60 protein-coding genes and 2 pseudogenes are annotated in these 57,671 nt (G+C 42.2%); 6 read left to right on the forward strand and 56 right to left on the reverse strand.

Annotated elements, in window-relative coordinates; translation table 11 throughout:
- Window positions 1-137 precede the first annotated feature (137 nt).
- The 11 genes and pseudogenes from ACYQY7_RS02140 to mce form a co-directional block, all read right to left on the reverse strand.
- Window positions 138-527, reverse strand: a complete 390-nt coding sequence (locus ACYQY7_RS02140) for a hypothetical protein (protein ID WP_461200504.1) — start codon at window positions 525-527, stop codon at window positions 138-140.
- Window positions 528-811: 284 nt separating this feature from the next.
- Window positions 812-931, reverse strand: a pseudogene (locus ACYQY7_RS02145) (hypothetical protein); the annotation flags it as partial.
- Window positions 932-953: 22 nt separating this feature from the next.
- On the reverse strand, window positions 954-1,580 hold the full coding sequence (locus tag ACYQY7_RS02150; protein ID WP_461200505.1) for a hypothetical protein: 627 nt from the start codon (window positions 1,578-1,580) through the stop codon (window positions 954-956).
- The gene (locus tag ACYQY7_RS02155; RefSeq protein WP_461200506.1) at window positions 1,573-2,439 is read right to left on the reverse strand and encodes an ABC transporter ATP-binding protein; all 867 of its coding nucleotides are present in this window, start codon (window positions 2,437-2,439) and stop codon (window positions 1,573-1,575) included. Before ACYQY7_RS02155 ends, ACYQY7_RS02150 begins: the two co-directional genes overlap by 8 nt.
- The gene (locus tag ACYQY7_RS02160) at window positions 2,423-4,447 is read right to left on the reverse strand and encodes an ABC transporter permease (protein ID WP_461200507.1); all 2,025 of its coding nucleotides are present in this window, start codon (window positions 4,445-4,447) and stop codon (window positions 2,423-2,425) included. Before ACYQY7_RS02160 ends, ACYQY7_RS02155 begins: the two co-directional genes overlap by 17 nt.
- Before the next feature lie 85 nt (window positions 4,448-4,532).
- The gene (locus tag ACYQY7_RS02165; protein ID WP_461200508.1) at window positions 4,533-5,246 is read right to left on the reverse strand and encodes a hypothetical protein; all 714 of its coding nucleotides are present in this window, start codon (window positions 5,244-5,246) and stop codon (window positions 4,533-4,535) included.
- 195 nt (window positions 5,247-5,441) lie between these two features.
- A complete protein-coding gene (gene gndA / locus ACYQY7_RS02170) occupies window positions 5,442-6,851 on the reverse strand; it encodes an NADP-dependent phosphogluconate dehydrogenase (RefSeq protein ID WP_461200509.1) in 1,410 nt (469 codons plus the stop codon).
- Between the two features lie 65 nt (window positions 6,852-6,916).
- Window positions 6,917-7,384, reverse strand: coding sequence for a chemotaxis protein CheW (locus ACYQY7_RS02175; RefSeq protein WP_461200510.1), 468 nt, complete (start codon window positions 7,382-7,384; stop codon window positions 6,917-6,919).
- A gap of 4 nt (window positions 7,385-7,388) precedes the next feature.
- Window positions 7,389-8,513 (reverse strand): tripeptidase T, encoded by a 1,125-nt coding sequence (locus ACYQY7_RS02180; RefSeq protein WP_461200511.1) that lies wholly within the window; start codon window positions 8,511-8,513, stop codon window positions 7,389-7,391.
- A gap of 116 nt (window positions 8,514-8,629) precedes the next feature.
- Window positions 8,630-10,180, reverse strand: coding sequence for an acyl-CoA carboxylase subunit beta (locus tag ACYQY7_RS02185; protein ID WP_461200591.1), 1,551 nt, complete (start codon window positions 10,178-10,180; stop codon window positions 8,630-8,632).
- Window positions 10,177-10,590, reverse strand: a complete 414-nt coding sequence (gene mce / locus ACYQY7_RS02190) for a methylmalonyl-CoA epimerase (protein ID WP_461200512.1) — start codon at window positions 10,588-10,590, stop codon at window positions 10,177-10,179. The genes ACYQY7_RS02185 and mce overlap by 4 nt, the downstream gene beginning before the upstream one ends.
- A gap of 180 nt (window positions 10,591-10,770) precedes the next feature.
- Between mce and ACYQY7_RS02195 the strand changes: the two genes are divergently transcribed.
- Window positions 10,771-10,827: a hypothetical protein gene (locus tag ACYQY7_RS02195; RefSeq protein WP_461200592.1), complete on the forward strand. Its 57-nt coding sequence runs from the start codon at window positions 10,771-10,773 to the stop codon at window positions 10,825-10,827.
- Between the two features lie 36 nt (window positions 10,828-10,863).
- Here ACYQY7_RS02195 and ACYQY7_RS02200 read toward each other — a convergent pair whose 3' ends face one another.
- From ACYQY7_RS02200 to ACYQY7_RS02260, 13 genes are all read right to left on the reverse strand, one after another.
- Window positions 10,864-11,367, reverse strand: a complete 504-nt coding sequence (locus ACYQY7_RS02200; RefSeq protein ID WP_461200514.1) for a L,D-transpeptidase — start codon at window positions 11,365-11,367, stop codon at window positions 10,864-10,866.
- Between the two features lie 50 nt (window positions 11,368-11,417).
- A complete protein-coding gene (locus ACYQY7_RS02205; RefSeq protein ID WP_461200515.1) occupies window positions 11,418-12,356 on the reverse strand; it encodes an aromatic acid exporter family protein in 939 nt (312 codons plus the stop codon).
- Window positions 12,357-12,420: 64 nt separating this feature from the next.
- Complete coding sequence (meaB, locus tag ACYQY7_RS02210; RefSeq protein WP_461200516.1) at window positions 12,421-13,521, reverse strand: methylmalonyl Co-A mutase-associated GTPase MeaB; 1,101 nt, start codon at window positions 13,519-13,521, stop codon at window positions 12,421-12,423.
- Window positions 13,518-15,713, reverse strand: a complete 2,196-nt coding sequence (gene scpA, locus ACYQY7_RS02215) for a methylmalonyl-CoA mutase (protein WP_461200517.1) — start codon at window positions 15,711-15,713, stop codon at window positions 13,518-13,520. Before scpA ends, meaB begins: the two co-directional genes overlap by 4 nt.
- Entirely contained in the window at window positions 15,697-17,718 is a 2,022-nt protein-coding gene (locus ACYQY7_RS02220) for a methylmalonyl-CoA mutase family protein (protein ID WP_461200518.1), read from the reverse strand. The genes scpA and ACYQY7_RS02220 overlap by 17 nt, the downstream gene beginning before the upstream one ends.
- A 159-nt stretch (window positions 17,719-17,877) precedes the next feature.
- Window positions 17,878-19,176 carry a dihydrolipoamide acetyltransferase family protein gene (locus ACYQY7_RS02225; RefSeq protein ID WP_461200519.1) on the reverse strand — a complete coding sequence of 433 codons (1,299 nt, stop codon included), beginning with the start codon at window positions 19,174-19,176 and terminating at the stop codon, window positions 17,878-17,880.
- 12 nt (window positions 19,177-19,188) lie between these two features.
- Window positions 19,189-20,172, reverse strand: a complete 984-nt coding sequence (locus ACYQY7_RS02230; RefSeq protein WP_003394199.1) for an alpha-ketoacid dehydrogenase subunit beta — start codon at window positions 20,170-20,172, stop codon at window positions 19,189-19,191.
- Window positions 20,173-20,174: 2 nt separating this feature from the next.
- On the reverse strand, window positions 20,175-21,167 hold the full coding sequence (locus ACYQY7_RS02235) for a thiamine pyrophosphate-dependent dehydrogenase E1 component subunit alpha (protein WP_461200520.1): 993 nt from the start codon (window positions 21,165-21,167) through the stop codon (window positions 20,175-20,177).
- Window positions 21,168-21,178: 11 nt separating this feature from the next.
- Window positions 21,179-22,600, reverse strand: a complete 1,422-nt coding sequence (gene lpdA, locus ACYQY7_RS02240; protein WP_461200521.1) for a dihydrolipoyl dehydrogenase — start codon at window positions 22,598-22,600, stop codon at window positions 21,179-21,181.
- A 12-nt stretch (window positions 22,601-22,612) separates the two neighbouring features.
- Complete coding sequence (buk, locus tag ACYQY7_RS02245) at window positions 22,613-23,713, reverse strand: butyrate kinase (protein WP_461200522.1); 1,101 nt, start codon at window positions 23,711-23,713, stop codon at window positions 22,613-22,615.
- Between the two features lie 60 nt (window positions 23,714-23,773).
- The gene (gene bcd / locus ACYQY7_RS02250; protein WP_012574611.1) at window positions 23,774-24,877 is read right to left on the reverse strand and encodes a branched-chain amino acid dehydrogenase; all 1,104 of its coding nucleotides are present in this window, start codon (window positions 24,875-24,877) and stop codon (window positions 23,774-23,776) included.
- A gap of 16 nt (window positions 24,878-24,893) precedes the next feature.
- Window positions 24,894-25,796 carry a phosphate butyryltransferase gene (gene yqiS / locus ACYQY7_RS02255; protein ID WP_461200523.1) on the reverse strand — a complete coding sequence of 301 codons (903 nt, stop codon included), beginning with the start codon at window positions 25,794-25,796 and terminating at the stop codon, window positions 24,894-24,896.
- Between the two features lie 126 nt (window positions 25,797-25,922).
- A complete protein-coding gene (locus tag ACYQY7_RS02260; RefSeq protein WP_461200524.1) occupies window positions 25,923-27,989 on the reverse strand; it encodes a sigma 54-interacting transcriptional regulator in 2,067 nt (688 codons plus the stop codon).
- Between the two features lie 124 nt (window positions 27,990-28,113).
- On the opposite strand from ACYQY7_RS02260, the gene ACYQY7_RS02265 reads away from it, so the two are divergent.
- Window positions 28,114-28,365 (forward strand): DUF2627 domain-containing protein, encoded by a 252-nt coding sequence (locus ACYQY7_RS02265; RefSeq protein ID WP_461200525.1) that lies wholly within the window; start codon window positions 28,114-28,116, stop codon window positions 28,363-28,365.
- Here the strand turns inward: ACYQY7_RS02265 and ACYQY7_RS02270 are convergent.
- Complete coding sequence (locus tag ACYQY7_RS02270; RefSeq protein ID WP_461200526.1) at window positions 28,357-29,091, reverse strand: glycerophosphodiester phosphodiesterase; 735 nt, start codon at window positions 29,089-29,091, stop codon at window positions 28,357-28,359. The two genes, ACYQY7_RS02265 and ACYQY7_RS02270, sit on opposite strands and share 9 nt — an antisense overlap.
- Before the next feature lie 55 nt (window positions 29,092-29,146).
- On the opposite strand from ACYQY7_RS02270, the gene ACYQY7_RS02275 reads away from it, so the two are divergent.
- A complete protein-coding gene (locus ACYQY7_RS02275; RefSeq protein ID WP_461200527.1) occupies window positions 29,147-29,293 on the forward strand; it encodes a YycC family protein in 147 nt (48 codons plus the stop codon).
- A gap of 17 nt (window positions 29,294-29,310) precedes the next feature.
- Here the strand turns inward: ACYQY7_RS02275 and spo0A are convergent, their stop codons facing one another.
- The 23 genes from spo0A to ACYQY7_RS02390 form a co-directional block, all read right to left on the reverse strand.
- Entirely contained in the window at window positions 29,311-30,090 is a 780-nt protein-coding gene (spo0A, locus tag ACYQY7_RS02280) for a sporulation transcription factor Spo0A (RefSeq protein WP_461200528.1), read from the reverse strand.
- A 216-nt stretch (window positions 30,091-30,306) separates the two neighbouring features.
- On the reverse strand, window positions 30,307-31,587 hold the full coding sequence (gene spoIVB / locus ACYQY7_RS02285) for a SpoIVB peptidase (protein ID WP_461200529.1): 1,281 nt from the start codon (window positions 31,585-31,587) through the stop codon (window positions 30,307-30,309).
- Between the two features lie 113 nt (window positions 31,588-31,700).
- The gene (gene recN / locus ACYQY7_RS02290; protein WP_461200531.1) at window positions 31,701-33,431 is read right to left on the reverse strand and encodes a DNA repair protein RecN; all 1,731 of its coding nucleotides are present in this window, start codon (window positions 33,429-33,431) and stop codon (window positions 31,701-31,703) included.
- Window positions 33,432-33,449: 18 nt separating this feature from the next.
- Window positions 33,450-33,899: a transcriptional regulator AhrC/ArgR gene (ahrC, locus tag ACYQY7_RS02295; RefSeq protein ID WP_032100003.1), complete on the reverse strand. Its 450-nt coding sequence runs from the start codon at window positions 33,897-33,899 to the stop codon at window positions 33,450-33,452.
- A 93-nt stretch (window positions 33,900-33,992) separates the two neighbouring features.
- Entirely contained in the window at window positions 33,993-34,835 is an 843-nt protein-coding gene (locus tag ACYQY7_RS02300) for a TlyA family RNA methyltransferase (protein ID WP_461200532.1), read from the reverse strand.
- Window positions 34,836-34,838: 3 nt separating this feature from the next.
- Window positions 34,839-36,731, reverse strand: coding sequence for a 1-deoxy-D-xylulose-5-phosphate synthase (gene dxs / locus ACYQY7_RS02305; protein ID WP_461200533.1), 1,893 nt, complete (start codon window positions 36,729-36,731; stop codon window positions 34,839-34,841).
- 172 nt (window positions 36,732-36,903) lie between these two features.
- On the reverse strand, window positions 36,904-37,782 hold the full coding sequence (locus ACYQY7_RS02310; RefSeq protein ID WP_461200534.1) for a polyprenyl synthetase family protein: 879 nt from the start codon (window positions 37,780-37,782) through the stop codon (window positions 36,904-36,906).
- 3 nt (window positions 37,783-37,785) lie between these two features.
- Complete coding sequence (locus ACYQY7_RS02315; RefSeq protein WP_032100006.1) at window positions 37,786-37,998, reverse strand: exodeoxyribonuclease VII small subunit; 213 nt, start codon at window positions 37,996-37,998, stop codon at window positions 37,786-37,788.
- Window positions 37,995-39,344: an exodeoxyribonuclease VII large subunit gene (xseA, locus tag ACYQY7_RS02320; RefSeq protein WP_461200535.1), complete on the reverse strand. Its 1,350-nt coding sequence runs from the start codon at window positions 39,342-39,344 to the stop codon at window positions 37,995-37,997. Before xseA ends, ACYQY7_RS02315 begins: the two co-directional genes overlap by 4 nt.
- Before the next feature lie 14 nt (window positions 39,345-39,358).
- Window positions 39,359-40,210, reverse strand: coding sequence for a bifunctional methylenetetrahydrofolate dehydrogenase/methenyltetrahydrofolate cyclohydrolase FolD (gene folD, locus ACYQY7_RS02325; protein ID WP_461200536.1), 852 nt, complete (start codon window positions 40,208-40,210; stop codon window positions 39,359-39,361).
- Between the two features lie 23 nt (window positions 40,211-40,233).
- The gene (gene nusB, locus ACYQY7_RS02330; protein ID WP_461200537.1) at window positions 40,234-40,620 is read right to left on the reverse strand and encodes a transcription antitermination factor NusB; all 387 of its coding nucleotides are present in this window, start codon (window positions 40,618-40,620) and stop codon (window positions 40,234-40,236) included.
- Between the two features lie 120 nt (window positions 40,621-40,740).
- A complete protein-coding gene (locus ACYQY7_RS02335) occupies window positions 40,741-41,136 on the reverse strand; it encodes an Asp23/Gls24 family envelope stress response protein (RefSeq protein ID WP_461200538.1) in 396 nt (131 codons plus the stop codon).
- A 30-nt stretch (window positions 41,137-41,166) separates the two neighbouring features.
- The gene (gene accC, locus ACYQY7_RS02340) at window positions 41,167-42,519 is read right to left on the reverse strand and encodes an acetyl-CoA carboxylase biotin carboxylase subunit (protein ID WP_461200539.1); all 1,353 of its coding nucleotides are present in this window, start codon (window positions 42,517-42,519) and stop codon (window positions 41,167-41,169) included.
- A gap of 13 nt (window positions 42,520-42,532) precedes the next feature.
- Entirely contained in the window at window positions 42,533-43,030 is a 498-nt protein-coding gene (gene accB / locus ACYQY7_RS02345; protein ID WP_461200540.1) for an acetyl-CoA carboxylase biotin carboxyl carrier protein, read from the reverse strand.
- Window positions 43,031-43,219: 189 nt separating this feature from the next.
- Complete coding sequence (locus tag ACYQY7_RS02350; RefSeq protein WP_461200541.1) at window positions 43,220-43,783, reverse strand: SpoIIIAH-like family protein; 564 nt, start codon at window positions 43,781-43,783, stop codon at window positions 43,220-43,222.
- Between the two features lie 12 nt (window positions 43,784-43,795).
- Window positions 43,796-44,362, reverse strand: a complete 567-nt coding sequence (gene spoIIIAG / locus ACYQY7_RS02355; RefSeq protein WP_461200542.1) for a stage III sporulation protein AG — start codon at window positions 44,360-44,362, stop codon at window positions 43,796-43,798.
- Window positions 44,363-44,368: 6 nt separating this feature from the next.
- Window positions 44,369-44,938, reverse strand: coding sequence for a stage III sporulation protein AF (gene spoIIIAF / locus ACYQY7_RS02360; RefSeq protein ID WP_461200543.1), 570 nt, complete (start codon window positions 44,936-44,938; stop codon window positions 44,369-44,371).
- Window positions 44,939-44,954: 16 nt separating this feature from the next.
- Window positions 44,955-46,115 (reverse strand): stage III sporulation protein AE, encoded by a 1,161-nt coding sequence (spoIIIAE, locus tag ACYQY7_RS02365; protein ID WP_461200544.1) that lies wholly within the window; start codon window positions 46,113-46,115, stop codon window positions 44,955-44,957.
- A gap of 4 nt (window positions 46,116-46,119) precedes the next feature.
- A complete protein-coding gene (gene spoIIIAD, locus ACYQY7_RS02370; RefSeq protein WP_183246324.1) occupies window positions 46,120-46,521 on the reverse strand; it encodes a stage III sporulation protein AD in 402 nt (133 codons plus the stop codon).
- Between the two features lie 6 nt (window positions 46,522-46,527).
- Window positions 46,528-46,734: a stage III sporulation protein AC gene (gene spoIIIAC, locus ACYQY7_RS02375; protein ID WP_032100016.1), complete on the reverse strand. Its 207-nt coding sequence runs from the start codon at window positions 46,732-46,734 to the stop codon at window positions 46,528-46,530.
- A 15-nt stretch (window positions 46,735-46,749) separates the two neighbouring features.
- Window positions 46,750-47,262 (reverse strand): stage III sporulation protein SpoIIIAB, encoded by a 513-nt coding sequence (gene spoIIIAB, locus ACYQY7_RS02380; RefSeq protein WP_461200545.1) that lies wholly within the window; start codon window positions 47,260-47,262, stop codon window positions 46,750-46,752.
- A complete protein-coding gene (gene spoIIIAA, locus ACYQY7_RS02385) occupies window positions 47,263-48,186 on the reverse strand; it encodes a stage III sporulation protein AA (RefSeq protein WP_461200546.1) in 924 nt (307 codons plus the stop codon). It lies immediately after the preceding gene.
- Window positions 48,187-48,199: 13 nt separating this feature from the next.
- Window positions 48,200-48,472 carry a YqhV family protein gene (locus ACYQY7_RS02390; protein ID WP_461200547.1) on the reverse strand — a complete coding sequence of 91 codons (273 nt, stop codon included), beginning with the start codon at window positions 48,470-48,472 and terminating at the stop codon, window positions 48,200-48,202.
- A 172-nt stretch (window positions 48,473-48,644) separates the two neighbouring features.
- Here ACYQY7_RS02390 and ACYQY7_RS02395 point away from each other — a divergent pair, with 172 nt between their 5' ends.
- Window positions 48,645-49,127, forward strand: a complete 483-nt coding sequence (locus ACYQY7_RS02395; protein ID WP_461200548.1) for a GNAT family N-acetyltransferase — start codon at window positions 48,645-48,647, stop codon at window positions 49,125-49,127.
- A 72-nt stretch (window positions 49,128-49,199) separates the two neighbouring features.
- Here the strand turns inward: ACYQY7_RS02395 and efp are convergent, their stop codons facing one another.
- From efp to ACYQY7_RS02415, 4 genes are read right to left on the reverse strand one after another with little or no spacing between them, the layout of a single operon-like run.
- Window positions 49,200-49,757, reverse strand: coding sequence for an elongation factor P (efp, locus tag ACYQY7_RS02400; protein ID WP_461200549.1), 558 nt, complete (start codon window positions 49,755-49,757; stop codon window positions 49,200-49,202).
- 18 nt (window positions 49,758-49,775) lie between these two features.
- Entirely contained in the window at window positions 49,776-50,837 is a 1,062-nt protein-coding gene (locus ACYQY7_RS02405) for a M24 family metallopeptidase (RefSeq protein ID WP_461200550.1), read from the reverse strand.
- Between the two features lie 2 nt (window positions 50,838-50,839).
- Entirely contained in the window at window positions 50,840-51,286 is a 447-nt protein-coding gene (aroQ, locus tag ACYQY7_RS02410) for a type II 3-dehydroquinate dehydratase (RefSeq protein ID WP_461200551.1), read from the reverse strand.
- Window positions 51,287-51,324: 38 nt separating this feature from the next.
- Window positions 51,325-51,888 (reverse strand): YqhR family membrane protein, encoded by a 564-nt coding sequence (locus ACYQY7_RS02415; protein ID WP_461200552.1) that lies wholly within the window; start codon window positions 51,886-51,888, stop codon window positions 51,325-51,327.
- A 115-nt stretch (window positions 51,889-52,003) separates the two neighbouring features.
- Between ACYQY7_RS02415 and ACYQY7_RS02420 the strand changes: the two genes are divergently transcribed.
- Both ACYQY7_RS02420 and ACYQY7_RS02425 read left to right on the forward strand, forming a co-directional pair.
- Window positions 52,004-52,933: a DUF1385 domain-containing protein gene (locus ACYQY7_RS02420; RefSeq protein ID WP_461200553.1), complete on the forward strand. Its 930-nt coding sequence runs from the start codon at window positions 52,004-52,006 to the stop codon at window positions 52,931-52,933.
- 20 nt (window positions 52,934-52,953) lie between these two features.
- Window positions 52,954-53,295 (forward strand): SA1362 family protein, encoded by a 342-nt coding sequence (locus tag ACYQY7_RS02425; protein ID WP_461200554.1) that lies wholly within the window; start codon window positions 52,954-52,956, stop codon window positions 53,293-53,295.
- A gap of 15 nt (window positions 53,296-53,310) precedes the next feature.
- On the opposite strand, the gene ACYQY7_RS02430 is transcribed toward ACYQY7_RS02425, so the two are convergent.
- From ACYQY7_RS02430 to ACYQY7_RS02445, 4 genes and pseudogenes are all read right to left on the reverse strand, one after another.
- Window positions 53,311-54,189, reverse strand: coding sequence for a patatin-like phospholipase family protein (locus ACYQY7_RS02430; protein ID WP_461200555.1), 879 nt, complete (start codon window positions 54,187-54,189; stop codon window positions 53,311-53,313).
- A gap of 75 nt (window positions 54,190-54,264) precedes the next feature.
- The gene (gene mntR, locus ACYQY7_RS02435) at window positions 54,265-54,693 is read right to left on the reverse strand and encodes a transcriptional regulator MntR (protein ID WP_461200556.1); all 429 of its coding nucleotides are present in this window, start codon (window positions 54,691-54,693) and stop codon (window positions 54,265-54,267) included.
- Between the two features lie 69 nt (window positions 54,694-54,762).
- A complete protein-coding gene (gene splB / locus ACYQY7_RS02440) occupies window positions 54,763-55,788 on the reverse strand; it encodes a spore photoproduct lyase (RefSeq protein ID WP_461200557.1) in 1,026 nt (341 codons plus the stop codon).
- Window positions 55,789-55,894: 106 nt separating this feature from the next.
- Window positions 55,895-57,670 (reverse strand): annotated as a pseudogene (locus ACYQY7_RS02445) (vitamin B12-dependent ribonucleotide reductase); the annotation flags it as partial.
- Window position 57,671: the final 1 nt, after the last annotated feature.

Here is a 57,671-nt window from a genome sequence, read left to right on the forward strand (position 1 = left end):
AAACGATCGATCGTTTGTGTGTTCAGTTGTAAATCTTTAATTCAACTTATATAGTTTTAAAAATTCCACATACATACCGCCACTGCTCCTTTAGGCATCCCTATCTTAGAAACTTACAAGATAGGGATGCTCACATGTTATTCAGTATCTGCATAAAACTTACCTGAAATATCAACGGTCACATAAGTCCAAGTTGCATTTTCTCCCATTAGAGATACTTTTTTACCGACAGCACTTTGATCCACAGTAAAATAGCGTGTATCATTGTCGGTGACATTCGTTGCTATCGCTGATACTTTAGTGGAACCATTTTGAATCCACATATTTGCTTTATAATCTTGTCCAACTACTGAATTTTCCACTTTGCTTTTGCTGTTATTCGTTTTGTTAGCGCTAGCCAAAGACTTATCACCAGATAGCACAGGAAGAGTAGTAGCATAAGTGACGTAAGACGCTGCACTAGCACTTCCTACAGCTAGTAAACTTAAAATAACCAAAGTGGTTACAACGTTTCTTTTCACTCGCATACACTCACCTCCTTCCATAATAAACAATTCACTACAATTTTAGAATTTTTTTAAAAAAAGTCAACTAATTTTTAGGAATTTCTCGCTTATCACTACAACATGTACTTGACAAATGGTGCACTTTTCTGAACAGGTATATGCAAAAATATTAGTTTGCTTGTTTCCCCTTGGAAACATGAGTGAGGAGTATGATGAAAAAAATCAAGTACAACTTTTAGTGAAGAGACAATGTTTTAACAAAATTACTATAACCCCCCTAGAGCCACTTGCCCCAGAGGGTTCGTTTATTTCAACCATTCGGTATGGAAAATACCTTCTTTGTCGATGCGCTCGTACGTGTGGGCGCCGAAGTAGTCGCGTTGTGCTTGAGGCAATGTTTCCATCCGATAGCTGTCGTAGTAGGCTCATGCACTTATACACGATAACTTATTTGAACGTCCTCCATATTTGTACAATGGATAAAAAAACACCAATAATTAGCCAAAACAAAGGAAGAAACATTGAAAGCGAATCAACAGGTTCTCGAAAAATAAATATATGCGGCCATGGCATAAACGTTCCTTGTGTCGCCACTTCCATAAACGTATACATCGCTATGATCGCAAGCGCAACATCTAAACTTTGAACAGCACTTAAAACAGCAAGTCCAACGATTTGATAAAAGATAAATAACATCATTAGATGAATAATTAAGGGAACCGTGAAAAATTGCGTACCATTAAGCCATACTGTTAAGCCAACAAGAAGGAAAACGAACGTTCCATGCAACGCTGCATAACGTATCATATCGATAAAAAACACTTTACGATAGTAAGGCAATAACGTTTCTGTTGCTCCATCTTCGTAAAGGCTGTTGTATAAAAACACAATATGCCAACCGCCAATCGGTACAGCAATACCTTGGACAACGATATATGGCATAAATGGATCATCGGAGCGGGCAGCAAAAGACAACATGAGCAACATACACAGCACGTATATGACAAAAGGAAAACTATATAAATACCCTAATAGCTTGACATCAAATTTAAATAGGTGAATAAACTTATTCATTCGGACTCGCCTCTTTTAAAAGAGCTAAATAACCATCCATTAACCGAGGGCTCACCCGCTGACCGACGGGCTGATCGGATAATACACGCACAACAACGTGTGATGGCTCTTCGCTCATTTGGACTACTTCCTTTGTCGCCATGACTTCATCAAGCTCTTCAAACGACACATGAATTTCATATGTGCAGTGTTCTGCTTTTTTCTTTAATTCCTCTGGAGCCCCTTCAAATAAAACTCTTCCTTTGTCAATAATGCCAATTTTCGTGCAAAGAAACTCAATATCCTCTACAATGTGCGAAGAAATAATAACCGTATGACGTTTTCCAAGCTGTTTCAATAAATTCCGAAACCGCACGCGCTCCCGAATATCTAGCCCCGCTGTCGGCTCATCAAAAATGAGCACAGACGGCTTGCGCAATAACAGTTGGGCAATGCCGACGCGCCGGCGCATACCGCCGGACAGTTCCCTCATCTTTTTTTTGATATGTTCCGATAAATTCACTTGTTCGACAACGTCCTTAATTTTACTTTGGCACGACGCTGGATGCTCCCCTTGAAGAATTGCAATATGCTCGAGCACCTCATACACCTTTAACTCTGGATAAATCATGAAATCTTGCGGCAAATACCCGATATGATCCGTTCGCTTCACACGATTGCGTGTACTAATCACCTCTTCTCCAAGATACACGCCCCCAGCGTCAAACTCTAGCAGCCCCGCTAATATTTTCATGAGCGTTGTCTTCCCAGCACCGTTCGGTCCTAATAATCCGTAAATTCCCGAAATCGAAAGTGTCACATCCGATAAGATATGTTTCTTTTTGATGACTTTCGTCAGTTCTTCAATGTAAATCTCCAATGGTTCCCGACTCCTTTGCTAATTGTAATACTTGTTCCCATGTCCATGTCTCATCCATTTTTTCATACCATGTTCGTAGGAATTGTTGTTTTTGTTCTAAGCTGAGTGGTTGAAAACTTTTGTAAATGGATTCAATCTGTTGCTGCACAGACAGCGGCTGTGCCACGAATAGATAGCTTTTCGATACCCATTCGATCGCGGACAACTCATTTTTTTGCATCAGCCATCGAGTGGCCAACGAAATCCACTCGTGGTACATGATCAACGAACCTTTCGGCGGCACGGAAAGAAAAAGTATTTCTTCATAAAAATTTCGATCTAAGATGTATTGATCGATAGCATATAAATCATTAGTATTATAAATAAGATGATCATCTGTCATAAACGAAGATAGTCCAAAACTAGAAAATACAATTCTTTTTGGAAGTATTGAAACATCAGTCTGTGCAAGTTGCCGCACGTCTTGAAACGCCTTTTCCAACTGCGATACCACCGTTGAAACCCTCTCTCCCATATCTGGCCAGTCAGCTGGATATGTAATCTGATAGCCTTTATAAACAAGTTGGTTGCCTTGCCCTTTGATCAGCGTGACCGCCTGCGCCTTGCCGTAGTAAATCTCTCCACGCTTCGGTAGATTACAAAATAGCACATCACCATCCACTCTCAACGCAAAAGCATGTTTTTCTTTTGGAAAAAATCGATCCGTGAATGTATCCACAGTCAATCGATAATTAGTTCCCATAATTTCAAATTCATATACTGTTAGCATTTGTGACTCCCTTTTTTTCGGATACCACGCTTTATCGGCAAGAAGAAGCGTCCGTCCATTCGTATAAGGAATAAAGCTCGTATCCACGATGTCATAGCGGAAAATGAGGGAAGACGTGCGTTCAGGCAAGTAAACTGTCACAATATCACCATTTCTTGTAAATTCGACTTGTTGATGATTAGATTGAATCCATTTTATTGGATAAGCATGGTACAATTGAAACGTCGGCTTAGTTGTCTCCATGCGAGAGAACTTTATATGCACGGTAGCCTGTTTTTCGTTCAATGAAATGGAGTACGACTCGATATCATACCGCAAGTCTGTTTTTACATCCGCATTCATCTTTCGATAATCATCGATCTCGGTCGTTTGATCGGCTCGAGTAAACGCTTTTGTATTTGATTGCACAGCTCCATAAGCTGACGCTACAACAAAAAGCGGCAACACTAGAAGTACTTTTACGACGGCATTCCGCTCCCTCTTTGTGGGCACCCAACGAAGCGACAACATGGAAATGATGCCGAAAAAAACAAGAAACCATGTGAAAAGTTTTAATTCATTACCACGATCAACTTGAAAACCAATATAAGAGTCATATACATGTTGAATAGCATGCTTACCTATAAAAAGAAGAGATTTCCAGTCGTTCGCGTGAACCTTTATAAAGAAATGAATAAATAGCTCCGTCGTCATCGGTCCAGTTATAATCCATAAGATCAGTACTGCAAAAAAACTAATCTTTTTCGTCCCAAATAACATCGCCACAATCAAGCCATACATACTGCTAAGCACAAGCGGACCGAACATATAAACGACAAGAAATCGAAACAACGACAGATAAATATTGGAAGGCTCAATGCCTACAAAAAAATAAACAATGGCAAAAACGAGATAAGAACACATTACCATAACTCCTTGATACAACATATGAGCGGTAAACATTGCACTTATTTTTTCCCACATAATCCGATATCCGTCTGTAAAAAATGACTGAACGCCATAAAGAAGCTCCTTTGAATGAAGAAGATAGAAAAAAATAATGTAAAAGATCGATATCATTTGTACAAGCATAAAAACTTCATGTGGTAGTTGTCCATACGCTTCCATATCATACGGATCTGAAAAGAACAAAATAAGTCTAGCAATCAACAAAACAAAGAATAAGATGCTAGCACTAGCGTATAATTTACTTTTGAACATGCGCTTCAAATAAAATACAAAAAGAAATTTCCATCTCATGACTGCTCACCTCTTTCCTTGAAGAGTGTATACTAATTTTGGATATGGAACAAGTAAAATCAGGGAAGTGCCGTCATGCACATCCCTAAATCATTATCGAACAAACAACATATACCAACTGAATCCATACATTTTCTTTTAGAAAAGTCAGACTAAATAAAGGATCAATATAAGAAAAGCGATTTTCAATAAACACTTGAAACGGACTATATTCAAGGGAAAATAATGTCATAATCCATAGAAGAAATACACCGAGGAGCAACATTGCTTTTTTATGAGAATAGTATGCATCAATCGTGCTGATAAGTAGTCCGATGAGCCAAACCGATATGAATGGAAGAATAAAACAAAGCCAGTACAACCGAAAAAGAAACTTAAAAAGATCCCAACCTGCCGAATAGTTCACAACAATCGTACTTGCCACAACCCCTGCGATCAGTATTTGTAATATCAAAAAACATGCGAATAGAATAGTTATTTGATTAACGATGATCTTTTTCGGCTTTTGTATGATATGATTCATCAAAATCCAATCAACTGGAGTTGAGGTCATAATCAAAAGATGTAAGCGAAAACTTGCCAACAGCCAGACAACAACTCCGATAGGAAGCAAATACTTCTTGTACAAGATAAACTCAGCTGGATTTATTGTATATGGGTTTATGCAATAAAAAACGAGAATACCCAAATAAATAGAAATCAAGGCAACGTCTAATTTCATATTTGCTATCATTCGGAATAGTATAGAAAACCATTTCATCCATACATAATCCTTTCCCATATTGTACTCATCATTCAAAACAAGCCGCTCCTATGTTACAAACTACAAAGACTAACTTTGTTAAATATTTAGAACTGTAATAGGGAATTGATATACATCCACGTACATTGTAAAAAAAAAGATATGTCAATAATTTACTTAGAATTTTTATAATATTTTAACAAAATTACCAATAGTATAACTCCCTAGAGCCACTTGCCCTAGGGAGTTCGTTTATTTCAACCATTCGGTATGGAACACGCCTTCTTTGTCGATGCGCTCGTACGTGTGGGCGCCGAAGTAGTCGCGTTGCGCTTGAATCAAGTTCGCTGGCAATGTTTCCATTCGGTAGCTGTCATAGTAAGCTAATGCGCTTGCGAACGCTGGTGTTGGAATGCCGCGCATCGCTGCCGTTGCGACGATTTCGCGAAGCGCTTGTTGATAGTTTTCGACGATTTCTTTAAAGTATGGGTCAAGCAATAAGTTTGGAAGCGCTTGGTCGCGGTCGTACGCTTCTTTAATTTTTTGCAAAAATTGCGCGCGAATAATGCAGCCTCCGCGGAAAATCATCGCGATATTGCCGTATTGTAAATTCCAATTGTATTCTTCTGATGCGGCTTTCATTTGAGCAAAGCCTTGGGCGTACGAGCAAATTTTGCTCATGTAAAGCGCACGGCGAACAGCTTCGATGAAATGCGCGCGGTCGCCTTCATACGGCTTCACTGCTGGTCCAGCTAATCGCTTGCTTGCTTTCACGCGTTCTTCTTTCATCGCGGAAATAAAGCGAGCAAATACCGATTCAGTAATGATCGGAAGCGGAACGCCTAAATCGAGCGCGTTTTGGCTCGTCCATTTTCCTGTTCCTTTTTGCCCTGCTTTGTCTAAAATGACATCAACAAGCGGCTTGCCCGTTTCTTCATCGATTTTTGTAAAAATGTCTGCCGTAATTTCGATTAAATAGCTGTCTAATTCTCCTTTATTCCACTCGGCAAATACTTCATGAAGCTCTTGGGCGTTTAAGCCGAGCACATGCTTCAATAAAAAGTATGCTTCGGCAATTAATTGCATATCGCCATATTCAATGCCGTTATGCACCATTTTTACGTAATGGCCTGCACCGTCTGGACCGATATATGTCGTGCACGGTTCGCCATCGACTTTTGCCGCAATCGCTTCAAAAATCGGACGGACGAGTTCGTGCGCTTCTTTTTGTCCGCCTGGCATAATCGAAGGTCCTTTTAGCGCCCCTTCTTCTCCGCCTGAAACACCTGTGCCGATGAAATGAATACCTAGTTCCGCAAGTTCTTTATTGCGGCGCTGCGTATCTTTAAAATACGTATTGCCGCCGTCGATGACGATATCGCCTTTTTCTAAATACGGCTTCAATTGTTCAATCGTTGCATCTGTTGCGGCACCTGCTTTTACCATTAATAAAATTTTGCGCGGCTTCTCAAGCGCGTTGACAAACTGTTCGATGCTATATGTACCGACGATGTTTTTCCCTTCCGCCTCTTTTAAAAACTCGTCTGTTTTTTCACGTGAACGGTTATATACGGCAACGGAATAACCGCGGCTTTCAATGTTGAGCGCCAAGTTTTTTCCCATGACCGCTAAACCGATCACACCAATTTGTTGTTTCGCCATAGCAAACGTTCCTTTCTATATTTTGATTGTTCAAAAAAGAACATACCATAATCATCTTTTCTCGTTCAAGTGTTCTGTTTCTCATTTTTTATATGTTCTTTAATCTTACTTGATCCTTCTAAATGATCGAACAATATTGTCGGATCAATTACCGTAATCAGCCGATCAGGCAAATTCGCAATGCCGATGAAATATGGCGTCTGCTGATAAGCAAGCATATTCACTTGCTTCATCATATGTGGTGGAATATCAATGATTTCTTTTGCATCATCTACGATAAATGCTACGTGTAAATCGCTCGTATGCACAACGACAAGCCGCGTTTTTTCTGTTTCTGTATATGGACGGCGATATAAAATTTGCAATGTATCTAACACGGGAACGAGTTCACCGCGAATGCGCACAACGCCAAGCATATACGAAGGCATTCCCGGGATGATCGTCGGATGGCTCATTTTTTCGATGGAAACGACATGTTCAACTGGAATAGCATATTGTTCGTTAGACAATTGGAAAACGACGACTTTATTCATCATCTCACCTCCTTGCAGCCACTTCCTCAATAATAGCGATGACCATTTCCGTTGCTTTGACAAGTTCTTCAATTGGCATACGTTCATTTGTTGTATGAATGTCTTCATAACCAATCGCTAAATTGACCGTTGGAATGCCAAATCCGGCAATGACGTTCGCATCGCTGCCGCCGCCGCTACGTAACAACTCATATGGACGACCAATTTGTTCAGCTGCTCGTTTTGCGATTTCAACAACATGATCGCTGTCGCCAAATTTAAATCCTGGATACATCACTTCCACATGAACATCTGCACGACCGCCCATTTCTTCCGCTACGCGTTCAAACGCTTCTTTCATTTTTGCGACTTGCGCTTCCATTTTTTCCGGAACGAGCGAACGTGCCTCAGCTAAAATATCAACGCGGTCGCAAACGATGTTCGTTTGTGTTCCACCTTCAAAGCGACCGATGTTTGCGGTTGTTTCTTCATCAATGCGACCGAGCGGCATTTGCGCAATCGCTTTCGCGGCGATTGTAATAGCTGATACGCCGCGCTCTGGGGCAACACCCGCATGCGCTGTTTTTCCGTGAACGGTCACTTTCAACTTCGCTTGCGTTGGAGCTGCTACAATAATTTGTCCGACTTTGCCATCGCTATCTAACGCATAGCCAAATTTCGCCTGAATGAGCGACGGATCAAGCGCCTTCGCCCCAACGAGCCCCGACTCTTCACCAACAGTAATAATAAATTGAATGAGTCCATGAGGGATTTGTTTTTCTTTTAACAGGCGGATCGCTTCAAACATCGCAGCAAGTCCTGCCTTATCGTCCGCTCCTAAAATCGTTGTCCCATCTGTCACAATATATCCATCTTGAATGGACGGCTTGACCCCTTTTCCTGGCACAACCGTATCCATGTGTGATGTAAAGTAAATCGGATCTATCCCTTCTTTTGTCGCTGGCAATGTGCAAATTAAGTTTCCTGCACCATGACCTGTTTGTGCTGTCGTATCATCTTCAATAACGTGTAAACCGAGCGCTTCAAACTTCGCTTTCAACACATCTGCAATCTCACGCTCATATTTTGTTTCGGAATCAATTTGTACGAGCTCCAAAAATTCATCAACTAAACGCTGCTCATTGACCATCTCGCATCCTCCTATGTATGTACTCATCTTTAAGTATAACGGATTTTTATATCGTTTGCGAAACGTACGATTATTTTTCAAAAAACATATACCGCCAAACAACTGGCGGTATGTACTTACAAAGGAATATTCCCATGTTTCTTTTTCGGACGTTCTTCATGTTTATAACGAAGCATATCGAGCGCTTGAATGAGCTTAATTCTCGTATCGCGCGGATCGATGACGTCATCGACCATGCCGTATTTTGCTGCGACATAAGGATTGGCGAACTTGTCGCGATATTCCTCAATTTTTTGCGCTCGCGTTTCTTCTGGGGTCGGACTATTTTCGATGTCGTTTGCGAAAATAATGTTCGCCGCCCCTTGTGGTCCCATAACGGCAATTTCTGCATTTGGCCATGCGTATACGACATCCGCTCCGATCGATTTACTGTTTAATGCAACGTATGCTCCGCCATATGCTTTCCGTAAAATAACCGTTATTTTCGGCACGGTCGCTTCCGAATACGCATATAAAATTTTCGCCCCGTGGCGAATAATTCCCCCATGCTCTTGTTTGACTCCTGGGAAAAAGCCCGTCACATCTTCAAATGTAATAATCGGAATATTAAACGAGTCGCAAAAGCGAATAAAGCGCGCCGCTTTATCCGATGAGTCAATATCAAGCCCCCCGGCCATAAACTTCGGCTGGTTGCATACAAGTCCGACAACTTCCCCTTTTATGCGGGCAAAACCGATGACAATATTTTTCGCAAAATCTTTTTGTACTTCCATAAATGATCCTTCGTCAACGACTTGCAACACGACGTTTCGCACATCGTATGGACGTACCGCATCAATAGGAATAGCATCCGCTAAATCGGAACGGTAATCGCTTTTCTCTGGTGCAGGTGCAACGGGCGGCTTTTCTTGACAATTTTGTGGAAGATAGCTTAATAGCTGTCGCACTTGGGCAAGTACGTCTTCTTCTGTCGCTCCTGAAAAATGAGCATTTCCGCTAATCGTATTATGAACGCGCGCCCCACCTAAATCTTCTGCACTAATTTTTTCTCCAGTCACCGTTTCAATCACTTTCGGTCCCGTAATAAACATTTGGCTCGTTTTTTCGACCATAAAAACAAAATCGGTAATGGCTGGGGAATAGACGGCCCCTCCTGCACATGGCCCCATGATGACAGAAATTTGTGGAACGACGCCTGAATAAATCGAGTTTCGATAAAAAATATGACCGTAGCCATCAAGCGATAGTACTCCCTCTTGAATACGGGCACCGCCAGAATCGTTTAATCCAATGATTGGAGCCCCTGTTTTTGCAGCTAAATCCATAATATTCGCAATTTTTTTCGCGTGCATCTCCCCAAGGGCGCCACCGAATACAGTAAAATCTTGCGAAAAGACAAATACTGTTCGTCCATCGATTTTACCGTATCCTGTGACAACTCCATCACCTGAACCTTTTTTCTCTGCTAATCCAAAATCGGTACAGCGATGTTCAATAAATGGATTTAACTCAACAAACGTCCCTTCATCTAATAAAAGGTCAATGCGCTCTCTGGCTGTTAATTTCCCTTTCTCATGTTGCTTTGCAATTTTATCGTCGCCACCGCCTAACTCAATTTCCCGGCGACGGTCATATAGCTCGTTAATTTTATCGTACATATCCATTATCGCCCACCGCCCCTTTCACAAAGCTCATACAGCACGCCGTGGGCTGATTTCGGATGCATAAAAGCGATGCGTGCACCGCCTGCACCGCGCTTCGGTTGCTCGTGAATCATACGAATGCCGTTATTCTTTAACTCTTCGATGCGCTGTTCGATATGATCAACCCCAAGCGCGACATGATGAATACCTTCACCTCTTTTTTCAATAAAAGAAGCAATTGGACTATGTTCAGAAAGCGGCTCAAGCAGTTCAAGCTTGACATCGCCGACTTTTAAAAACGCTACTCGTACTTGTTCTGATTCGACCGTTTCAATGCCAATGCACGATAAGCCGAGCGTATCCGTATAAAACGGAAGCGCCTCGTCTAACGATTTGACTGCAATGCCAATATGATCGACTTTTTTCACTTCCATGACCCCACCCCTTTGTTGTTCTCGGTTGCAAACCACCTATGTATTTCGACATCTTTTTTCTTTTTTCCTTCTTTTTTTGCATTTTTCCTGCTTGTTTGCCGAACAGCATGTTTGTACAATAGGAAGCAAGAGGTGAGGAATATGCATTCAAAAAAAGTGCAAAAAATTGTTGTTTATTTAATGCTCGGCTCAATGCTTTTGACTTCTTTGCTCGCTGGATTAAGCATGTGGATATAGAACAAGCTGACCATATTCGGTCAGCTTGTTCTTTGTTTATTTCAGCGCCCCATACTTTTTACCGAGCTGCTGGAACGATTCATTTGTTTTCACGATCGCTACTTTCGCCCCTAATGGCACGTTTGGGTATAACGCCTCGACATCGCGATTGTGCATACGTACACATCCTTCTGTTATATAACGTCCAATTGATTCAGGTCGATTCGTTCCATGAATCCCATACGTTCGTCCATCTGTCCCGCGCGCATCAAATCCGATCCAGCGCGTGCCAAGTGGGTTATTCGGTGCACCCCCCGGAATGTTTTTTTTCCGATAATACGGGTTCACCGCCTTCACCGTAACGATAAATAACCCTTCTGGTGTGAGTGCATTCGTTTTTCCTGTCGCCACCCGATATATGCGTTCAATTTTCCCGTTGCGAATGAAAGCAAGTTGATTCGTTTGTTTATTGACAATGATCATCGGATCGCCAACGCGCGGATTGTCTCCAAGCGGCCAAAGCGGCGAAATAAAAAGAAAAAAAGCAAACAAAAGCGGCATGGTCTCACCCTTTTTCAATTATTGTGCATCAAAAAAAAGCGATCATACCGTTATAATTGGCTTTTAATGATTAAATATTGCTCCATCTCTTTCACAAAATGTAAAAGAGCAGCTCGTTCTTCGAATTCTTCCCGCGTTTTTGGCAAAGGCATTTGTTGAAACTGCTTTTTCATCTCCTCAAGTTGCCGAATAAAACGATCCGCTGTATTTCCCGGATGAATCGCATCGCTTAGTTCATCGATAAAATCAGCAATCATATTGCGTTGCTCGACTGTATATGTCATGGAACTAATAAGCGGCAACATCCGCTCAATAATTTCAAATTGCCGTTCGCGCATACGAAAATATCGGTAATAATAATCTTCATTGCGCAAAAAATGATTTTCAATATTTTGCAACGCAAGCGCCTTTGCTTGCTTTAACGTATCGCTCGCTAACGCAATTTCTTTTCCGTCCCATAAACTTTCATTCGTCCGTAAATAATGAACAATTTCTTTAAAAATGATGCGAAATAAATCTTCTACAATACGTTGATACTCTTTTAAATCTTTTTCAACGCTCGGCATGTACATATTGACAAGTAAAGCGATGCCGATTCCAATAATCATTAACATCACTTCATTATATACGAGATGCCACGTCATCGTTTTTGCCATATATACGTGCAAAATAATAACCGCACTTGTTGCAATCCCTTCAGTTACTTTTAACGAAACGGTCGTCGGAATAAAAAACAACAACAATAAACCGATCGAGAGCGGATGATAACTAAGCCCTTCAAAAAAGAGAAATGAAAACAGCAAGCCAATCAAACCGGCAACAAATCGAGCGCGTGCCGTATGCAACGACTTTTTTTTCGTCACTTGAATACAAAGTATTGTAATAATGCCGGCAGAAGCGAAATTTTCAAGGTGTAACGATTGGGCAAGCGCAATGGCACTCGCCGTTCCAATCGCTGTTTTCACTGTCCGATAACCAATTTTTAACATAAGTATCACACTCCGCCCTCATTATAACATATCCAATATAAAAGGTGCCCATCACGGACACCTTTTACGTTTGCTCATATAAACGAATTAATTGCTGAGCGGCCATTGTGACCGGCTGTTTCCCTTCCATCACATCTTGTTCGATGTTCGGCAACTGTTGCTGTACAGCCGGATGATGAAAAAAGCGGATATGCAAATAATCTTTAATCATCGCATGCAACCAATCTTTCATCTGTTCCTTTCTTCGTTCCTCAAACACGCCAGATTGTTTTGTCGTTTGCACAAACCGTTCAATTACTTCCCAAATTTGTTCAATTCCTTCTTTATAAAGAGAAGAACATGTATATGCTTTCGTCTCCCAACCTTTCGTCGCATGGCGCAAGTAATGTAAAATTTGATTATATTCTTCTTTCGCTAGCTCCGCCTTCTTCTTATTATCGCCATCTGCTTTATTAATGACGATCGCATCGACAAGCTCCATCATTCCTTTTTTCATTCCTTGCAGCTCATCGCCGGCGCCCGTTAAGGCGAGCAATAAGAAAAAATCAACCATGCCGCGCACTGCCACTTCGCTTTGGCCCACACCAACCGTTTCAACAAGAATAATATCATATCCTGCTGCTTCACAAAGCAACATCGTTTCACGCGTTTTTCGATGCACGCCCCCGAGCGTGCCACCCGATGGCGACGGGCGAATAAACGCACGCGGATGGCGAGCTAAATTTTCCATGCGCGTTTTATCGCCAAGAATGCTTCCTCCTGTAATAGAACTGCTCGGATCAACAGCTAATACGGCAACACGATGACCTTTCCCACATAAAAACTGTCCAAACGCTTCAATAAACGTACTTTTTCCCGCTCCCGGCACACCGGTAATACCGATGCGAATAGAACGCCCGACATAAGGAAGGAGCTCATGCAATATGCGCTGAGCTTTTTCTGTATGTTTTGCTGCATTGCTTTCAATAAGCGTGATCGCTTGCGCTAAAATGGTGCGTTCGTTATTTAATATCCCTGCGACGTATTCCTCAACTGAACGTTCTTTTCTTTTCACCCACCGTCTTTCTTTTGATGCATGAACATTGTCGCTTCCTTTGATGTATGATGTAGCAAACGTATTTCCGTCATCAGCCCATTCTGGTCGAGATGTTCGCTCATCGTTCATTCGCTCACTTCCTCATAACCGAGTCGTCGATAAATTTCATGCAATACTTTTTGCGCTGCGACCGGGATGATTGTACCTGGCCCGAAAATGGCAGCTGCGCCATGTTCATATAAAAATGCGTAATCTTGTGGTGGAATGACCCCACCAACAACGACAATAATATCTTCCCGACCTAATTTTCGCAACTCTTCAACAAGCTGCGGCAACAACGTTTTATGCCCTGCAGCAAGCGAGCTCATGCCAACGACGTGCACATCGTTTTCAACCGCTTGCCGAGCCGTTTCTTCTGGTGTTTGAAAGAGCGGACCGATATCAACGTCAAACCCTAAATCTGCAAATGCGGTCGCAATCACTTTTGCCCCGCGGTCGTGCCCATCTTGCCCCATTTTGGCAATTAAAATGCGAGGTCTTCTTCCTTCTAGCTCATAAAATTCATCCGTCATTTTTTTCACGCGCGCAATTTCTTCTTCGTTCGTAAACTCAGCACTATATACCCCGCTAACGGAACGAATGACCGCTTTATGTCGCCCTGCTACTTTTTCAATGGCATCCGAAATTTCACCTAACGTCGCACGAGCACGAGCGGCTTCAACTGCTAATTCAAGCAAGTTTCCTTCCCCTGTTTCCGCTGCTTTTGTAATGGCATCTAATGCCCGCTGCACGCGCTCTTCATCACGTGAAGCGCGCAATTGCTTTAATTTTTCAATTTGCCGCTCTCTGACGGCGGTATTATCGACTTCTAAAATGTCGATTGGCACTTCTTTGTCCGGACGATATTTGTTCACACCAATAATCGTTTCCGCCCCAGAATCAATTTTCGCCTGCCGTCTTGCCGCTGCTTCTTCAATGCGCATTTTTGGCAATCCTGTTTCAATCGCTTTCGCCATCCCACCGAGATTTTCGATTTCTTCAATATGCTTCCACGCCCGCTTCATTAGTTCGTTCGTCAACGTTTCGACGTAATACGAGCCTGCCCACGGGTCAATGACGCGACAAATGCCCGTTTCTTCCTGCAAATAAAGCTGCGTATTGCGAGCGATGCGTGCAGAAAAATCAGTCGGTAACGCAATCGCTTCATCAAGCGCGTTCGTATGAAGCGACTGCGTATGCCCCATCGCTGCTGCATGCGCTTCAATGAGCGTGCGGACAACGTTGTTGAACGGGTCTTGTTCGGTTAAACTCCAACCTGATGTTTGCGAATGCGTTCGCAACGCTAACGACTTTGGATTTTTCGGCTCAAATGTTTTCATCATTTTCGCCCAAATCACACGCGCTGCCCGCATTTTTGCTACTTCCATAAAATAGTTCATGCCAATTGCCCAGAAAAACGACAGACGTGGCGCGAACGAGTCGATGTCAATACCTGCTTTTAAGCCTGTGCGCACATACTCAAGCCCATCGGCAAGCGTATAGGCAAGTTCAATATCCGCCGGCGCACCAGCTTCCTGCATATGATAGCCGGAAATGCTAATGCTATTGAATTTTGGCATATATTTTGCGGTATAGGCGAAAATGTCAGCGATAATGCGCATCGATGTTTCTGGCGGATAAATGTACGTATTGCGCACCATATATTCTTTTAAAATGTCGTTTTGGATCGTACCGGACAGTTTGTCTTGCGTCACTCCCTGCTCTTCAGCAGTGACGATGTAAAACGCCATGATCGGGAGCACAGCCCCATTCATTGTCATCGATACGGACATTTGATCAAGCGGAATGCCATCGAATAAAATTTTCATATCGAGTACCGAATCGATAGCGACCCCTGCTTTGCCGACGTCGCCGACGACGCGTGGATGGTCAGAATCATAGCCGCGATGGGTGGCAAGGTCAAACGCAACCGACAACCCTTTTTGCCCCATGGCTAAATTACGGCGGTAAAAGGCGTTGCTTTCTTCGGCGGTGGAAAAACCTGCGTATTGGCGAATCGTCCAAGGTCGAACAACGTACATTGTTGGGTACGGTCCGCGCAAATATGGCGGAATGCCTGGCATATAATCGAGAAAATCAAATCCTTCGATATCTTTTTTTGTATATAGCGGTTTAAGCGCAATTTGCTCATTTGTTTGGAAGAAAAGGTCGTCAATGGATGTTTTCAGCTTTTCTTCGATAGCCTGCTTCCATTGTTGTTCGCTCACCGTATCGCCTTTTCGTTGGAAAGGAATATTCGTAAAATCAACTTTCCGCTCCATCTAAAGCCACCCCCATGTCCTTCATAAACACCACAAGCGTTTCATAGCAATTAGAACCGATATGGATAAATCCGTCCACCCCTGCTTCTATAAAAGCAGTTTCGATTTCCAGCGGTTGTTTTCCAGCGACATAGACGTTTCGTGGCGGATTCACGCCCTTTAATGCTTTCGCAATCGCTGGAACTGCTTCCATATAGCTTTCGTCCGTTCCGCAAATGATATAGTGCGTTCCGTCTGCTTCTAACGCTCCTTTTATCGCCTCGTCAACCGACATATAGCCATCATTTTTCACGACAGCAAATCCACCTGCTTCAAAAAAGCCGGTCATAAAGTCAGCACGCGCTTTATGATGGGCAATAGCACCGAGATTGATGAGGTGCACGGTTGGACGCTTTCCGTTCGTTTCTAAATGCCGCTCCGCTGCTTGACGTAGTTGCTCAAACGGCTCAGATAGGCGCCATTGGCGAACTGGGGGAATGGCAATCGACGGACCGGTCATCGCGAGCGCAGCATCAATTCCTCGAGCGATCGCTCGACGACGGACGAAAGCAATGGCACTCTCTACCCAATTTCCGTTCCGCTCCATCGTTTCTCCATCATACGATTCATCTTTTGTCGGCGATGCAGATTGGATATTCGGTGTTGGCTCTGCTACATTCGCATAAATGTTTGTGCCGATGATTCGTTCTTTGCGCATTTTGACGTTTTGTTCGCGCAACTTGGCAATTTTTTCGATTTCTACTTGCACAAATCCTGCTTCAAGCGCTTTTGTCATGCCGCCTTTCGCTTCGATTTGTTGAAATAGCTTCCATGAAGCTTCTGCGATTTGTGCCGTTAACGTTTCAACGTAATACGAACCGCCAGCCGGGTCGATGACTTTCCCGATATGTGCTTCTTCTCGTAAAATCAATTGTGTATTACGGGCAATTCTTCGTGAAAACTCATTCGCTGGTCGAATCGCTTCATCAAACGGGGAAACGTGCAAACTATTCGCCCCACCGACAATCGCGGCAAACGCTTCTGCGGATGCCCGAAGCATGTTCACATATGGGTCATACACCGTCTTCGTGAAATGCGACGTTCGCGCATGAAGCGACATTTTTTGTGCTCGTTCGCTGCCACCAAACGCTTGAACAATATTCGACCACATCGCACGAGCCGCGCGCAGTTTTGCAATTTCCATAAAAAAGTCAGCGCCGATCGCAAACGAAAAACTCATTCGTTCGGTCACTTCATCGACCGTCAACCCACGCTTTAAACATTCGTTTATATATTCGACAGCAGTCGCAAACGAAAACGCTAACTCTTGCACCGCATTCGCCCCACCGTGATGATACGGCTCTCCGTGAACGATGATCGTTTTTATATGAGGCATCTGTTCTTTCGCCCATTTCGTCACATCCGCCATCACGTCATACAGCGTCGAAAGCGACGTGGGAAGTTCTCCTTCTATCACTAATGCCGAAAGCGGGTCCATGCCGATTGTTCCGCGCAATGAATCGAGCGAAAGTTGTTGCTTATGGAAATAAGCGACAAACAGCGCCAAAACGGACAATGAACATGCCCCTGCATCGAGACGAATCGAATAATCGGAAAGCGAAATGCTAGAAAACATCGTTTCGACATCCGCTAGCGATGTGATAGAAAATCGAAGCTCGTCTAAAATAAGATGAATTTCCGTCTGTCCTCTTGCGATATCGTATGTGGCGATTTCATTCCATTCCTTAGGACTTTTAGCAGAAATGATTTGACTGATTGCCCACGGCTTTTTCATATACCCATCTGGCTCCGTCCCACGCACATAGCTAGGAAACCCCGGATATTGCTCAAGAGTTACATGTATGTCGCTTTGTACATAGATCGGTTTTACTTGCAGTTGTTCATACGTTGTTGTCCCTAACTTTTCAAGCGGTTTTCCTTTCAGCGATTTTTCTGCTTCTTGTTTCCATTCGTCATATGTCGGAATAGGAAACGAGGCGTTTTTCATCGTCAACAAATCCGCCATTACAATCCCTCCCCTTTGAAGACGTTTAAAGCGCTTTCTTTTCAATTTTTGAAACATTCATATTTATTGTAGTATATATAGATGGCTTGAGCAACGAACAATTGTAATTAATGGATAATATAATGAAAGAGGGGTCCTAAATGGACACCCTCTTTTCGTTTAATAAATTGGTGTATTGTCTTTATTCATGTTTTCTAAAATTTCTTTGACACGCGCTAAAAAGCGACCGCAAATTAAACCATCGAGGACGCGATGGTCAAGCGATAAGCAAAGGTTGACCATATCGCGAATTGCGATCATGCCGTCTTTCACGACAGGACGTTTGACGATCGATTCGACTTGCAAAATTGCTGCTTGTGGATAGTTAATAATGCCCATCGATTGCACCGAGCCGAAAGAGCCGGTGTTGTTGACGGTGAATGTCCCGCCTTGCATATCTTCTGGGCGAAGTTTTCCTGCGCGTACTTTTGCTGCTAATTCCGCGATTTCACGCGCAATGCCTTTAATTGATTTTTCATCAGCATGTTTAATGACCGGAACGAATAAGGCGTCGTCTGTCGCTACCGCAATCGAAATGTTAATGTCTTTTTTCTGCACAATTTTGTCGCCCGCCCACATCGAATTGATTTGCGGGAATTCTTTTAACGCTTGGGCAACCGCTTTGACAAAGAACGCAAAGTATGTTAAGTTAAAGCCTTCGCGCTTTTTAAATTCATCTTTCATGGAATCGCGGTAAGCGACTAAGTTCGTAACATCGACTTCGACCATCGTCCACGCATGCGGTGCTTCATGTTTACTACGAAGCATATTTGTCGCGATTGCTTTTCGGACTGGTGTGACAGGGATTTCGATGTCGCCCGCTTGCACAGGAACGTTCGGTGCTTGTTGTTTTGGTGCCTCTGCTTTTGGTGCGATTTCCTGTTTCGGTACTTCTGCTTGTTGGACCGGCTCGGCGACTTGCTTTGGCGCATCCGCTTTTGGCACGTTACCAGACTCAATGAATTTGAGTAAATCTTTGCGCGTAATGCGACCGCCCATACCTGTTCCTGTCACTTGTGTTAAATCGATGTGATGTTCTTGCGCGAGACGAAGAACAGCTGGCGAATAGCGTCCGCGCTCACCGCCTTGCTTTTTCATCGGTTGTTTATTCGCTTGTTCATTCGTCGGCGGCAATTCGTTTTCCACGCTCGTTTGCTTTTCTTCTACTTGTCCTTCTCCTTCGACTTCAATCGTACAAATGACAGCACCAACAGGCAATGTTTCCCCTTCTTTTGCGATAATTTCTTTAATAACACCAGCAAATGAAGATGGAATTTCTGCATTGACTTTATCGGTCATTACTTCAGCAAGTGGATCGTATTTATTGACGCGATCGCCAACAGATACAAGCCATTGGCTGATCGTTCCTTCCGTTACACTTTCGCCAAGCTGTGGCATCGTAATTTTCTCTATCGCCATCGTCACTCCTCCTTAAAACTGCGCCAATTCGCGCATCGCCTTTTCAACTTTATCTGGGTTAACCATAAAGAATTTTTCCATCGTTGGCGCATATGGCATGGCTGGAACGTCTGGACCAGCGAGGCGCATAATTGGCGCATCTAAGTCAAATAAGCAATGCTCAGCAATAATTGCCGCCACTTCGCTCATGACGCTTCCTTCTTTATTGTCTTCTGTCACAAGCAACACTTTTCCTGTTTTGCTTGCCGCTTCAATAATCGCTTCTTTATCGAGCGGATATACGGTACGCAAGTCTAAAATGTGGGCAGAAATGCCTTCTTGCGCCAATTTTTCAGCGGCTTGTAACGCGAAATGAACACATAAACCGTACGTAATGACTGTAATATCTTCCCCTTCACGTTTAACGTCTGCTTTACCAATTGGTAGCACATAATCATCTGTCGGCACTTCCCCTTTAATGAGGCGATATGCTCGTTTATGCTCAAAAAACAGCACCGGATCTTCATCGCGAATAGCCGCTTTTAATAACCCTTTTACATCGTATGGTGTAGATGGCATGACAATTTTTAATCCCGGTTGATTCGCAAAAATCGCTTCAACGGATTGCGAATGATATAGCGCTCCGTGAACGCCGCCACCATATGGAGCACGAATGACAATCGGACAGTTCCAATCATTATTTGAACGATAACGAATGCGCGCTGCTTCGGAAATAATTTGGTTTACAGCAGGCATAATGAAGTCGGCAAATTGAATTTCGGCAATTGGGCGCAAACCATACATCGCCGCGCCAATACCGACACCAACGATCGCAGATTCCGCAAGCGGCGTATCAATGACGCGTTCTTCGCCAAATTGATCATATAGCCCTTGCGTTGCTTTGAATACGCCCCCTTTTTTTCCGACATCTTCCCCAAGTACGAATACGCGCGGGTCACGTTCCATTTCTTCGCGAATAGCCATCGTAACGGCATCGATATATGAAATGACAGGCATGTTTATTCCTCCTCTGCGTATACGTATTTCAACGCATGTTCTGGTTGTGCATATGGTGCTTTTTCAGCATAGTCCGTCGCTTCGTTCACTCGTTTCATGACGCGATCATGAATTTCTTTTTCCAGCTCATCCGTTAATACGCCTACTTCTTTTAAGTAGTTTGCAAATAAGTAAATTGGATCTTTTGATTTTGCTTCGGCAATTTCTTCAGGTGTACGATATGCGCGGTCATCATCGTCCGATGAATGCGCCGTTAAACGATAAGCAACCGTTTCAATTAACGTTGGTCCTTCACCGCGGCGTGCACGATCGGCTGCTTCTTTTACGACGCGATATACTTCCAATGGATCTGTACCGTCAACAGTATAGCCCGGCATGCCGTAGCCGATAGCACGGTCGGATACTTTTTCACAAGCTAATTGCTTTTCAATTGGAACTGAAATCGCATATTTGTTGTTTTCGCACATAAAAATGACCGGCAATTTATGAACGCCTGCAAAGTTTGCTCCTTCGTGGAAGTCGCCTTGGTTAGAAGACCCTTCCCCAAATGTAACAAACGATACGAAATCTTTTTTCTCCATTTTTGCTGCTAAAGCGATACCAACGGCATGTGGCACTTGCGTTGTAACAGGCGAAGAACCTGTGACGATTCGGTTTTTCTTTTTCCCGAAATGACCTGGCATTTGGCGACCGCCAGAGTTTGGATCTTCCGCTTTCGCAAATGCCGAAAGCATTAATTCTGTCGGTGTCATACCGAACGTTAATACAACACCCATGTCGCGATAATATGGCAATACGTAATCTTTCGTGCGATCTAAAGCGAATGCTGCTCCTACTTGCGCCGCTTCTTGCCCTTGGCAAGAGATCACGAACGGAATTTTACCTGCGCGGTTTAATAGCCACATCCGCTCGTCAATTTTACGCGCTAACACCATCGTTTCATACATTTGTAAAACGGTTTCATCGCTTAAACCGAGTTGTTTATGACGCATCATTCATTCCTCCTTTAAAAATGAATCGCTTTTCCGTCAACAGCAAGCGCCGCTTCCATCATCGCCTCTGACAGCGTTGGATGCGGATGAATCGTATGGGCAATTTCCCACGGTGTCGCATCAAGTACGCGCGCTAAACCAGCTTCAGAAATCATATCCGTTACGTGTGGACCAACCATATGCACACCAAGCAAATCATCTGTTTTTGCATCAGCGACAATTTTTACAAATCCTTCAGCTTCTCCGTATACAAGTGCCTTTCCGATCGCTTTAAATGGGAATTTGCCGACTTTCACGTCATACCCTTTTGCTTTCGCTTCTTCTTCTGTTAAACCAACGCTTGCCGCTTCAGGACGACTGTAAATACATTTTGGCACCATCGTATAATCGAGTGGATGAACAGTATTTCCAGCAAGATGTTCAATCGCGATCATTCCTTCATGTGAGGCGACGTGAGCAAGCTGTAAACCGCCGATGACATCACCAATCGCATAAATATGTTTTTCTTTCGTTTGATAATATTCGTTCGTTTGAATAAATCCTTTTTCAATGACAATATCCGTATTTTCTAATCCGATGCCTTCAACGTTTGCTTGACGTCCAACGGAAACGAGCATTTTGTCAGCTGTAAACGTTTCGTTTTGTCCGTTCATTTCCGCTTCAATGCGTACACCATGATCGACAATGAGCGTTTCAGACAACACTTTCGCTTTTGTAACAATGCGTACACCACGCTGTTTTAATATTTTTTCAATTTCTTTCGACACGTCACGGTCTTCTGTCGGCAAAATGCGATCTGCATACTCAATGACTGTAACATTTACACCAAAGTCGTTTAACATCGATGCCCACTCGATTCCGATGACACCACCACCGACAATGATGATCGAAGATGGCAACGTCTCCATTCGTAGCGCTTCATCTGATGTCATGACAAATTGACCGTCAATTGTTAAACCTGGTAATGTGCGCGGACGAGATCCTGTTGCAATCACGACATATTTTGGTACGAGCATTTCATTTTCCGTTCCATCGTTCATCTCAACGGAAATCGTTCCCGGCATCGGTGAGAAAATGGAAGGTCCTAGAATGCGTCCTGTCCCTTCATACACATCGATTTTTCCTTTTTTCATTAACATGTGGATCCCTTTATGCAGTTGGTCAATAATCGCTTGCTTACGCGCTTGCACTTTCGCGAAATCTAAACGCACATCGCTTGCAAGCACGCCAAACGTTTCACTTTTTTTTGTTTGAGCATACACTTCTGCGCTGCGCAATAACGCTTTGCTCGGAATGCATCCTGCATGTAAACACGTTCCTCCAAGCTTTCCTTTTTCAACGACTGCTGTTTTTAAACCGAGCTGGGCAGCGCGAATCGCAGCGACATATCCGCCTGTTCCGCCCCCTAGGATGACTACATCGTACTCTTTTGCCATCGTTTCATCTCCTTAAACCGTTGTTTTGACCGCTTGTGGATATATTTTTGCTTCTTCCTCTCCACGCAACACGCGAAGCGCACCTTCAGCAAGCGCCTGTAATTCATTTTCCCCTGGTTGCACGATGACATCGGCAATCCATTGTACACGATCAGCAATTTCTTTCACAAATTGTTTTCCATACGCTAAACCGCCTGTTAAAATGATGGCATCGACTTTTCCAGCTAGCACGGCACTTGCCGCTCCAATTTCTTTCGCTACTTGGTATGCCATCGCGCTATAAATAAGCTTCGCCTTTTCATCGCCATTTTCGATCATTTTCTCGACTTTCACCGCATCGTTCGTCCCTAAATAGCCAACGAGACCTCCGCCCCCAACGAGCATGCGCATCACTTCTTCGCGATAATATTCGCCTGAAAAACAAAGGGAGACCAGATCACCGGCTGGCACAGTCCCAGCACGTTCTGGGCTAAACGGACCTTCTCCGTCCAATCCGTTGTTGACATCAATGACACGCCCGCATTTATGTGCACCGACTGTAATACCTCCGCCCATATGCGCGACAATGAAATTGACTTCTTCATACGTTTTACCCATTTGTTTAGCTACACGACGAGCGACGGCTTTTTGATTCAATGCATGGAAAATGCTACGACGCTCAATTAATGAAAATCCAGAAACGCGAGCAATCGGATCAAGTTCGTCTACAACGACTGGGTCGACAATAAAGGCTGGAATATTTAATGCTGAAGCAATTTCATGTGCTAAAATGCCTCCAAGATTTGAAGCATGTTGACCAGAGTACCCGCGTCTTAAATCTTGCAACATCGCCTCATTAACAGCATACGTACCGCCTTCAATCGGGCGGAGCAGACCTCCGCGCCCGCATACCGCGTCGAGCTTAGAAATATTGATACCTTCATGATCAAGCGTTTCTAAAATCGTTTGTTTACGAAATTCGTATTGATCAATAATTTTTTTATACGCTCGCAACGCTTCTGCATCATGGCGAATCGTTTTTTCTAAAATGGAGCGCTCATTATCAAAAACGCCAATTTTCGTTGACGTCGATCCCGGATTAATGACTAAGATGCGAAATGAATGTTCTTGCAATGTGTAACCCTCCATTTTTATCATCGACGAAGCGAGAACGAACGTCCTCGCTTCTTTTATTTAGCGCGTGCGGCGACGGCTTAAAATGTGCTGACCGTTTTGTAAAAATTGGCTACGTGATTGACGCATTTTTGCAATACGTTCTTCAGCTAGACGGTCTGCTGCTTGATATGTCGGAATGCCATCACGCTTCGCAATTTCGATGACTTTTTCAATATTGTTGTAAATTTGCTCAACTTTTTTCATCGCACGTTCACGATTATATCCATATAACTCATCGGCTACGTTAATAACGCCACCGGCATTAATGACATAGTCTGGCGCATAAACGATGCCCATTTCATGAATGATGTCTCCATGTCTTGCTTCGCGCAATTGGTTGTTGGCAGCACCAGCAATGACTTTTGCTTTTAACTGCGGAATCGTTTGATCATTAATAATGCCTCCAAGCGCACAAGGAGCAAAAATATCGCATTGTACGCTATAAATGTCGTTCGGATCTACTGCTTGTGCTCCAAATTCTTCGACAACACGTTGTACCGCTTCTTTATTAATATCTGTAACAATGAGCTTTGCACCTTCTTCATGAAGATGACGGCATAAATTGTACGCCACGTTGCCGACACCTTGTACCGCAATGACTTTTCCTTCAAGCGAATCGCTGCCAAACGCCTCTTTTGCTGCTGCTTTCATGCCACGATACACGCCGTAAGCAGTAACCGGAGAAGGATTTCCGGATGAACCGAACGCTGGTGAAATACCTGTGACATAATCTGTTTCTTCGTAAATAATGTCCATATCCGCAACCGTTGTACCGACGTCTTCTGCTGTAATGTAGCGACCGTTTAATCCTTGAATAAAGCGACCAAACGCTCTAAACATCGCTTCATTTTTATCTTTCCGTGGATCGCCAATGATGACCGCTTTTCCACCGCCAAGATTTAATCCCGCTGCAGCGTTTTTATATGTCATGCCACGCGCTAAACGAAGTGCATCTTCAATGGCTGCATCTTCTGATTCATACATCCACATACGCGTGCCACCTAACGCTGGTCCAAGCGTTGTATCATGAATAGCAATGATTGCTTTTAATCCTGATTCTTTATCTTGGCAAAATACTAATTGCTCATAGTCGTATTGCTCCATATATTTAAAAATCTCCATCTTTCGTTCCCCCTTGTTATTTGTTCGTTGCACAAATAGCTAGTGCTAGTGAATATAATTTGCTTTCTGCGGAATCTGCGCGAGATGTTAATACAATTGGTGCTCTCGCTCCGGCAATAATCGCTCCTACTGGCGCGCGGGCAAAGTATACGAGCGATTTATATAACACATTTCCCGCTTCAATGTTCGGTACAACTAAAATGTCAGCATGTCCTGCCACCGAACTTTGAATGCCTTTATGTTCGGCAGATTCAATGGAAATGGCATTATCTAAAGCGAGCGGTCCATCGACGATGCAATCTTTCAACTGTCCGCGTTGATTCATAAGCGACAACGCTGCTGCATCAATCGTTGCCGGCATTGCTGGATTGACAACTTCAACGGCGGCGAGTGGTGCGACTTTTGGCGTATGGATACCAATTGCTTTTGCCACTTGTACGGCGTTCATAATAATTTCTGTTTTTTGTTGCAAATCAGGTGCAATGTTCATCGCTGCGTCAGTAACGAGAATGGGCCGTTCATAATGTGGCACATCAAATACAGCAACATGCGATAAAACACGACCTGTGCGCAGCCCATATTCTTTATTTAACACCGCTTTTAAAATGGTCGCTGTCGGCACGTTCCCCTTCATTAAGACGCTCGCTTCTTTCTCATGCACCGCTTTCACAGCCATGTGGGCTGCTTCTTCGTTTGTCGCAGCATGGACGATGCGGATGGCATCGCGATTTTCGTCTTGAACATATTCGGGAACAAGACGCGATAAAATGGATTCATCGCCATATAAAATAAATCGCCCGAATCCTGCTTGTAATGCTTGTGCGACCGCTCTTAATACTTCTTCATCTTCGGCCGCTGCAACAGCTACAGTTGCCTCAGGAAATTGGGTTGCTTTGGTGATCAACGATTGTAGCTTCATCTCATCTGCTCAACCCCTTTGTTTTTTCGTCACTTTTTATTCTTGCAAAAAGTGTGCCAACTTTTTAATATTGAAAACGCTTTATTTTATCTATTTTTTATTGCATTTTTTTGCACACTATGAACATTATTGCATGCTTTTTTTGTCAAGTCCATACTTTTCAAGCTTGTAATATAAATTTCGAATGGAAATGCCGAGCTGTTTGGCAGCTGCCGTTTTATTCCCTTGACATGATTGTAAAACGCTCGCAATCACTTTGGCTTCATATTGTTCCATGAGCACCGCCAACGGTTGATGAACATGGGATAATTCAGGGGATGAAAGTTGTTCTTGTTCTTTCGGTTTGTGCAATAACGAAATATGTTTACGCTCAATAATGACTTCATTATATTTCATAAAAATCATCGCTCTTCCTAACACATTTTCTAGCTCCCGTACGTTCCCAGGCCAATCGTACGACAGTAAATAAGCTAGTGCATCATCTGCAATACCTTCTACATTACGCCCGTAATCTTGATTTAGTTTTTGTATGAGCCGTTCACATAAAGCTGGAATATCTTGTTTTCGAGCACGTAAAGGCGGAATGTAAATCGGCATGCGATTTAACCGATAATATAAGTCTTCACGAAATGTTCCATCGGCAATCGCTTTTTCAAGGTGAACGTTTGTTGCAGCAATGACACGTACATTAATCGGAATTGGCTTTGTACCACCGACGCGCACAATTTCTTTTTCTTGCAACACTCGCAAAAGTTTTGCCTGCATATTGGCTGATAACTCCCCAATTTCATCTAAAAAAATACTTCCGTTGTTCGCTTCTTCAAATAATCCTTTTTTCCCTCCGCGTCTTGCACCAGAAAACGCCCCTTCTTCATAACCAAATAATTCACTTTCAAGTAGCGACTCGGAAATGGCAGCGCAATTGACGCGAACGAATTTATGGTATTTTCGATCACTCGCATTATGAATGGCGTGGGCAAACAGTTCTTTCCCTGTTCCCGACTCCCCGCGAAGCAAAATCGTTGCAGGTGTTTTCGCCGCTAATTTTGCTTGTTCAATCGCTAACATCATCTCTTCTGATGTGCCGACAATATCATCAAATGAGTATTTTGCCTCTAATGTACGAATAATTTGGCGGGCGCGTTGCAACTCAGAAGTCAACTGTTCAATTTCTGATACATCATGAATGACACCGACACTTCCTTTTAACATGCCGTCGACGATAATTGGCGCAACATTCACAACAACATCGCGCTTTTTCGGACCAACTTTCATGCGTACACCTCTGACTGGGCGTCGCGTTTTTAACACTTTCATATGCATGCTTTCCCCTTCTGAAATATCCGCTGTCGCTGGTTTGCCGATCACTTCTTCTTCAGATAAGCCTGTTAGCTTTGTATACGCTGGGTTAATTAAAATGCCGTTGCCATATTCATCAACAACGGAGATCGCTTCTTCGGAAGAGTGAATAATCGCTTCTAACATCGTGCGAATTTCTTTCAAATTTGTTACTTCTTCCGCCAAATGAACAACCTCTGTAATATCTTTAAATACCGCAAAAGCACCAAATAGTTTTCCGTTTTCGTCCATTAACGGAATGCGAGTTGTAATCATTTTTTTTCCGTTTTCTAATATTAATTCTTGATTTAACTCAACTGCTCTTGTATGTAATACACGTGGTAATCCGCTGGCTGGAATGACGTGTAAAATGTGTGATCCTATTACTTCCTTTCTTTTTTTTTTAATCATCTTCTCTGCACTTGGATTCATATGTGTCACGAAACCACGTTCGTCAATGACGATCATTCCGTCATGCGTAGAGTTGAAAATTAAATCGTGTTTTGTTGTCGCTGTTTTTAACGTAGCAATAAGTTGTTCTTTTTCTTCGACAAGTTGTGCCATGATATAAGCGATATCACCAGGAATGACAACCGTATGCGCAGCGCTTGCTTTACGCAACGTAGCAAACACTTCGTCGTCCCCCGTTACTTCAACAATGACGTCAATATCGTCCGTTAACACATCTTTCCAATGGTTGCTCGTTTGAATACCCATGTCACGTGCAGCCTTTATCCCTGGTGCATCTTCGTTTCGATCCACAATTGCTACAACATCCATTAGTTTTGTTTCATGGAACATTTTTAATAGCGCGCTTCCACCTTTACCTGCCCCAACAATTAATACTTTTTTCATTTCCCATCACCTATTCGTTTGCAATTTTTTGCAGACGCTTTCATCATACCGTTTTTTTCTCTTCTTGACAAATAAACAAAAACATTTATGATGAAAACAGAACAAATGGAAAGGGTTTTGTTTTATGCAGCGAATGATCGCCCTACTCATCTTACTTATTCCTGGATTTATTGCAGCGTTAGGAATTAAATGGATGAGAGATACTGTATTTGGTATTTTGCACACACCAATTCCTTCACTTGCCATTCAGTTTTTACTCGGTTTATTTTGTTTTCTCATCGGTCTTGGCTTTATTGCAGGATTTATTTTTCATCGCGATCGAAAACGAAATAAAGTACAACCTCGCTTTCAAAAAAAACGCTCCGATTCAAAATGATCGAAGCGTTTTTTCACGTATGTTTTTTGCTTTTTCAGGAAAATCTGTAAAAATTCCGTCCACTTCATATCCAAACATCGTTTTCATCTGTTCTTCTTTATTGATTGTAAAAGGGCGGACGAGCAATTGATTGGCATGAGCCGCTTCGACAAACGATCGATCGACCGTCGGATGATACGGATGAAGCGCTAATGACTGTAAAGTGTGGGCATAGCTCCAAGGTCGGTGTAACTTTTCCATATATAGTAGCGCTGTCTCAATATGGGGAGCCAATTTGTGACATGTTGCCATACTTTCGTGGTTAAACGATGAAAAAATGACGCGTGACGCTAAATTATATTGTTCAACGAGTTCAATCGTTTTTTCCTCTAATCGTTCATAAGGCACGAGATTGTTTTTCAGCTCAATATTGATGAGTAACGACGTGTTTTGCGCCCACTCCAGTACTTCGTGGAGCGATGGAATCGGACAAAATCCGTATTGTTTAAATTTATAATTAGCGTTTAATTTTCGCAATTGTCGATACGTCATTTGCCCTACCCATCCTGTTCCATCTGTCGTCCGATTGACCGTTTCATCATGAATGACGACAACAACACCGTCTTTTGAAAGTTGTACATCAAGTTCAATGCCGTCCGCATGAACACGTGCTGCCTCTATAAACGATGCCATTGTATTTTCCGGATGTGTCCCGGCTGAACCACGATGAGCAAAAATATGTGTCATTCTTTCCCCACCTTTAAAAACATTTTATACTTAACATATGAAAGGAGTTGAATGTATGCGACCGCTAAACATTTCGTTAGAAACAGCTCAAAAGCTCGCTAAAGCATTGAACGTGCCGCTAGAACAAATTATGCACATGCCTCAGCACATATTAGTCCAAAAATTGCTTGAAGTCGAAAAAAACGAGCAACAAAAAGGGTAGTCGCCCGACTACCTTTTTTAACTTGCTTTATGTTCAAGTCTTAACCGATCTGCAACCATCGCGATAAATTCTGAGTTTGTCGGCTTTGCTTTTGACATGCTGACCGTATGGCCAAATAAAGATGAGATAGATTCTAAATTGCCGCGACTCCATGCCACTTCAATCGCATGGCGAATCGCTCGCTCAACACGACTAGCTGTTGTATTATACTTTTTAGCAATATCTGGATAAAGCACTTTTGTAATTGATCCGAGCAGCTCGACATCGTTGTATACCATCGCAATCGCTTCACGCAAATATAAATATCCTTTGATGTGTGCGGGAACACCGATTTCGTGAATAATGTTCGTAATGCTTGCATCTAAATTTTTTGGTTTTCCATCACGAATTGGCGCAAGAAGCGGTCGCTTTAATACGGCTGGCTTTTTCCCGCATACGTGGCGAATTTGATTCACTAAATGATCAATGTCAAACGGTTTTAAAATAAAGTAAGAAGCGCCGAGTTCAACTGCTTTTTTCGTCACATCTTCTTGTCCAAACGCTGTTAACATAATGACGTTTGGCAACGGTTGTTTGAACATACGTAACTTTTCTAATACAGCCAAGCCGTCTAAATGGGGCATAATAATGTCGAGGACGAGAACATCTGGATCATGATCACGCAACAATTGCAAGCAGTCTTGCCCATTATATGCAACGCCAACGACTTCCATATCTTCTTGGCTTGTAATGTATTCTTCAAGCAAATGCACTAATTCACGATTATCATCTACAATACACACTTTTATTGTACTCACGAAATCCTTCCTCCCTAAAGCAATATCTTTTGTCACATACACACTTAATTCGACGCGATGGACAAAAATCCTTTTTCTTTCACAAAATTAGTCAAATAATTTATATTTTTCATAAAACATTCGTACATGCTGTTTCTTTCATTTTACACTACATTTTTATGTCATGTCATGATAAAATATGACAAATTGTGTGAGAAAACAAAAAGCAAGCTAATATTAGCTCGCTTTTTGTTCGCTTCGGTCATAAATGTTAATTCCAGCCTCATGCAGCATCCATTCAATGTGTACACCGTAGCCAGATGTCGGATCGTTGACAAATACGTGTGTGACAGCTCCGACAAGTTTTCCATCTTGAATAATCGGGCTTCCGCTCATTCCTTGAACAATCCCACCCGTTTTTTCTAATAAGCGTCGGTCGGTCACTTTAATAACCATTCCTTTTGTAGCAGGGAATTTTTGCGGTGTCACACTAACGATTTCAACATCAAACGCCTCAACACGATCTTGTTCGACAACCGTCAATATTTTTGCTGGTCCTTTTTTTACATCTGTCGATAAGGCAATTGGCATCGGCTGATCAAAAATACCGTTTTGAATCGGTTGTGAAAGCTTACCAAAAATACCGAATGGACTGTTCGTTTTAATGTCACCAATGACTTGTTTATCACTTGAAAATCTAGCTAATTTCTCGCCAGGGCTTCCATTTCTTCCTTTATCAATAGCCGTTACTGTCGATTTAACAATCGTCCCATCACGAACGACAATTGGCTTTCTCGTATCCATATCGGAAATGACATGTCCGAGGGCACCATATATATTTGATTTTGGATCAAAAAACGTCATCGTCCCAATTCCTGCTGCTGAATCGCGAATGTATAATCCGATACGATACGCCTGATCGTGCTTATCTTTTAACGGAGTGAGTGTCGTTTCAAATGTATGACGATCACGAGCAACGGTTAATCGTAAAGGTTTACCCGTTTTTCCCGCCTCTTCAATGAATGAAGAAACATCTGTCATTTTTTTGATTTTTTGTCCGTTAATGTGAGTAATCGCATCCCCCACTTGGATGCCGGCCGTTTCACCTGGAGATTGTTTCCCTTGTTCCGTCTCGACTAAATGGTGACCGACAACAAGAACTCCAACCGTATTTAACTTGACTCCAATCGATTGACCGCCAGGAACAACTTTAAAATCTGGTAATACCTTTACGTTTACTTGTTTCATGGGGAATCCTGCCATTTGTAAAATAACATCGCTTTCCCCGACATGTTCACCGCTAATCGCTAACTTTTCTTTTTGCTGAACAGAAACAGCGTTTGTCGTCGTTGTCGTTTGGGCAGAACCAAATACAGGAACATGAGCCGTTTGTCCTTGAAATAACACAATTTGTTTCGGAATGTTTACATATTTTTGGAATGGTTTTGCCATACTTAGAACGATAAAAGAAACAAGGAGAAATGCACCTATTCCTTTTCTTAATTTGTCAAAATCCAAAGTCTTCACTCTCCTCGTTCCTACGTACACACCGAATCCTACACTATTTAATGTTGCCTGAAACGAGTGAAATATAACCGAATGAAATGAAAAAACAATGCCAATGTTAGGATTTATACTGTTTCGTTTTTCATTTTTGCTGCCAATTGCAATAACTCATGTGCATGCTGTTTTGTTAGTTCTGTAATTTCTACCCCAGAAATCATGCGGCTTATTTCGTTAATTTTTTCTTCTTCATTTAACGCTTCAACGGTTGTTTTCGTCCGTCCGTCCATCGTTTCTTTTGCAATAAATAAATGCGTATCCGCCATCGCTGCCACTTGTGGCAAATGCGAAATGCATAGTACTTGTGAGTGACGTGCGACGCGATAAATTTTTTCTGCAATCGCTTGAGCAACACGCCCACTTACACCCGTATCAACCTCATCAAAAATGATGGAAGTGACGCCTTGATGTTTGGAGAAAATGCTTTTTAAAGCAAGCATCATGCGCGACAATTCTCCACCTGATGCAACTTTTACAAGCGGTTTTAACGGCTCCCCTGGGTTTGTCGAAATGAAAAATTCGACTTCATCCATTCCATTTGCTTGCAACTTAACAGGCGTTCCATCGAGTAGCGGATCGTCATATGATCCTTGCCGTTTTCGAAAGACGACATCAAACGTCGTTTTTTCCATGTATAAATCTTTTAGTTCTTGATGAATGTCATCGATGAGTTGCTTTGCATATTGCATTCGCAATTCGCTTATATGTTTCGCTTCAACTAATAAATCAGCGGTAATGGATTGAAGTTCAGTCTGTAATTTATGAATATGATCATCGCGGTGTTGAATGGTTTCAATTTCTTCTTCCACTTTCGCCGCATACTCTAAAATGTCACGTACCGTTTGGCCATATTTTCGTTTCAAATGATTAATTTCATTTAAGCGGCTTTCAATTTCATCAAGCCGAAGCGGATCATATTCCAACTGATCTAACTGTTCGCGTAGCTGGTGAGCAACTTCTTCTAACAAATAGTAACAATTCGATACGATCTCTTGAGCTTGTTTAACGGATGAATCAATCCCGCTAACATGATCTAAATGATTCATTGCTAGTCCAATCCAGTCAAGTCCACGTTGTTCCCCGTAGAGCGCCTCATAGCTACTTTGTAACGCTTCGTATATTTTTTGAAAGTTGACGATTTTTCGGCGCTCTTCCATTAGTCGTTCATCTTCATCTATTTGTAACTCTGCTTTTTGAATTTCATCAAGCTGAAAAGTTAACAAATCTAAACGATGCGCCATTTGCTGCTCGTTTTCATTTAACTTTTGCAGTTGACGCTTGACCCGTTCGTATGTGGCATATAACGATCCGTATTCTTCCAATGCGTCGCGAATACGATCTCCCCCATATTCGTCCAATAAGTGTAAGTGTTTACTCTCATCGAGCAACTCTTGATGCTCATGTTGTCCGTGGATATCAACGAGCGTAGAGCCAATTTCACGCAACGTTGCAATCGTGACTAATTTTCCGTTCACACGACAGACGCTTTTTCCGTTTATCGTTAGTTCTCGACGGAGCACGATCATGCCATCGCTTATATCGATTCCGAGTTCGGCACATTTGCTGTAACATGGGTGATCGTCTTGTTCAAGCAAAAAAAGACCTTCAATTTCTGCTTTTGCTTCTCCATACCGAACAAATTCTGCCGAACCGCGTCCGCCAATTAGTAAATGAATGGCATCGATAATAATCGATTTTCCCGCTCCCGTTTCCCCTGTTAAAACGGTGAGCCCTTTTTCAAACGAAAGCGAAAGCGATTCAATAATGGCAAAATTTTTAATAGATAACTCCGCTAACATGTTCCACTCACACCTTTATTACAGCATGTCCAACAATCGTTTTGAAATAACTTCTGTATCTTCTGGCGTGCGGCAAATAATTAAACATGTATCATCTCCGCAAATCGTTCCAACAATTTCATCCCACTCTAAATGGTCAAGTAGTACCCCGATAGCATGGGCATTGCCCGGCAACGTCTTCATAACAAGCAAATGACCCGCTCCGTCAATTTTTACAAACGCATCCATAAGTGCTCGCTTCAATTTTTGCAGCGGATTGAATCGTTGGTCCGCAGGTAGGCTATATTTATATCGCCCATCGATCATTGGCACTTTCACTAAATGTAGTTCTTTAATGTCGCGAGACACCGTTGCTTGTGTGACGTTAAAACCTTCTTTGCGCAACATATCAACAAGTTCATCTTGTGTTTCAATATCATGGTTTGAAATAATTTCACGAATTTTAATATGACGTTGTCCTTTATTCAACGAAAACACCTCTTTCGTGTGTATCACATATGCATATTTATACTTCTATGTTACCGAACGATAGACAAGCAAACAAGAGGGAATAACCGAACGTTATTCCCCCACATGCTCCTTATTATCTTTTAACTCGTCATGTGCTCTAGCAACTACTTCTTCTTGGGAAACGTTCAAACGATTTTCCCCCATTTCTTTCCCTTCCCAACGCAAATGAAGTAAAAATTCAATATTTCCGTCACCGCCTGTAATCGGCGAGTGAGTTAGCCCAATAATATCGTACCCTTCTTGTTGAGCAAATGCTGTAATCGTTTCAAGCACATGTACATGAACGCGCGCATCACGAACGATTCCTTTTTTTCCAACAAGCTCTTTCCCCGCTTCGAACTGTGGTTTGACTAACGCAACGACATCGCTATGCGGAACTAAAATCGTTTTCAAGACGGGGAAAATTAACTTTAACGAAATAAATGACACGTCGATTGTTGCAAAATTCGGCAAACCGTGCTGAAAATCACTCGGTGTCACATAACGAAAGTTTGTCCGCTCCATGACGACAACACGCTCATCTTGGCGCAGTTTCCATGCCAATTGGTTGTAGCCAACATCAAGAGCGTATGACAATTTCACCCCGTTTTGCAACGCACAATCTGTAAATCCGCCCGTTGATGCACCAATATCAACCATAATCTTATCTCTTACTTCAAGCGAGAATACTTGCAACGCTTTTTCAAGTTTTAGTCCTCCGCGACTTACATACGGTAACGCATTTCCTTTCACCGTAAGCGGAATGTCAATCGGCACTTTTTCCCCCGGCTTGTCAAGCCGCATTTCGTTCGAATAAACAAGACCAGCCATAATCGTCCGCTTCGCCTTTTCGCGCGTTTCGACCAACCCACGTTCAACAAGTAGTACATCTAAACGTTCTTTCTTTCCTTTCATCTCTCATGCCCTTTTTCTTTTTTTCGGAGTCAATAAATAAATCCGTTCCATCACATGTTCTGTTGTCAAGCCAATTTCTTCAAGAAGTTGCGACACACCGCCATGTTCAATAAAACGATCCGGTATGCCCATTCGGTCAATGATCGCTCCATAGTACCCATGATCATGAGCAAATTCAAGCACTGCGCTGCCAAATCCACCTTGAAGCACCGCTTCTTCAATCGTAAGTAACGGCATGTTTTGTTGTAGTAACGTATGCAACATCGATTCATCAAGCGGCTTAATAAAACGAGCGTTGACGACTTGTACAGAAATGCCCTCATTTGCAAGACGTTCAGCTGCTTGAAGCGCCATCGGAATCGTCGTACCAAACGTTAAAATGGCAGCGTCTGTTCCTTCACGCAACACTTCCCATGTGCCAATCGGAATGTTTTTTAATTGTTTATCCATCGGCACACCGAGACCGTTGCCGCGCGGAAAACGCATCGCAATCGGTCCGTCATCGTATTGAATAGCTGTATATACCATATGTTGCCCTTCATTTTCATCTTTTGGCATCATTAATACGATGTTTGGGATATGGCGTAAAAAGGCGATATCAAATACCCCTTGATGCGTTTCACCGTCCGCACCAACGAGACCTGCGCGGTCAATACCAAAAAACACGTTTAAGTTTTGGCGACAAATATCGTGAACCACTTGGTCGTACGCTCGTTGTAAAAAAGTTGAATAAATAGCTAAAAAAGGTTTCATTCCTTGCGTTGCTAAACCAGCTGCCATCGTCGTAGCATGTTGTTCAGCGATACCGACGTCATACATACGGTCAGGAAATTCACTTGCAAACCCTTCTAATTTTGATCCAACCGGCATGGCTGGTGTAATGGCAACAATGCGAGGATCTTTGCGCGCTAATTTACGCACCGTTTCGCTAACGAGCGCGCTCCAAGAAGGAGCAGACTGCTTTGATTGGATGAAATCACCCGTTTCAATTTTATACGGTCCTGTTCCGTGCCACGTTCCTACTTTGTCGCTTTCTGCAGGATGGTATCCTTTTCCTTTCTTCGTTATAACATGAACAAGGACCGGTCCTTTCGTCTTTTTTGCATAATGTAAGTTTTCAAATAAATCTTCAAAGTTATGGCCATCTACCGGCCCAAAGTACGTAAAGCCTAACTCTTCAAAAAACACGCCTGACACAAGCAAATACTTGATGCTATCTTTCACTCGTTCCGCCGTTGCAGCAAGCTTTCCGCCGACAGCTGGAATTTTCTTTAACAACATTTCTAATTCATCTTTTACCCAATGATATTTTCCTGCTGTCCGTAGTCGCCCAAGCACGTTGTGAAGCGCACCGACGTTTGGAGCAATCGACATTTCGTTATCGTTTAAAATGACGATGATATCTTTTTTCTCATGTCCGATATGATTTAACGCTTCTAGCGCCATTCCACCGGTGAGTGCACCGTCCCCAATAATCGGAACAATATATTCGTCCGTTCCTTTTAAGTCGCGCGCAATCGCCATGCCCATTGCGGCAGATAACGACGTCGAGCTATGCCCCGTTTCCCATACGTCGTGTTCACTTTCACTCCGCTTTGGAAAACCACATAACCCCTTATATTGTCGCAACGTATCAAACTGATTTGCACGACCGGTTAAAATTTTATGCACGTACGATTGATGCCCAACATCCCAAATGAGTTTATCTTTCGGGCTATCGAACGCTTTATGAAGCGCAATTGTCAATTCGACGACCCCGAGATTCGGGCCAATATGTCCACCTGTTTTTGATAATTTTTCGATTAAAAATTGTCGAATTTGCTCGCTCAATTGAACGAGCTGTTCAGTTGACATTTGTTTTAAAAATTTTGGGTTTTGAATCGCTGTAACATCCAACGCGATCACTCTCTTTCATGTAAGCTAAAACAATCGATATCATGCAGTTTTATGTATTTTTAATTATACAGATAAACATCATTGTACGCAAAAAAGAGCCGCTTACACAAACGTGTGAACGGCTAACATTTCTTTTCCACTATACCACATGTTGCTTATTTCCTCAATGCTATTAATGATCGCGCGTTTCGACGATATCACAAATATAATGTAGTAGCGATGCGTCCACCCCGACTTCATAAAGAAGTGTACGCGCCTCTTTCATATGATCGCGAAGTTTCCTTTTTGCCCCATCAAGCGTCAAAAGAGCAGGATACGTCGATTTATCATTTTCGATGTCGCTTCCCACTTTTTTTCCGATTTTTTGTTCGTCCCCTTCAACGTCTAAAATGTCATCACGAATTTGAAACGCTAAACCGAGATGGTCGGCAAATGCTGTTAACAATGTTAATTGTCGTTCCGTTGCTTCTCCTAATATTGCACCTGCCCGAACGCTGTATTGCAACAACTTTCCCGTTTTATGGCGGTGAATGTATTCTAGTTGCTGCAAACTAATTGTTTTTCCTTCTCCTTCAAGGTCAGCTACTTGTCCGCCGACCATTCCTTCCGGTCCAGCTGCTTTCGCTAATTCCGAAATAAGACGAACTTTTACGTCAGATGAAATGGCTTCGTCATCTGCTACAACTTGAAAAGCGTATGTCAGTAGCGCGTCGCCTGCTAAAATAGCATTGGCTTCACCAAATACTTTATGATTTGTCGGTTTACCACGCCGTAAATCATCGTTATCCATACTTGGCAAATCATCATGAATAAGTGAATACGTATGAATCATTTCAAGCGCACAGGCAACAGACATGCCGATGTCAATGTGTTTACGAAACGCATGTAACGTTGCAAGCAATAAAAGTGGACGGATGCGTTTGCCACCTGCTTGCAACGAATATGACATCGCTTCTTTAATCGTCTCAGGTGCCCGCAACGACTCAATGTATATGGGGAGCTGCTGTTCAATTTGCTCTTTATATTGTCGCAATACTAATTCCGTGTTCAACGTTTATTCCTCCTGCACCGTAAACGGTTCAAGCTGCCCATCTTCTCGTAAAATAAATTCCATTTGTTTTTCAACTTGCTGTAGTTTGTCGTGACAAAACTTCGACAATTTCATCCCCTCTTGGAAAAAGTGAATCGCTTCCTCAAGCGGAACGTCCCCCTCTTCTAACTTTTGCACAATGTCTTCAAGTTTGCTCATCGCTTCTTCAAACGTCATACTTCTTCCTCCTCAATATTCGAAACAATGCAATGTGCACGTCCATCTTGAAAACGGATATGAACGCGATCCCCTTCTTGCAGTTGTTTTACTGTCTTAATGAGCTTGTTTTGCTCATCGTATACAAGACTATATCCTCGTTCCATAATTTTCAATGGGCTAAGCGCATCGAGCTTCGCCATCGTTGTTGCAAGCGACCATTTCTTTTGTTTGATCACATCGCTCATGTTGCGAATGATTGTTTGTTCTAACGTACGAACACGGTCAGTCGCTTTTTCGATTCGTGATTGCGGATGGTGGGTCAATAACGTCAGCTGTAGTTGCCGGAGCTTGTTTTTTTGTTGTTTTAACATATCGTTCATTTGCCGTTGCAATCGATCAACAAGCATATCGAGTTGCTGTTCTTTTTGCTCATAAAGTCGCTTTGGGTAGCGAAACGCATACGATGAACGTAACGATTGCAACCGTTTTTGTTCCGCGTTCATTCGCTCTTTCATCGCTCGAATGAGGCGAGCTTGTTGGTCCGATACACGCGAAAGCAAATCAGCGATATGCGGCACAGCAAGCTCTGCTGCCCCCGTCGGTGTCGGTGCACGCAAGTCGGCAACAAAATCAGCAATCGTGTAATCCGTTTCATGCCCGACAGCAGAAATAATCGGAACGCGCGAATCAAAAATTGCCCGCGCCACAATTTCTTCATTAAACGCCCAAAGCTCTTCAATCGAGCCACCACCGCGTCCGACAATGAGCACATCGATATATCCCATGTCATTCGCTTTTTGAATCGATTGAACGATCGATAACGGAGCTTGTTCCCCTTGAACGAGCGTCGGAAATAAAATGACTTTTGCTAGCGGATAGCGGCGGCGAATCGTCGTTAAAATATCGCGAATCGCTGCCCCGGTTGGCGATGTCACAACCCCGATATGTTGTGGAAATTTTGGAATCGGCTTTTTATGCTCTTTTGCAAATAGCCCTTCTTGTTCCAGTTTCTTTTTTAATTGCTCATACGCTAAGTAAAGGGCGCCGATCCCATTCGGCTGCATCTCTTTGACATACACTTGATACGTCCCACTCGGCTCGTATACGGAAATTTCGCCGCGTACAAGTACGGTCATTCCATTTTCGGGATTAAATGTAAGCTGACGATTATATCCTGCAAACATAACCGCTTGAATGCGGGCTTGCTCATCTTTTAAAGTAAAGTACATATGTCCACGAGAATGATATGTAAAGTTTGAAATTTCCCCTTTAATCCATAAATCTTGCAAATGGGGATCGACTTCAAATTTTCGCTTAATGTACTTTGTTAACGCCGCAACAGTTACATACCTCATGTCTGTCACAAAAATAACCTCGCTTATTTATGTTGTTCACGTGCTGCTTGTACGGTATTGTGCAACAACATCGTAATCGTCATAGGTCCGACACCTTTTGGCACAGGGGTGATGTAGCTTGCTACTTCTTTCACATCGTCAAAATCGACATCTCCGCACAACTTTCCGTTTTCTAATCGATTAACGCCGACGTCGATCACAATTGCTCCTTCTTTCACATATTGTGACGTAATAAGCTTCGGCTTTCCGACCGCAACGATTAAAATATCTGCTTGGCGTGTGATCGCTTCTAAATCGTTTGTACGTGAATGACAATACGTGACCGTCGCATGTTCACGTAAAAACAGTTGACCAACTGGTTTACCGACAATGTTACTACGTCCAATGACAACGACATGTTTTCCTGCAATATCAACTTGCAAAGATTGAACCATATATAAAATACCGTACGGTGTACAAGGTAAAAATGTTTGTTGTCCCGTCATCATTCGTCCAATATTAACCGGATGGAAACCATCGACATCTTTTTCTGGCGCGATCGCTTCAATTACATGTAATTCATTAATTTGCGGCGGTAGCGGCAATTGAACTAAAATGCCGTGTACTGAGCGGTCTTCATTTAGACGAGCAATTTGCTCTAGCAAAAACGACTCGGATATGTCGCTTGGAAAAGTCAGCAAAACCGAACGAATCCCAATTTCTTCACATGCTTTTTGCTTCGCTTTCACGTATGATTGTGAAGCAGGATGATCTCCAACAAGAATAACCGCTAGTGATGGAAAAATACCTTCTTGTTTTAACTGCTCGACTTCTTTCGCTAATTGTGCTCGTTTTTCTTTTGCTAGTTCAAAACCGTTAATGATTTGCGCTGTCATAAACCTTTCTCCCCCTTATTCGTTTAAGACAATGTTTCTTTTATTTTTGCAAGTACGCCGTTAATAAAGCGACTTGATTTTTCGTCACCAAATACTTTGGCTAATTCAATAGCCTCGTCCATACTCACACTTAACGGAATTTCATCCATATATTTCATTTCGAATACAGCCATGCGCAAAATGGAACGATCGACGTTTGCGACACGCTCTAACGTCCATTTCTCTAAATGTTGGCGCAATAAATCATCGATTTCTTTTTGGTGCTTGACTACGCCAAAAACAAGCATCTCCATAAACGGATCTGTTTCTTCTTCAATGACGTTGGCAACCGCTTCGTGTGGTTCAATACCTCCTACGTCAATTTGAAACAACGCTTGTAACGCTTTTTCTCTTGCTGTATGCCGTTTCATGACCAAAACCCTTTCTATCATATTGTCGAAAATTATATCATGATCATACCATATTTCGACGAAAGAAAACACTCACACATTGAAAAAGGGCGATCCCATGAACGAGATTGCCCTTTTTCTTTACTCGACTTCCGCCTCTACTTTGGACGATTCAAATTGAACCCCCACAACATGAACGTTCACTTCAGCTGTCTCTAATCCTGTCATCGTTAATAATGCTTGGCGGACGTTTTCTTGAATTTTTTGTGAAACAATTGGAATAGATACACCGAAATTCATGACACAATAAATATCAATGACAATACCTCGATCCGTTAAGTCAACTTTCACGCCTTTGCCGTGATTTTTTTTACCTAACCGCTCAACGACACCAGCCGCAAAGTTGCCGCGCATTTGCGCTACCCCTTCAATTTCAGAAGCGGCAATACCTGCGATGACTTCAATGACTTCTGGTGCAATTTCTACTTTACCTAAACTGTTATGTCCATTTTCCATTTCTAGTACATGTTCAGACATAACGAATCCCCTCCTTTATTATTAATATTATTAAGAGTTCATTACATCGTATGTTTCTAAAAACTTTGTATTAAAGTTTCCTTCGACAAATTTTTCATGTTCAAGCAATTTCAAATGAAACGGAATGGTCGTATGCACTCCTTCAATGACAAATTCACTTAAGGCGCGTTTCATGCGCGCAATTGCTTCTTCACGCGTCGGTGCATGAACGATGAGTTTGGCGATCATTGAATCATAATATGGCGGAATCGTATAGCCTGGATAAGCGGCGGAATCCACTCGCACCCCAAATCCACCTGGCGGCAAATACATTTGTATTTTCCCTGCCGATGGCATAAAGTTTTTTGCAGGATTTTCCGCATTGATTCGGCATTCAATAGACCAACCATTAAAAGTGACGTCCTCTTGTTTCAACGTTAATTTCTCACCGGATGCGACGCGAATTTGCTCTTTAATTAAGTCTACGCCTGTCACCATTTCCGTTACTGGATGCTCGACTTGAATACGCGTGTTCATCTCCATAAAATAAAACTGGCGATTTCGATAGTCGTAAATAAATTCAACTGTCCCTGCCCCAGTATATTGAACTGCTTGCGCTGCTTTGACAGCTGCTTCTCCCATTTTTTGACGCATTTCTTCATCAAGTACAGGAGATGGTGTTTCTTCTAACAGTTTTTGTAAACGACGTTGAATCGTACAATCGCGCTCTCCAAGGTGAATGACGTTTCCATATGAATCTGCTAGCACTTGAATTTCCACATGTCGAAAATCTTCAATGTATTTTTCAATATATACCCCTGGATTTCCAAACGCTGTTGCAGCTTCTTGTTGCGTGATCGCAATTCCTTTAATGAGCTCTTGCTCATTTCGAGCGACACGAATGCCTTTTCCACCACCACCTGCAGTTGCCTTAATAATAACAGGATACCCGATTTCATTCGCTAGCGCAATCGCTTCATCGATGCTTTCAATAACTCCTTGCGAACCTGGAACGATCGGCACCCCAGCTTCCCTCATCGTTTCACGCGCAACATCCTTTGTTCCCATTTTTGTAATCGCTTCCGGGCTTGGTCCGACAAACGTAACGTTACATTCTCGGCACAGTTCAGCAAAATCAGCATTTTCAGCTAAAAACCCGTAGCCCGGATGAATAGCATCACATTGAGTTAACGTCGCGACGCTCATGATATTTGTAAAATTTAAGTAGCTATCTTTAGACGTTTTTGGACCGATACAATATGCTTCGTCTGCTAATTGAACATGAAGCGCTTCCCGATCCGCTTCAGAAAATACAGCGACCGTCTCGATACCAAGCTCTTTGCACGCCCGAATAATCCGAACAGCAATTTCCCCGCGATTGGCAATTAACAATTTTTTTATCATCACGATCGCTCCTTTATTCAGTCTTCACAAGGAATAAAGGTTGTCCATATTCAACAAGCTGACCATTTTTCACGAGTACTTCCACAATTTCCCCATCAACTTCCGCTTCAATTTCGTTAAATAATTTCATTGCCTCAACAATACATACAATCGTATCTTTTTTCACTTTATCGCCAACTTTTACGTACGGGGCAGCATCTGGTGATGGCGCTGCATAAAACGTACCGACCATCGGCGATGTAATCGTATGTAAGTTTTCTGTTGCAACAACTTGCTTTTCCGGCTTTGCTTCTTCTTTCACTTCTACCTTTTCAACAGCTTGTGCCATCGGTGTTTGTTGTTGAGCGACAGCCATTTGCGGCACGTCCACTTTTGGTGCAGCAACAACTTGTTCAGCTGCTCCAGCTTTTTTCATTTTAACTTTTGATCCGTCGTGTTCATATACAAACTCGACAATGTTTGATTCGTTCACTAATCTGATTAATTCGCGAATTTCTTGGATTTTCAACATTGACTTACACCCCTCGCCCCATCATTTGTAGAAAAAGATTATACAATACCATGATACGACACACCTTTTCCATTATTCAATAAAATGATAAGAAAATGTTAGAAAATTTATATCTGGTCATAAAAACAATTATTATTATATAGTATTATAAAATTTGTTTTCAACCGAAAAAAATAACCGGATTACCGGTTATTTTTGGAAACGGACAGCAACATCTTGCACGCGTCCAAGTTCACTTTGAACGAGTTGGATAATTTCATTTGCTGCTTTTTTCGAATGTTCTTTTGCTTTTACTGTAATATGCACTTGATTTTCGTGAACGCGAACAAGGGCATCGTCATATCCTTTCGATTTAATTAACGTTTCTAACACCGCTTCTTTTTCTGCCATATTGGAAAGCTGTTGCAACTGGTCAATCGCTTTACTTTTCTCTTCGGCAGATACGTTATTGGAAGCGACAATGGCATTCAATTCTTGACGTAACTTGCTTCGCTCATCTTCAATTTCGAGTCGAAGTGCTGTAAATAAATCGTCGCTTCCTGTATTCATTTGTTCAACTGTAATTTCTTCTCCATTTGCACTTTCCTCTTTCATCGCTTCATCCGTCGGTTTCAAATCTTTTCCACCTTTCATTTCTTCTTTTTGCTCAAACGCGACTTGTTCTGTAAGTTGAGGACTTGTTACATAATATACCGATAAAACGATAACTAAACTAAACATTGTTAATAACCAAACGGTTTGCTTTTTCAACATATGTTCTCCCCCTTACTTTTTTGGTAAAACAGCAACGCGATGGCTCGGAACGTTTAACGTTCGCGTCACCGCTTCGACAATCCATTTTTTCACTTGCACTTGATCAGCTCCTTTAGCAACAACAAGCACACCGCGAATGTCTGGCTTTTTTGTTTGTAAAACGAGCGGTGTTTCTTCATCCCCTTTGCGCACGACGACAATTTTTTCGTCTGTTGATTCATCTTCAATTTGGCGCTTTCCACCTTCTTTATCTTCTTCCATCGTTCGTTTTTTTTGAACGGTTGCATTTTTTTCAAGTACGTTTTGTTCTGTGGCATCGACATTGACGATGACTTTTACTTCGCCGACTCCAACAATCGCTTCCAACGCTTCTTTTAGCTGCTGTTCGTATCGTTCTTCATAATCCGCAATTTGTTTTAGCTTTTTTTCTTCATCTGTTTGGCGAAATACAGCTTGAGTTGTTTCTTGCTGAACTTGTTTTGAAGAAGAGAAGTTAAATACATTGCTAAAGATCATAAATGATAAACCGAAAGCCAAAAGGATTGCGATTAGTCCGTTTTTTTCAATCCATTGTTTCACCCCTCCCTACTCCCTCCTTTCTAGTTGAATCGTAATCATCTCTGGGTCTACTCCCCACATATGTGCTAAAAAGCGGGCAATATCGTCGTGTTCTTCTGTTATTGTTGGCGATGATTGAATACGAATCGGTTTCACAACAGAGGTCGTTTCTTCTGACAACTCTACTGTGATCGCTTCAATCGGTGGAGGGGTTTGTTCTGACTCCCCGATCGTTAATGAAATATTCGTCACCGTTAACCCATATGTGCGCATCAACTCCTCAGCCGCTGTGTTCTTTAGCTGGACAGCCATTTGTTCTAAAATATATGCACGTTGTGAGGCTTGTATTTCTTTTTTCTTTCTTTCAATGTCATTTTCAAGCGTTTCATTTTGTTGGTTTTGAATCGAAGCAAACCACGTATTTACATCTCCATGAAATAAACGAAGAAGCGGAGAAAATAAAATGAAAATAAACAGTAAGCCAACAACTATCTTTACATATTTTTGGAATGAGCCGTTTGGCAAAATGAGATCAATGATAACGGCTAGCAAGATGAATGTAATGAGATGGGAAATCCATTCGGTCAACAGTCCCACAGCCCCTATTCTCCTTTCAGCGAACCATCATCGTTAAATTTCCTGCTGCGATAATGACGGTCATACTTAAAAAAAACATAAGCGATACGATCATGAGTGCAACAAGTACGTACATAATACTTTTGCTCATTATGCTTAAACAGGAAATGACGATGCCTCCTCCCATCGGCTGTAACATCGCAGCGGCTATTTGATAAATAAGAGCAATCACTAAAATTTTGATCGCTGGAAACGCTGCAATAAGAAGTAATAACGCGACCCCAAATAAACCGACTGTATTTTTTAATAAGACAGAAGCGGTGACGACGGTATCTGCCGCGTCCGTAAACATTCTCCCGATAACCGGGATAAAATTTCCTGCCACAAATTTAGCTGCTCGTATCGCCACTCCATCGGCAATTGCGGTTGTCGCTCCCTTGACCGACAATACACCGAAAAAGATCGTCAGCATTACACCAAGTGAACCGACACTAATATTGCGCAACAAATCTGCTAATTTGGTTACTTTATAATGTTCGCTTAATAAACTAACGATGCTTAAAATTGTCGCTAAAAACAAAAGTGGTAATGAAAAATGTTCAACGATCGTTCCTGTTATATTCATAAAAAACAACACAATTGGGTGAAAAAAGGCTACGGATACAACGCCACCTGATGACGCCATGAGCGCAAGTAAAATGGGTAAAAGGGCGATCATAAAACTCGTCATCGTTTGAATGGCTTCTTTCGCGTACGTCACCGCAACATGAAAACTATTTAGTGCAATAATCATTAACACCATATAAACAACTGCATGTGCAACTTTACTGACAGCATGGTGTGAAAAAGCGTTTTGTAACGATTGTAAAAATAAGCTAAATATCGTTAACAAAATAAGTGTTCCAAGCAGTTTTCCATTCGCCATCAGCTCGTACAATAAAAATTTTATAAACGCCCGTAACCATTCACTGAGCGATAGTTCTTTTTCGCCATGAATAAACTGCCAAAAGGAACCTTTTTGACTTTCTGGCAATAGCCCACCATACTGTTGAACAATATGATCCCAATATTGTTTAATGGACTCCACGCCAATTTGTTCCGCTTGTTGTTTCACTAGTTCATTCGTTGTTGGTGAAGCTTGTACAACGGAAGGCAAGAAAAAAAGGAGAAAGAAAAATAAGATGGGAGCGCGCCTCATATCATCACCCCTTCATCGGAAGAAAGCTTAAAATCGTTTCAATTAAAGCTGTTAAAATCGGAATCGCCATTGCTAAAATCAAAATTTTTCCACCTAATTCAATTTTTCCAGCGATCGCTCCTTGGCCAGCATCTTTTGAAATTTGTGCACCAAACTCCGCAATATAAGCAATGCCGATAATTTTTAAAATCGTTTCGACATACACCGTTTGAACGTGTGCTTCGTTCGCTAGCGTTTGAACCATGCGAAAAATGTCTTGAATGCGATCAATTAAAAATAAAAAAATAACTGTTCCAACAAAAACGGTTAACAAAAGTGAAATATTCGACTTATGTTCGTTTAAAATCGTCACTAAAAACGTCGCAATAAGTCCGAGTCCAACAATTTGCAAAATATCAATGAGTATTCCCTCCTAACTTTGAAACAAAAAAACAGATTTAATTTTTTGGAATAAGTCTTGAACGATCGAAATGACTAAAAATAAAATATAAATAAACCCTAATAATGTAACCCATTGTGCATATTCTTTCTTCCCAATTCCTTCTAAGACAGCGTGCAAAAAAGCAACGACAATGCCTACACCAGCAATACGAAAAATTAAATCTACGTCAACGCCCATTTGAAATGTCCTCCTCTACATGAGTAAAAGCACGATGAGAATGCCCGTTAATACACCTAAACTTTTCATCATTTTTTCATAACGTTGTTGTTTTTCGATGGCGTCCCCTTCTTCTCTCTCTAAATGCACCATTGTTAAGCGAATATAATTTTGTTGAATTTCATGATCGTACTGTCCGAGCGTCTCGCCAAACTGTTTCATAATCTCCAATTCACCTTCTTTGAAGGCAGTCATTTTCCATACTTCATGCAAACTTTCTTCCCACGCTTGGCGAGCGTTCATCGTTCCTTTTTGCAACTTTTGCGCAAACGATTCAAACAGCCATGATAACGGTTTCGATAGCTGTTGAGATAATCGAAACGCAGCGTCCATTAACGGCGTATGCCCGTACATAATTTCTGCTTCAAGCGACTGCAATGCCATTTTTAACTGGCGCAATTGTCTTGTGCGCTCGCGTAAAAGTCGCGACGCTTCAAAACCTGACCATGTTGTCGCCAATATAATGCATATTGCTCCGATCCATTTCATTTACATCACGCTCATCTTTCGATATATATCGCGACCGTTTGCATCTCGAACGGCTTGAATTGTTCCAGGACGTCCGATATTCGTCAATTCAACAAATCGTTCAAATACAGCTTGTTCTATAATTGGGCGCAGCGATGGGCGCTTCATTATATCGTCGAAATGGTGGCCATGCGCTGTCATAAATAAGCCCACTCCCGCATGAACCGCTTCTAAAATCGCGGTGCAATCTGCCTCACTTCCGATTTCATCAACGATCAATACATTTGGGCTCATCGAACGAATCATCATCATCATTCCTTCTGCTTTCGGGCATGCATCGAGCACATCGACACGATAGCCGAATGTAAATTGCGGAATGCCTTTCACACAACCAGCAATTTCTGAACGTTCATCGACGATGCCTACTTTTTGAGGTGCAATATGCCTCTCTTTCACTCCGATGCTTACGATGCGTGCAATATCGCGAAGAAGCGTTGTTTTTCCTGTTTGAGGTGCCCCAATAACTATCGTATTCAGCCATCGTCCGTCGTATAAGTAAGGAAGAAGTGGCTCAGCCATGCCGATTTGTTGCCGAGCCATCCGAATGTTAAATGACGTAATATGTCGGATCGCTTTTACTTTTCCGTCTTCTGTAATGACTTTTCCAGCTAAACCGACTCGATGTCCACCTTGAATCGTGATGTAGCCTTTTTTCAACTCTTCTTCGATCGTATAAAGGGAATATTGGCTTAGTTTATTTAATAGTTCGATGCCTTCTTCCATTTGTACAACATGTGGACATATGTACGATCTCCCCCCAGCAATGACTTCCAATGGGCGATGAATGCGAATGCGAATTTCTTCGATCGTAGAATGAGAAGCAGTAGGAAACGATTGAATGGCATGCACGAGCGTTTTAGGCAACATATCAAACACCGCTTGCATCTTCTTCCCTCCTTCATTTCACAACATAAATGCCGATCAATATACATATAACCCCCGCACCGATCCATACGAGCTTAAACAATGATAACTCATTAGCTACTGCAACAAGCCCAATCATCATAACGACGAAAAAAATCGTCGGACCGACGACAGCGAGCAATGTATTGATCGCAATCGCCTTTTTTACATCATTGAGCGACAACATGACAATCGCTGCGCTTAATTCAACCGCCGCAGATAAAAACCGTAAACCCGCCATCGTCCAAACAGTTGCATCAATTTTCATCGCATCCTCCCTGTACAACCGTGCTAGTACAACGTATGCGGAAATGGAACAATTCAGAAGTACAGAAAGGAAAAATTCATAGAGAAAGAAGATGTTTACAGATAGAGAGGGGAAGTCATACAATGTTTGTATAAAAAGTAATAATTTAAAATGGTAATGGGGGGAGATCGAGGTGGTATATCTCATTCGTAAAATGAAGCAAGAAGATATAAAACAAGTTCAATATATAGCGAAAATAACTTGGAATGCTACTTACGAGGGTATTATTCCTTCAGATGCGCAAAAGAATTTTTTAAAATCGGCTTACAGTGATGAGCGAATGAAACAACGATTACAACACTCTACTCTTTTTGTAGCTGAAGTAGAAAACAGCATTGTAGGATTTGCTAACTTTTCTTCAATAAGGGAAGATGGAGAGGTTGAATTGTGGGCTATTTACGTTCATCCAGAACAACAAGGCAGAGGAATCGGCTCCGCCTTGTTACAAAAAGGGATACAAATAGACGGTGCAAATAAAATTTATGTAAATGTTGAAAAAGATAATCAAATTGGAAAGAGCTTTTATGAAGCTAAAGGTTTTGAAGTTGTGAAAGAGTTTGATGAGGAATTTGATGGTCATATGTTAAAAACGGTCCGAATGGTATTAAAATTTTAAAAATCCCATATACGAAATTCAGCTTGTTGACTTTGTCAACAAGCTGAATTTCTCACTTTTTACAATTTTCCATTACGCGCGTGATACGTATGTGCCGTCTGTTGTGTTAATAATTAACACATCGCCTTCGTTGACGAAGAACGGAACTTGGACGACAAGACCTGTTTCTAGCGTTGCTGGTTTGGAGCCACCTGATGCCGTATCGCCTTTAATGCCTGGCTCAGTTTCAACAACTTTTAACTCAACTGTATTTGGCAATTCGACACCAATCGTTTCGCCTTGATACATCATAATAAATACTTCCATGTTTTCTTTTAAAAACTTTAATTCATGTTCAATTTGTCTTGCAGGCAGTTCAATTTGTTCATATGATTCCATATCCATGAACACATGTTGATCGCCGTTTGCATATAAATATTGCATTTTACGATTATCAATCTGCGCTTTGTTTACTTTTTCACCGGCGCGGAACGTTTTTTCTTGAATCGCACCTGTGCGCAAGTTACGAAGTTTTGAGCGAACGAACGCTGCACCTTTTCCAGGTTTCACATGTTGGAATTCGATGACGCGCCAAATATCACCGTCAACTTCAATTGTTAAGCCTGTACGAAAATCGTTTACTGAAATCATGTTCATTTCCTCCTACATCTATAAAGTAATGAGATCTTTTGGTGAAAGAGTGAGCCGCTCATTGCCGTTTTCTGTCATGACGATGTCGTCTTCAATGCGAACACCGCCTAATCCTGCTATGTAAATGCCTGGTTCAACCGTCACAACCATTCCCGGCTGTAGTACTGTATCCGAGCGCATCGAAAGCGCCGGCATTTCATGCACTTCCATGCCGAGCCCATGACCTGTGGAATGTCCGAAATATTCACCAAATCCACAAGCAGAAATGTAATCGCGTGTGAGCGCATCTGCCTCCCGTCCTGTCATCCCCGGGCGAATGTGTTCAACACCGCGAAGCTGGGCTTGCAATACAACATCGTATATGCGCTTTAATTCGTCGCTTACCTCTCCAACTGCAACCGTTCTCGTCACATCGGAGCAATATCCTTTATAATATGCGCCAAAATCAAGCGTGACGAGCTCTCCTTTTTCAATGACTTTCTCTGTCGCCACTCCATGAGGCAATGCTGAGCGCACACCAGATGCAACGATGATATCAAACGATGAACTTGTCGCTCCTTGTTTGCGCATAAAAAATTCCAACTCATTTGCCACATCTATTTCACGCACGCCAGGGCGAATAAAATCGAGAATATAGCGAAAGGCGGCATCGGCAATCTCGGCTGCTTCCTTTAATATCTTAATCTCTGCTTCCGACTTAATCAAGCGTAACTTTTCAACTACGCCCGAAACTGGAACAAGCGTTGCTTTGATCGCTTTTTCATATGCTGAAAACGTTGCATACGAAAGATCGTCTTGCTCAAATCCAAGCTTTTTAATACCTAATCGCTCGACTTGTTTCGCTACTTCTTCAATGAGCGTTTGTGTATGTTGAACAATTTCATATCCTTCAATTTGCCTTGTCGCTTGTTCGACATAGCGAAAATCGGTAATAAATACGGCATCCGTTTCGCTAATTAAAGCAACGCCAGCCGTTCCTGTAAAATTCGTCATATAGCGACGATTATAATCGTTTGTAACGAGAAATCCGTCAATGCCATGTTCGGCAAATTGTGCACGAAGTTTTTGTACTTTATCCAATGTTATTTCCCCTTCCCTTCAACCATATCAAGCAACGCTAAAATAGCCAATCGATATCCGTTTACACCAAGCCCGACAATTTGTCCAGCCGTCACAGGAGCAAGAACAGATTGATGGCGAAACGGCTCTCTTGCGTGAATATTTGAAATATGTACTTCAATAACTGGTGTTTGTATGCTTGCAATCGCATCACGCAACGCATAACTATAATGCGTAAACGCTCCCGGATTAAAAATGATTCCATCGTACAACGATTCCGCCCGATGAATTTGGTCAATTAACGCCCCTTCATAATTACTTTGATAACATGTCAACTCCGCCCCGTATTCACCGGCAAACTCTGTTAACTGTTTTTCTAATTGAGCAATTGTCGTATGCCCATAAATATGCGGCTCCCTCATACCGAGACGATTTAAGTTCGGACCGTTTAAAAGGAGGAATCGAACCATTCCCCCTCTCCCCCCTTTACTGATGAAAATACATATGGTTATTTTACCACATCGACCTGTTTTTGTCGCCTCATCTCTGCAACTTCAAATGAAATGGAATAACCGATAAACATTCCATATAAAATGTAAAAGCATACCATCGTGACAACCGTATTTCGCTCAAGTTGTGAAACGGCTTTTAACTGTGGAAAAATGGGATTTAATACGTAAAAAACAAGCACCCATAACCCGATGCCGAAAGCGACGCCTGGCCAAATGCCTTGACGATTTTTTAAAAAAGCATAGTACAGAAACGAAGCAATAACTGAAGCGAGCCCAATGAACAAAATCGCAATCGTCTGACCAAGGGCGCCGTCTTTCCAATCACCGACCGCCCATGGTTGCAAAATGAAATTTGGCGCTACTTCTGTAAAATGAAAAAAATAAGCACAGTATGCGAGGAAGCTCCAAAATACACCTCCAATAAAACCAATCAATGCAACTTTTGCTAAAACCGGCATTGGTTTTTCCCTTTTATTTTGTTCAAGTTGTGCGTCTTGTTTCGCTTTTGTTTGCACAGCAATCACCTCCGTTTTTATCTTGTCCAAAATGTTGGATCTCATGTGTATGAGCTCTCATTTTTGGCAACAATACAAGTACAAACGATACATCGACCTAGAGGTTTTTATCGTTTTCTTGTAGAATATAAGAAAAAAGAAAATAGGTTGGTGTCTTCTTATGAGTAAAAACGTATATGGCGGGCAGGCGGTCATTGAAGGTGTCATGTTCGCTGGACGCAATCATTCCGTCACAGCCATTCGGCGAAAAGACGGTTCGATTGAGTATTTCCACGTTCCACGCGAAGCAAATAAAACGCTCGCTTTATTCAAAAAAATTCCCTTTCTTCGCGGCATTTTTGCAATTATTCAAGCAAGCGCGAACGGCTCGAAACATTTGCAGTTTTCAAGTGAACGATATGATCTTGATCCAGATGAAGATGAAGCGCTGGACACTGAAGCTCCATCCAAATGGACGATGATTTTAGGTGTTGCGCTCATCGGGGTATTATCGTTTTTATTTGGGAAATTTGTTTTTACGCTTATTCCTGTATTTTTAGCCGAATTAACGAGACCGCTGTTCCCGTCGAACACAGCACAAATACTCGTTGAAGGGTTTTTTAAACTTCTTTTACTTTTAGGGTATATTTACTTTATTTCGCTCACACCACTTGTCAAACGACTGTTTCAATATCATGGTGCAGAACATAAAGTAATTAATGCCTATGAAAATGGGTTACCGTTGACGGTTGAACATGTACAACGACAATCTCGCCTCCATTATCGTTGTGGCAGTAGCTTCATTTTATTTACTGTCATCATTGGCGTATTCGTTTACATGTTCGTCCCAACTGAGCCACTTTGGGTGCGCGTATTAAACCGATTAGCGCTCATTCCCGTCGTATTAGGATTATCTTTTGAAGTATTACAAATCACAAATGCGTTGCGGCATGTTCCTGTGTTGCGCTCACTTGGCTACCCTGGCTTATGGTTACAACTATTAACGACGAAAGAACCGACTAATGATCAAGTGGAAGTAGCGATCGCATCATTTCAACGTTTGCTTGAGTTAGAGGAAGAAGCGACGAAACAGCAAGAAGAAGTGGTGTAATGATAAAGGAGGTGGATCGATTGCGTCGGCGCCCATTCCCGCTTATTACTTTGCTTATTGTATTCGCTATTTTTGGGTTTTCTTATCGTTTATGGAACGATCCGATTCAGTTGTTGAAACAAATATTTTTTATCATATTTATTGTGGCTGTCTTTTACGGTATATATAAATGGATACAAAGGCAGCGCTTTGGTCACTCGTATCAAAAAGCGGTGAAACAATCGAAAAAACTCCACCACCAAAAAACGAAGCCGACGTCGAAAAAGCAAACGCGCCCAACCGCTTTAAAGAAAAAACATGCCACTCATTTAACAGTCATTGAAGGTAAAAAAGGAAAGAAAAAAAATCGGGCTTCTTTTTAACCCGATTTTCTTCTTTTAATACGTCCATGTTTTTAAAAATTGCTCTGTCCGTTCTTTTCCAAACAAAATAAGCTTCTTTTTTTCTTCATCGGTCATTGAAAAATCTGTGGCAACAATATGTTTGACTGGGAGAAAAATAATGTTTTTCTCATGACGGCGTGAAATGTATCGTTCATCGTGCGCCTCGCGCATCGTTTGAAATAACGCTTCATATAAGTCAATTGCATTATGAATGCTCTTTTTTGCTTTTTGTGCCTGCCTCGCGCTTAGTTTTATGCCGAGAACGGGTCTTTTTTTTCGCTCTTCATCAAATAAGAAAATCGGAAAATTGCTTAACAACCCACCATCAACAACGATATGCTTCCCTTCGTCTGTCTTTAGCCGTACAGGCTCAAAAAAATAAGGGATGCCGACGCTCATTCGGACCGCTTTTGCGACCGGAAAGCGAAGAGGATCAATGCCGTATTTCGGTAAATCATCTGGCAAAATAAGCATCGTTCCATTTGTTAGGTCAGAAGCAATAACGCGCAATCGTTCATGAGGCAAATCGGCAAATGTACGCACTCCTTTTGTACTGAGCTGTTCAGCTATCCATTGTTCAAGCTTTTCTCCTTTATACATCCCCATTTTCCAATAAAGTAAAAGCCATTTTAACCACGCATACGGAATGATCGTACGTCGCTCATCGAGAAAATCCATTAAATTCATATCGTCCATCATGTCTATAATTTCCTTGCTTGTAAATCCCGACGCAATAAACGAAGCAATAAGCGCCCCTGCGCTCGTACCGGCAAGCCGTTTAAAACGAAAACCTTTTTTCTCAATCGCTTCATATGCTCCAATTAATGCAAATCCTTTAACGCCTCCGCCGGAAAATACACCATCAATTTCCATGATCCTCCCTCCCTCGCCATATATGTATGAAAAACGGGAGAAATTGAGCATGAAAAAACAAAAAAGAACAAGCGTTTATGCCTGTTCTTGCTCGTTTTGCCTTTGAATGTTGCGAAGCGCTTCAAGACGTGACCGATCTTCTTCAAAGTACTGTACTAAGTCACCAATGCGGTCAATCGCATTCCAGCTTAAATGATGTTCGATTCCCTCAACATCGCGATAAATGTTTTCTTCATCGACGCCAATGAGACGCAGAAATTGTTCCAGTAGCTCGTGGCGATACACAAGCCGCTTGCCGATTTTTTTTCCTTTCGGAGTCAGTACGAGCCCTCGGTATTTTTCATATACTAAATATTCGTCTTTATCAAGCTTTTGAACCATTTTTGTCACAGAGGAGGGATGAACACATAACGCTTCAGCAATATCCGATACGCGGGCGTATCCTTTTTCTTCGATCAATATATAAATTTGCTCAATATAATCTTCCATGCTTGGTGTTGGCATACGTTCCCCTCCTAAACAAACATCCGCAATCATTATGATTATAACATGTTTACCAAGCATGACAACTATTTACGTAAAATATTCAATCGTCGCTTCGGGAAAAAATTGTGCAATATAGGAACGAATCGTGTCATTTAGCCGATTGGCTTCTTCATCTCGGTACACATATTTTCCGATCCCGTATCGTCCCCATTTATATTTTCGTTTTGTTTCATCAAGATCTAGTTTCGTCTTCGGATACCGTTTTTGAATGACTGTTTTCGCTGGTTTTGTGAAGCGATGTTGAATTAATTCAAACGTTACACCCGTTAAGTCGATATCTTGTAAATTCGCATGTAATCGTTCAAATAGTTCAAAATATCCTTCTTCCCAGCCGTCATGCATGTAAATCGGAGCGACGATAAAACCGAGCGGATAGCCAGCGCGCGCCACTTTTCGCGCCGCCTCTAGCCGTCCATCAAACGAAGACGTCCCCGGTTCAAAATTTTGAATGACATAACGTGAATTAATGCTAAAACGAAAACGTGTTTTTCCGTTATGTTTCGCATCAAGCAAATGGTCAACATGTTCATACTTTGTAACAAAGCGAAGACGTCCGTATTCGGTTGCACCAATAAATTCAATCGCTTTTTTTAACGCATGCGTCAAATGGTCGATGCCGACAATATCCGACGTACAAGCGGCCTCAAAACGCGTAATTTTCGGTGCGCGTTCATCAATATATTTTTTCGCTTGGGCAAAAATATCATCCAGATTCACGTACACACGAATGTAAGGTTTGCTTCCGAGCGTCGTTTGTAAATAACAATAATGACAATGGCCCATGCACCCTGTCGCAAGCGGAATCGCATATTCTGCTGACGGTTTAGACGTATCAAACTTTAATGTACGACGAACACCGACAACAAGTGTTGATTTTGCATTGCGATATTGTTGCAGTTCGTTATCTCCCGGAATGCCACGAACTTGGTTGTGGGATGTCGTTTCGCGAATGTCGATATGCATATGTTTAAATTTCTCATACAACTCTTTGCCAAGTGGATAATGGAGCGCTTCGGGCTCAAAATAAACAAGTTGCGGAATAAACGGCTTCATACAATCACCTCAATGTTAGTATGTTTAATTGTCATGGGGTGATGAAATACAATTTTTGTTATCATTCATAATGAAAAGGAACGGAGATTTCCCGTTCCTTTTTACGTTATAAGCCACATTTTAACTGGGCACCGCAACTTGTGCACGTATTGCAGCCACCGATTTCTTCGACCGTTCCTTCACGGCATACTGGACAAATGTTGCCGACTTCTGAACCGATCGTAACGTCCGTTGCGCGTAAATCTGGAATCGTTTCAACAAGCGCAACAGCCCGTTTTTTCGGTTCTTCTGGCAGAAGCTCTAGCTGCTCTTCGACCACATGTTCTTCTGCCTTTAATGTTAATACTTGCGCATCGCGGCTACCGTCGACATATACTGTTCCACCTTTTGCACCGCCTCGCCATAAACGCTCGTACACTTTTTGCACTTGCTCGACCGTATAGCCGCGCGGTGCATTCACCGTTTTCGAGAGGCTTGAATCGACCCAACGTTGAATAATGCACTGTACATCCGCATGCGCTTCTGGCGATAAATCCATCGCGGTTACAAACCAATGCGGCAAGTTGTTCGGATCTGCTTCTGGATGTTTATCTAAATATTCTTGAACGATATCCGCCTTTACTTCAATAAATTTACCTAGACGGCCGCTTCGATAATAAGAGAAGGAAAAATATGGTTCAAGTCCTGTGGACACGCCGATCATGGTTCCTGTGGATCCAGTCGGAGCAACCGTTAATAAATGCGAGTTGCGAATACCATATTTTAAAATATCTTGGCGAATATCGTCCGGCATGTTTTTCATATAACCGGTGTGAATAAACGCTTCGCGCAATTTCATCGTTTCTTCTTCTGTTTCACCGACTAAAAACGGAAAGCTTCCTTTTTCTTTCGCAAGCTCAATCGACGCACGATACGCCGTTGTCGCGATCGTTTTAAACAGCTCGTCAACTAACTGATTGCCTTCTTCGGAACCGTACTCTTTTTCACAATAAATAAGCAAATCCGCTAGTCCCATGACGCCAAGACCGATGCGACGCTCCCCAAGCGCTTGCTTTTTATTTTCCTCAAGGAAGTACGGGGTTGCGTCAATAACGTTATCTTGCATACGGACGCCAACTTCAACCGTCCGCTTTAATTTGTCATAATCGATGGCTTTCTTTTCTTTATCGACCATATTCGCCAAATTAATCGCAGCTAAATTGCACACAGAATAAGGCGCAAGTGGTTGTTCACCACACGGATTTGTTGCGACTACTTTTTGTCCGTACGCTCTTGCATTCGTCATGTCGTTGGCGTTGTCGATAAAGAAAATGCCCGGTTCGGCGGAATACGTTGCGCAAATGTTAATGAGCTTCCATAGCTCGCGCGCGCGAATTTTTCGATAGACGCGAACGCGATAGCCCATTTTCTCCCATTCACGCACATCGCCGACTTCGTGCCATTTTTCGTTGTAGATGCGCATTTCTTCTTCCGAGTACGTTTCAACATCTGGGAAGCGCAATTCGTATTCTTCATCGTTTTCTACCGCCTGCATAAACTCTTTCGTTAAGCAAACAGAAATGTTCGCCCCTGTTAAAAAGTCCGGATTGTGCACGCTGTACGTTCCGCCTGTCCGCAACTTTTCTTCTGCGTCTTTAATAATTTTTTCTGAAAAGCCACCGTATCCTGGAATGTTTTTGTAGTTGACGATCCCTTGATACATCGCGCGCTCTTGTTCGGTAAGCGGTGTAAACTTTAGTTTTTCTTTCGCTGCTTTTTGAATGCCTTCATCTTCTGTATTTTCAAGCAAATAGCGCAAAATGCGCGGATTTTGCATTTTCGAAATAATGAATTCAATAATGTCCGGGTGCCAATCGGCCAACATAATCATTTGGGCGCCGCGC

The sequence above is a fragment of the Anoxybacillus sp. TBDG-1 genome (assembly GCF_054815885.1).

Bases quoted from the DNA above. Each gene is read 5' to 3' on its own strand.
- ACYQY7_RS02140 (WP_461200504.1), bottom strand. From the start codon at position 527: ATGCGAGTGAAAAGAAACGTTGTAACCACTTTGGTTATTTTAAGTTTA.
- ACYQY7_RS02150 (WP_461200505.1), bottom strand. From the start codon at position 1,580: ATGAATAAGTTTATTCACCTATTTAAATTTGATGTCAAGCTATTAGGG.
- ACYQY7_RS02160 (WP_461200507.1), bottom strand. From the start codon at position 4,447: ATGAGATGGAAATTTCTTTTTGTATTTTATTTGAAGCGCATGTTCAAA.
- gndA (WP_461200509.1), bottom strand. From the start codon at position 6,851: ATGGCGAAACAACAAATTGGTGTGATCGGTTTAGCGGTCATGGGAAAA.
- ACYQY7_RS02175 (WP_461200510.1), bottom strand. From the start codon at position 7,384: ATGAATAAAGTCGTCGTTTTCCAATTGTCTAACGAACAATATGCTATT.
- ACYQY7_RS02180 (WP_461200511.1), bottom strand. From the start codon at position 8,513: ATGGTCAATGAGCAGCGTTTAGTTGATGAATTTTTGGAGCTCGTACAA.
- mce (WP_461200512.1), bottom strand. From the start codon at position 10,590: ATGGAAGTGAAAAAAGTCGATCATATTGGCATTGCAGTCAAATCGTTA.
- ACYQY7_RS02200 (WP_461200514.1), bottom strand. From the start codon at position 11,367: ATGCCGCTTTTGTTTGCTTTTTTTCTTTTTATTTCGCCGCTTTGGCCG.
- ACYQY7_RS02205 (WP_461200515.1), bottom strand. From the start codon at position 12,356: ATGTTAAAAATTGGTTATCGGACAGTGAAAACAGCGATTGGAACGGCG.
- meaB (WP_461200516.1), bottom strand. From the start codon at position 13,521: ATGAACGATGAGCGAACATCTCGACCAGAATGGGCTGATGACGGAAAT.
- scpA (WP_461200517.1), bottom strand. From the start codon at position 15,713: ATGGAGCGGAAAGTTGATTTTACGAATATTCCTTTCCAACGAAAAGGC.
- ACYQY7_RS02220 (WP_461200518.1), bottom strand. From the start codon at position 17,718: ATGGCGGATTTGTTGACGATGAAAAACGCCTCGTTTCCTATTCCGACA.
- ACYQY7_RS02225 (WP_461200519.1), bottom strand. From the start codon at position 19,176: ATGGCGATAGAGAAAATTACGATGCCACAGCTTGGCGAAAGTGTAACG.
- ACYQY7_RS02230 (WP_003394199.1), bottom strand. From the start codon at position 20,172: ATGCCTGTCATTTCATATATCGATGCCGTTACGATGGCTATTCGCGAA.
- ACYQY7_RS02235 (WP_461200520.1), bottom strand. From the start codon at position 21,167: ATGATGCGTCATAAACAACTCGGTTTAAGCGATGAAACCGTTTTACAA.
- lpdA (WP_461200521.1), bottom strand. From the start codon at position 22,600: ATGGCAAAAGAGTACGATGTAGTCATCCTAGGGGGCGGAACAGGCGGA.
- bcd (WP_012574611.1), bottom strand. From the start codon at position 24,877: ATGGAGATTTTTAAATATATGGAGCAATACGACTATGAGCAATTAGTA.
- yqiS (WP_461200523.1), bottom strand. From the start codon at position 25,796: ATGAAGCTACAATCGTTGATCACCAAAGCAACCCAATTTCCTGAGGCA.
- ACYQY7_RS02260 (WP_461200524.1), bottom strand. From the start codon at position 27,989: ATGAAAAAAGTATTAATTGTTGGGGCAGGTAAAGGTGGAAGCGCGCTA.
- ACYQY7_RS02265 (WP_461200525.1), top strand. From the start codon at position 28,114: ATGCAGCGAATGATCGCCCTACTCATCTTACTTATTCCTGGATTTATT.
- ACYQY7_RS02270 (WP_461200526.1), bottom strand. From the start codon at position 29,091: ATGACACATATTTTTGCTCATCGTGGTTCAGCCGGGACACATCCGGAA.
- ACYQY7_RS02275 (WP_461200527.1), top strand. From the start codon at position 29,147: ATGCGACCGCTAAACATTTCGTTAGAAACAGCTCAAAAGCTCGCTAAA.
- recN (WP_461200531.1), bottom strand. From the start codon at position 33,431: ATGTTAGCGGAGTTATCTATTAAAAATTTTGCCATTATTGAATCGCTT.
- ACYQY7_RS02300 (WP_461200532.1), bottom strand. From the start codon at position 34,835: ATGAAAGGAAAGAAAGAACGTTTAGATGTACTACTTGTTGAACGTGGG.
- ACYQY7_RS02315 (WP_032100006.1), bottom strand. From the start codon at position 37,998: ATGACGTTTGAAGAAGCGATGAGCAAACTTGAAGACATTGTGCAAAAG.
- folD (WP_461200536.1), bottom strand. From the start codon at position 40,210: ATGACAGCGCAAATCATTAACGGTTTTGAACTAGCAAAAGAAAAACGA.
- nusB (WP_461200537.1), bottom strand. From the start codon at position 40,620: ATGAAACGGCATACAGCAAGAGAAAAAGCGTTACAAGCGTTGTTTCAA.
- ACYQY7_RS02335 (WP_461200538.1), bottom strand. From the start codon at position 41,136: ATGTCTGAACATGTACTAGAAATGGAAAATGGACATAACAGTTTAGGT.
- accC (WP_461200539.1), bottom strand. From the start codon at position 42,519: ATGATAAAAAAATTGTTAATTGCCAATCGCGGGGAAATTGCTGTTCGG.
- accB (WP_461200540.1), bottom strand. From the start codon at position 43,030: ATGTTGAAAATCCAAGAAATTCGCGAATTAATCAGATTAGTGAACGAA.
- ACYQY7_RS02350 (WP_461200541.1), bottom strand. From the start codon at position 43,783: ATGTTGAAAAAGCAAACCGTTTGGTTATTAACAATGTTTAGTTTAGTT.
- spoIIIAE (WP_461200544.1), bottom strand. From the start codon at position 46,115: ATGAGGCGCGCTCCCATCTTATTTTTCTTTCTCCTTTTTTTCTTGCCT.
- spoIIIAC (WP_032100016.1), bottom strand. From the start codon at position 46,734: ATGGGCGTTGACGTAGATTTAATTTTTCGTATTGCTGGTGTAGGCATT.
- spoIIIAB (WP_461200545.1), bottom strand. From the start codon at position 47,262: ATGAAATGGATCGGAGCAATATGCATTATATTGGCGACAACATGGTCA.
- spoIIIAA (WP_461200546.1), bottom strand. From the start codon at position 48,186: ATGCAAGCGGTGTTTGATATGTTGCCTAAAACGCTCGTGCATGCCATT.
- ACYQY7_RS02390 (WP_461200547.1), bottom strand. From the start codon at position 48,472: ATGAAAATTGATGCAACTGTTTGGACGATGGCGGGTTTACGGTTTTTA.
- efp (WP_461200549.1), bottom strand. From the start codon at position 49,757: ATGATTTCAGTAAACGATTTTCGTACAGGCTTAACAATTGAAGTTGAC.
- aroQ (WP_461200551.1), bottom strand. From the start codon at position 51,286: ATGGTTCGATTCCTCCTTTTAAACGGTCCGAACTTAAATCGTCTCGGT.
- ACYQY7_RS02415 (WP_461200552.1), bottom strand. From the start codon at position 51,888: ATGAGATCCAACATTTTGGACAAGATAAAAACGGAGGTGATTGCTGTG.
- ACYQY7_RS02420 (WP_461200553.1), top strand. From the start codon at position 52,004: ATGAGTAAAAACGTATATGGCGGGCAGGCGGTCATTGAAGGTGTCATG.
- ACYQY7_RS02430 (WP_461200555.1), bottom strand. From the start codon at position 54,189: ATGGAAATTGATGGTGTATTTTCCGGCGGAGGCGTTAAAGGATTTGCA.
- mntR (WP_461200556.1), bottom strand. From the start codon at position 54,693: ATGCCAACACCAAGCATGGAAGATTATATTGAGCAAATTTATATATTG.
- splB (WP_461200557.1), bottom strand. From the start codon at position 55,788: ATGAAGCCGTTTATTCCGCAACTTGTTTATTTTGAGCCCGAAGCGCTC.